42 protein-coding genes, 2 tRNA genes and 1 pseudogene are annotated in these 52617 nt (G+C 37.8%); 27 read left to right on the top strand and 18 right to left on the bottom strand.

Going from position 1 to position 52617, the window contains the following annotated elements; all coding sequences use genetic code 11:
- The 4 genes from GWI68_RS09335 to GWI68_RS09320 form a co-directional block, all read right to left on the bottom strand.
- Positions 1–1665 (bottom strand): hypothetical protein (locus GWI68_RS09335; RefSeq protein WP_208105151.1); only part of this gene is annotated, 1665 nt, incomplete at its 3' end.
- A 110-nt stretch (positions 1666–1775) separates the two neighbouring features.
- On the bottom strand, positions 1776–2642 hold the full coding sequence (locus GWI68_RS09330) for a YjjW family glycine radical enzyme activase (protein ID WP_166540087.1): 867 nt from the start codon (positions 2640–2642) through the stop codon (positions 1776–1778).
- Positions 2614–4155 (bottom strand): YjjI family glycine radical enzyme, encoded by a 1542-nt coding sequence (locus GWI68_RS09325; RefSeq protein ID WP_166540086.1) that lies wholly within the window; start codon positions 4153–4155, stop codon positions 2614–2616. The genes GWI68_RS09330 and GWI68_RS09325 overlap by 29 nt, the downstream gene beginning before the upstream one ends.
- 231 nt (positions 4156–4386) lie before the next feature.
- Positions 4387–5121 (bottom strand): YtjB family periplasmic protein, encoded by a 735-nt coding sequence (locus GWI68_RS09320; protein ID WP_109410060.1) that lies wholly within the window; start codon positions 5119–5121, stop codon positions 4387–4389.
- Positions 5122–5230: 109 nt separating this feature from the next.
- On the opposite strand from GWI68_RS09320, the gene serB reads away from it, so the two are divergent.
- The 9 genes and pseudogenes from serB (at position 5231) to GWI68_RS09275 (ending at position 16873) form a co-directional block, all read left to right on the top strand.
- A complete protein-coding gene (serB, locus tag GWI68_RS09315) occupies positions 5231–6208 on the top strand; it encodes a phosphoserine phosphatase (RefSeq protein WP_166540085.1) in 978 nt (325 codons plus the stop codon).
- A 37-nt stretch (positions 6209–6245) separates the two neighbouring features.
- Positions 6246–7637 (top strand): DNA repair protein RadA, encoded by a 1392-nt coding sequence (gene radA / locus GWI68_RS09310; RefSeq protein ID WP_166540084.1) that lies wholly within the window; start codon positions 6246–6248, stop codon positions 7635–7637.
- Between the two features lie 11 nt (positions 7638–7648).
- Positions 7649–8893 carry a multifunctional transcriptional regulator/nicotinamide-nucleotide adenylyltransferase/ribosylnicotinamide kinase NadR gene (nadR, locus tag GWI68_RS09305; protein ID WP_109410057.1) on the top strand — a complete coding sequence of 415 codons (1245 nt, stop codon included), beginning with the start codon at positions 7649–7651 and terminating at the stop codon, positions 8891–8893.
- Between the two features lie 392 nt (positions 8894–9285).
- Positions 9286–10425 (top strand): ElyC/SanA/YdcF family protein, encoded by a 1140-nt coding sequence (locus GWI68_RS09300; protein ID WP_166540083.1) that lies wholly within the window; start codon positions 9286–9288, stop codon positions 10423–10425.
- 219 nt (positions 10426–10644) lie between these two features.
- The gene (locus GWI68_RS09295) at positions 10645–12174 is read left to right on the top strand and encodes an alpha/beta hydrolase-fold protein (protein WP_243733329.1); all 1530 of its coding nucleotides are present in this window, start codon (positions 10645–10647) and stop codon (positions 12172–12174) included.
- 202 nt (positions 12175–12376) lie between these two features.
- A pseudogene (phoA, locus tag GWI68_RS09290) lies at positions 12377–13817 on the top strand (alkaline phosphatase).
- A gap of 418 nt (positions 13818–14235) precedes the next feature.
- Positions 14236–15867 (top strand): Na/Pi cotransporter family protein, encoded by a 1632-nt coding sequence (locus GWI68_RS09285; protein ID WP_166540082.1) that lies wholly within the window; start codon positions 14236–14238, stop codon positions 15865–15867.
- Positions 15868–15869: 2 nt separating this feature from the next.
- Complete coding sequence (locus tag GWI68_RS09280) at positions 15870–16418, top strand: GNAT family N-acetyltransferase (protein ID WP_166540081.1); 549 nt, start codon at positions 15870–15872, stop codon at positions 16416–16418.
- A gap of 191 nt (positions 16419–16609) precedes the next feature.
- Positions 16610–16873 (top strand): DUF1435 family protein, encoded by a 264-nt coding sequence (locus GWI68_RS09275; RefSeq protein ID WP_109410052.1) that lies wholly within the window; start codon positions 16610–16612, stop codon positions 16871–16873.
- Between the two features lie 64 nt (positions 16874–16937).
- Here the strand turns inward: GWI68_RS09275 and GWI68_RS09270 are convergent.
- From GWI68_RS09270 to rsmC, 3 genes are all read right to left on the bottom strand, one after another.
- Positions 16938–17024: transfer RNA gene (locus tag GWI68_RS09270), tRNA-Leu, on the bottom strand.
- A 38-nt stretch (positions 17025–17062) separates the two neighbouring features.
- A tRNA-Leu gene (locus tag GWI68_RS09265) sits at positions 17063–17149 on the bottom strand.
- 169 nt (positions 17150–17318) lie between these two features.
- The gene (rsmC, locus tag GWI68_RS09260; protein ID WP_072069010.1) at positions 17319–18335 is read right to left on the bottom strand and encodes a 16S rRNA (guanine(1207)-N(2))-methyltransferase RsmC; all 1017 of its coding nucleotides are present in this window, start codon (positions 18333–18335) and stop codon (positions 17319–17321) included.
- Between the two features lie 129 nt (positions 18336–18464).
- Between rsmC and GWI68_RS09255 the strand changes: the two genes are divergently transcribed.
- From GWI68_RS09255 to GWI68_RS09195, 13 genes are all read left to right on the top strand, one after another.
- A complete protein-coding gene (locus GWI68_RS09255) occupies positions 18465–18875 on the top strand; it encodes a DNA polymerase III subunit psi (RefSeq protein WP_072069009.1) in 411 nt (136 codons plus the stop codon).
- Positions 18844–19290 (top strand): ribosomal protein S18-alanine N-acetyltransferase, encoded by a 447-nt coding sequence (rimI, locus tag GWI68_RS09250; protein WP_151436106.1) that lies wholly within the window; start codon positions 18844–18846, stop codon positions 19288–19290. Before GWI68_RS09255 ends, rimI begins: the two co-directional genes overlap by 32 nt.
- A 667-nt stretch (positions 19291–19957) precedes the next feature.
- A complete protein-coding gene (prfC, locus tag GWI68_RS09245; RefSeq protein ID WP_072069007.1) occupies positions 19958–21547 on the top strand; it encodes a peptide chain release factor 3 in 1590 nt (529 codons plus the stop codon).
- 690 nt (positions 21548–22237) lie between these two features.
- The gene (locus tag GWI68_RS09240) at positions 22238–22582 is read left to right on the top strand and encodes a BON domain-containing protein (RefSeq protein ID WP_166540080.1); all 345 of its coding nucleotides are present in this window, start codon (positions 22238–22240) and stop codon (positions 22580–22582) included.
- 98 nt (positions 22583–22680) lie between these two features.
- The gene (locus GWI68_RS09235) at positions 22681–23736 is read left to right on the top strand and encodes a DUF6363 domain-containing protein (RefSeq protein ID WP_109410048.1); all 1056 of its coding nucleotides are present in this window, start codon (positions 22681–22683) and stop codon (positions 23734–23736) included.
- A gap of 2 nt (positions 23737–23738) precedes the next feature.
- Positions 23739–24521 carry a TatD family hydrolase gene (locus tag GWI68_RS09230; RefSeq protein ID WP_166540079.1) on the top strand — a complete coding sequence of 261 codons (783 nt, stop codon included), beginning with the start codon at positions 23739–23741 and terminating at the stop codon, positions 24519–24521.
- Between the two features lie 347 nt (positions 24522–24868).
- Positions 24869–26170, top strand: a complete 1302-nt coding sequence (locus GWI68_RS09225; RefSeq protein WP_109410046.1) for a NupC/NupG family nucleoside CNT transporter — start codon at positions 24869–24871, stop codon at positions 26168–26170.
- A gap of 520 nt (positions 26171–26690) precedes the next feature.
- Positions 26691–27470, top strand: coding sequence for a deoxyribose-phosphate aldolase (gene deoC, locus GWI68_RS09220; protein ID WP_072069002.1), 780 nt, complete (start codon positions 26691–26693; stop codon positions 27468–27470).
- A gap of 67 nt (positions 27471–27537) precedes the next feature.
- A complete protein-coding gene (gene deoA / locus GWI68_RS09215; RefSeq protein ID WP_006536108.1) occupies positions 27538–28860 on the top strand; it encodes a thymidine phosphorylase in 1323 nt (440 codons plus the stop codon).
- 66 nt (positions 28861–28926) lie between these two features.
- Positions 28927–30153 carry a phosphopentomutase gene (gene deoB, locus GWI68_RS09210; RefSeq protein ID WP_166540078.1) on the top strand — a complete coding sequence of 409 codons (1227 nt, stop codon included), beginning with the start codon at positions 28927–28929 and terminating at the stop codon, positions 30151–30153.
- Between the two features lie 77 nt (positions 30154–30230).
- The gene (deoD, locus tag GWI68_RS09205; RefSeq protein WP_036934279.1) at positions 30231–30947 is read left to right on the top strand and encodes a purine-nucleoside phosphorylase; all 717 of its coding nucleotides are present in this window, start codon (positions 30231–30233) and stop codon (positions 30945–30947) included.
- 252 nt (positions 30948–31199) lie between these two features.
- The gene (locus GWI68_RS09200; protein WP_109410045.1) at positions 31200–31409 is read left to right on the top strand and encodes a hypothetical protein; all 210 of its coding nucleotides are present in this window, start codon (positions 31200–31202) and stop codon (positions 31407–31409) included.
- Positions 31406–31780 (top strand): hypothetical protein, encoded by a 375-nt coding sequence (locus GWI68_RS09195; protein WP_166540077.1) that lies wholly within the window; start codon positions 31406–31408, stop codon positions 31778–31780. The genes GWI68_RS09200 and GWI68_RS09195 overlap by 4 nt, the downstream gene beginning before the upstream one ends.
- Before the next feature lie 161 nt (positions 31781–31941).
- Here the strand turns inward: GWI68_RS09195 and GWI68_RS09190 are convergent, their stop codons facing one another.
- Entirely contained in the window at positions 31942–32391 is a 450-nt protein-coding gene (locus GWI68_RS09190; protein WP_109410044.1) for a hypothetical protein, read from the bottom strand.
- A gap of 695 nt (positions 32392–33086) precedes the next feature.
- Here GWI68_RS09190 and GWI68_RS09185 point away from each other — a divergent pair.
- Complete coding sequence (locus tag GWI68_RS09185; protein WP_166540076.1) at positions 33087–34823, top strand: pyridoxal-dependent decarboxylase; 1737 nt, start codon at positions 33087–33089, stop codon at positions 34821–34823.
- A 96-nt stretch (positions 34824–34919) separates the two neighbouring features.
- On the opposite strand, the gene GWI68_RS09180 is transcribed toward GWI68_RS09185, so the two are convergent.
- The 4 genes from GWI68_RS09180 to GWI68_RS09165 form a co-directional block, all read right to left on the bottom strand.
- On the bottom strand, positions 34920–35186 hold the full coding sequence (locus GWI68_RS09180; protein ID WP_166540075.1) for a DksA/TraR family C4-type zinc finger protein: 267 nt from the start codon (positions 35184–35186) through the stop codon (positions 34920–34922).
- A gap of 157 nt (positions 35187–35343) precedes the next feature.
- Positions 35344–36504 carry an MFS transporter gene (locus tag GWI68_RS09175; protein WP_072068996.1) on the bottom strand — a complete coding sequence of 387 codons (1161 nt, stop codon included), beginning with the start codon at positions 36502–36504 and terminating at the stop codon, positions 35344–35346.
- A gap of 27 nt (positions 36505–36531) precedes the next feature.
- A complete protein-coding gene (locus tag GWI68_RS09170; RefSeq protein WP_166540074.1) occupies positions 36532–37830 on the bottom strand; it encodes a hypothetical protein in 1299 nt (432 codons plus the stop codon).
- A gap of 39 nt (positions 37831–37869) precedes the next feature.
- Entirely contained in the window at positions 37870–39057 is a 1188-nt protein-coding gene (locus tag GWI68_RS09165; RefSeq protein WP_227336065.1) for an ROK family transcriptional regulator, read from the bottom strand.
- 284 nt (positions 39058–39341) lie between these two features.
- Here GWI68_RS09165 and GWI68_RS09160 point away from each other — a divergent pair, with 284 nt between their 5' ends.
- Positions 39342–39743, top strand: coding sequence for a hypothetical protein (locus GWI68_RS09160; RefSeq protein WP_166540073.1), 402 nt, complete (start codon positions 39342–39344; stop codon positions 39741–39743).
- A 107-nt stretch (positions 39744–39850) separates the two neighbouring features.
- Here the strand turns inward: GWI68_RS09160 and pyk are convergent, their stop codons facing one another.
- Together pyk and GWI68_RS09150 are read right to left on the bottom strand one after the other, a co-directional pair.
- Positions 39851–41302 (bottom strand): pyruvate kinase, encoded by a 1452-nt coding sequence (gene pyk, locus GWI68_RS09155; protein WP_166540072.1) that lies wholly within the window; start codon positions 41300–41302, stop codon positions 39851–39853.
- A 66-nt stretch (positions 41303–41368) separates the two neighbouring features.
- A complete protein-coding gene (locus GWI68_RS09150; RefSeq protein WP_166540071.1) occupies positions 41369–42703 on the bottom strand; it encodes an MFS transporter in 1335 nt (444 codons plus the stop codon).
- Positions 42704–43015: 312 nt separating this feature from the next.
- Here GWI68_RS09150 and GWI68_RS09145 point away from each other — a divergent pair, with 312 nt between their 5' ends.
- From GWI68_RS09145 to GWI68_RS09135, 3 genes are read left to right on the top strand one after another with little or no spacing between them, the layout of a single operon-like run.
- Positions 43016–44305: an ABC transporter substrate-binding protein gene (locus GWI68_RS09145; protein WP_166540070.1), complete on the top strand. Its 1290-nt coding sequence runs from the start codon at positions 43016–43018 to the stop codon at positions 44303–44305.
- A gap of 57 nt (positions 44306–44362) precedes the next feature.
- Positions 44363–46738 carry an ATP-binding protein gene (locus tag GWI68_RS09140; protein WP_166540069.1) on the top strand — a complete coding sequence of 792 codons (2376 nt, stop codon included), beginning with the start codon at positions 44363–44365 and terminating at the stop codon, positions 46736–46738.
- Positions 46716–47993: a sigma-54 dependent transcriptional regulator gene (locus GWI68_RS09135; protein ID WP_109410035.1), complete on the top strand. Its 1278-nt coding sequence runs from the start codon at positions 46716–46718 to the stop codon at positions 47991–47993. The genes GWI68_RS09140 and GWI68_RS09135 overlap by 23 nt, the downstream gene beginning before the upstream one ends.
- Positions 47994–48071: 78 nt before the next feature.
- Here the strand turns inward: GWI68_RS09135 and GWI68_RS09130 are convergent, their stop codons facing one another.
- The 4 genes from GWI68_RS09130 to GWI68_RS09115 form a co-directional block, all read right to left on the bottom strand.
- The gene (locus GWI68_RS09130) at positions 48072–48656 is read right to left on the bottom strand and encodes a common pilus major fimbrillin subunit EcpA (protein ID WP_109410034.1); all 585 of its coding nucleotides are present in this window, start codon (positions 48654–48656) and stop codon (positions 48072–48074) included.
- A gap of 466 nt (positions 48657–49122) precedes the next feature.
- Positions 49123–49809, bottom strand: a complete 687-nt coding sequence (locus GWI68_RS09125; protein WP_208105149.1) for a fimbrial protein — start codon at positions 49807–49809, stop codon at positions 49123–49125.
- A gap of 139 nt (positions 49810–49948) precedes the next feature.
- Complete coding sequence (locus tag GWI68_RS09120; protein WP_166540068.1) at positions 49949–51565, bottom strand: fimbrial protein; 1617 nt, start codon at positions 51563–51565, stop codon at positions 49949–49951.
- Between the two features lie 11 nt (positions 51566–51576).
- Positions 51577–52617: CS1-pili formation C-terminal domain-containing protein (locus GWI68_RS09115; RefSeq protein ID WP_208105148.1), on the bottom strand; the 1041-nt coding region annotated here is incomplete at its 5' end.

Below are 52617 nucleotides of genomic sequence, written 5' to 3'. Positions count from 1 at the left end.
TCGTTCAGCATTGGCTTTGTCCGCTTGCTCTTTAGCTAGGCGCTCTTGTTCAGCTTTGGCTTTATCAATAAGGTTATTTTTTTTATCTGCAATTTGTTGTTTTTCAGCATTGAAAGATTTATCACTGAGTTGAGCATTTATCCAGATAACTTGGCGCCAATTATTATATTCATCAGTAGATAGCCCATAAATAATTCTTCCATCATCTGTAATGGCATGTGCTTCCGAATCTTTACCGTTACTAAGTGTTCCTAAATCATGCATTGTATTATTAAAATAAACAAAGCCATGACGGTGGAACATGATAAAGGCTGGCACTGGTTTTAACTTAGCATTATCGGGAATTGTATCATTGTTGTAATTGTCGGTTTCAGACCACCCTACGATATATTTACCATCAGCCGAAATATCATTTGCTTTTGCATTCCTAAATCGATTTTCATTTGGTTTCTGTGAAAGATTACCAATATTAATAAGACTATCTTGTGATAAATCATAGAGTATCGCTTGGCTAAAAAGTGAGGAAGAGACCTTAACATGAGTTGGTAGCTTAATGTCATAATCATCATGCCAAACTTCTTCCCAACCAACACTATAGTTTCCATCTGTGGAAATATCAGTTAGTTTTGACGAGCCAAACTCGGATCGATTAATTTCTCTGATAGGGCCATCATTTGTAGTAACAAAAGCAGTTCTAGGATACTTACCATCATTGAGTTGTTTTTTAGAAATATCTCGGTTGAGCTGACCAATAAACACTCGACCATTATCACTGATTTTTTGAATATCAATATTTCGTCTTTTTATACCAGAAAAGAATGGATATTCAGTTATTGATAAAAGTAGAATATTCTTTTCAGGGTGGTCTGGTAAATAATTATTAATATTATCAACAGATAAAAGGAGACTCTCTTTTTTATTTATATCATATATAAATTTTTCATTTTCATTATTAATAGGATTGTATAAAATAAATTTACCATCTTTTGTTAAATGTTTAATTTTTATATTTTTTTCTAAAATAGTAAATGTGTTATTTATTGTGTTGTATGAAAAAGCATAACACTCAGATTGTCCTCGACAGTTATTATTCACTACCGAAAAATTTTCTTCTTTAATTATTTTATCTAATATGGACTTGGATTTTGTTGCATAACCGACAACGATTATACCATCTTCAGAGATCCGCTCTAGATAAATGGTATCTAATTGTTTATCACTCTCTTTATTTATTTTATTTTGAGTTTTACCGCCATCTGTACTAATAAATAGCTCACTTGGTAAAAAAGATTCATCAAACACATTTATTTTTCTGATGTCATAACTAGGTATTTCCACTCTTATTATGCTGTTATAATCATCTGCTACAATGTTATATTTATCAATTGTATGTTGATTTATAGCTGTATACACAGATACACTACCAAATGGAGTAAATAAGTATTGATTATAATTATTATTGTCTACGATTTTACCTTGATTATGTTTGAAATGATTATGTTTTTTATCTCGAAGGTGATCATAATACGTTGCATAACTCAACATACTAAATGGTTTATAGATTGAATGACCTATATCTTCTATATTATAATTTCCATAAGAATTAATAGGAAATATATATATTGAGCACAATATCAATAATATTGAATTATATTTTATCTTCATTGTTGGTATCCATAAGAGAGTTTTTACAGGAGGTTAACTTCTGTATTAATTAAAGTCAATTGGATAAAATAAAATGAATATAATATATAATGGTTTTAAATTTATTATTATCACAAGTAAGTGTTGGGTGTGTTAATTAAATTAACAGTTCTAAGTTCTAATTCATTTTTTAGAGTGATAATTTCTTCTTCGCATGCTGAACGCCAAATACTGGCTACACCATAAACACCATGTTGATGAAATGCATTAATACGAATCAATACAGATTCACTAAGTGAATTAATAAACTGAGAAAGTAATTCGATATTCTCTAAATAGTCGGTTTTTTCTGGAATATATAAAAGGCGTAATTCCGTAAGTAGATTATTATTAGCTAACCATATGATTGATTCTTTAATACGCTGATTACCTCGGCCAGTTAAATAAATATGAGTCTCTTCATCCCAACTTTTTAAATCGATCATCGCACCATCCATAAAGGGGGCGATTTTTTGCCAGCCATTAAGAGAAAGAGTGCCATTACTGTCGATTAAACAACTAAGGTGTTTAAGATCAGGTGCTTCTTTGATTGCTTTAAAATAATCAATTAAAAAAGGCAGTTGTAACGTGGATTCTCCACCGCTTACTGTTATGCCATTAATAAAGGCTGCATATTTGCGTGTAATAGCCATTAGTTCATCAACAGTATAGGTTAATGTCATCGGGCTTGATTGTCGTGGGCACTGCTGAATACAGGTGTCACATTGTTCACAACTGGTACTGTTCCAACTTATGGCACCATTTTGTAATGAAAGTGCTTGCTGTGGGCAAGCCGGAATGCAGTCACCACAATTATCACAGATCCCTATGGTGTAGGGATTGTGACAATTTTTACAGCGCAGATTACACCCTTGTAGGAAGATGGCCAGACGATTGCCTGGGCCATCTACACAAGAAAAGGGCAATATCTTATTTATCGAAACGCATCTGCTGTTCATGACTAATAACTCGTGGTTTACGTTCAGCGATATGACAGTTTGCTGTGGCTTCATCACCTAACCAAGTGGTATTAAGGCGGGAGCCTTCTTCTTTGTATTTGTTTAAATCCGATAAACGCACCATATAGCCTGTAACACGAACGAGGTCATTACCACCTACATTGGCAGTAAATTCTCTTAATCCTGAAGAAAATGCCCCTAAGCAGAGTTGCATTAGGGCATCAGGATTTTGTTTGATGGTTTCATCAACCGTTAAAATATCGCTAATTCCTGAGGTATAAAATTGATGGTGAGGAGCAACCGTCATTAAATGGGTAACAGGGTCTGGCTCTTTACCATAAGGAATGCGAGTCGCAGGGGTTGTGCCAATATCAGAGCTAATGCCCGATTGAGCATGTAACATTGAGCGATGCTTCCAACCATATTTAACCGGTGTATCAGCGACAAATTGTGCTAATTTTTCGCTGATCATATAGCTAAGTTTGTTGGCAGATCCATTATCACCATAAGCAGCTTGCTTGCCTTCTTTTTCGAGTAGAAGTGCTACGGCTTCTGCCATGGCGTAAATACCAAACATTGGCGCAAAACGATCAGGTGAGATTAATCCTTCTTCAACTAAGAAACTCTGTTTAAAGAAATTAGATTTTTCATAGAGAAACTCACAACGGGCATCGATGATCTCAATCTGTTTTTGCATATAAAAAGGCAATACATTATCAAGAAAATCGCGACTATCTTGGCTACGCTGTGCAACCTCTTTAAGATTTATACGCACTAAGGTGCTACCACCACCACTTTGAGGCAGAGAGTTATAACAACTCACAATGCCATATTCATCTTTACCAAATACCGCATCTTGCAAGGTACCATTAGCAATATGAGGTTTGCTACTGTGGCAAATATTAGTAATGGCTTGGTGAAGTAAATCTGTTGGTGTTGAATTCGCATCATAAATAAATGTGAGATTAGGTGCGACTTGTTGAAGCTCAACATCCACTTTAAGAATTAAACGTGTAAGAACAGAGTCTTCTGGACCAATATTGGCGTGCATAAAAGCATCTGGTAGCGTTCTATCAAGATAACGCCAGAAGCGTTTTAATTTAGGGTAAAGCTGTTCTTCGGTTAACTCGCCGACATAAGGCAGTAAAATTTTATCAATACGTCCTAAATAAACAGGCATAGAGGTTACAGAAGGAACATGATGATAAAGGATAGTCAGCATGTTTAAGGCATCGTCAAAATCTTGCGCAGGTTCGAGTTCTAAATAACGAGAACCCTGTGCTAAAAACTTCGCGTAATCAGGTAAAACATAACGAGGTTTATAAGGGGCGTGACCTTCATACATATCACAGATAACCCGTTCATTAAGCGCTTTAGCTGCATCATCAGGAAGTGACGGATAAGGCAACATATTTTCAGCTTCTAACGCCAGAAAATGACGTTTTTGTTCCGGGGAAAGGGTTGGATTTTCTACGATTTGTTGACAACGTTGGATAACAGATTGTTCAGTCATAACCACCTCAGTACTCAAAGAGCCAGAAAAAGATTTAAAACTTATCTTTTTAGGTTAATGACTTGGTCAGAATTTACCGTGACTTTAAACAAAACCCCTTTAAAGATTAAGGAAATAGCACGAAAACACGCATAAATTAGATATATCTAATTTATAGTTAATTAGATATAAAAAATGAGTTTAGTTAATGATCCACTAAACTCACTAAGTAATTCGTTAAAGAATAAGAATTTATGTTTTATCTATTTTATTATCAGTGTCGTTATTTTCCTCTTTGACACTCTCTTTTGATTCATTTTCTTCATTATTTTCATCTTCACTGTCTTCATCTTCCTCTTTTTCAGTACGAGGCGGTAAATTAGCCGTTAATAAATAGGGCGATTGTTGCCAATGAACGGGGGTTAACTGAAGCAGGTTATGAGAAAGTAAAAAGCCAATGGCGAGCGCAACTAATAGCATCACACGTAATAAATTTGTTGTGTTATCGACTTGGCTTGATTCAGTGACCAACTGGTGAGTATCTAATGTTAGCCTTAAAAATCCCTTCGGTTTATCTTTGCCCGGTACGGGAACAACAAGTTGGTGATTAAAAGAACCACCACTCTTTTGTCCTTCTAGCGCTAATCGCTCTTTAACAGTGACATTTTCACCACTATGCGCTATTTGTGTACCATCTTCTAAATAAAGGCTGGCATCAAGCACCCGACTATTGTGAGTTAGATGATTTAAATTAGCCATAATGAGGGGATTTACGTTATCTTTGCTACTGTCATCCAGATAAGTGGATAAAGAGAACGCAACTTGTTCTGCCAGCGTTTTTGCAAGCTCTTCAAACTGGGTAATTCGGGCATGCTGATTAGCACGGCTAAAATAAGACGCGCCCTGCATAAGAAATGCCAATAGTGCGATACAAATCAGTATAATCGCCGTTTTTTGTAGTTTGAATTTTAGTTTGTCTTTAAGCATGTTCATCCTTTTGCGTAAGCAAGTATGTGCATGTTGCCAGATGAGTCAGAGATAGAATAGGCTGAATAACGATTATTTTGTTCAGACAGGGGAAAACAGGAGAATAAGTATGTCAAATAGTCTGACCTATTGCTATTTACCGGATGAAATCCGTAAATGGCCAGGTCTGCCGTTATCACTCAGTGGTGAAGAGGTAATGCCACTAGATTACCGCGCTGGTGATAGTGGGTGGTTACTTTATGGACGTGAACTTGATAAGAAAAGAATAAGTGAGTTCCAACATAAATTAGGTGTGGCAATCGTAGTGGTTTCTTCATGGCGTATTGATGATTACCAAGTTGTGCGTATTGCAGGTAGCCTAACCCGTAGAATTCGCCGTTTATCTGATGAATGTGGCCTAGATGTCGTTCCACTAGGTGAAATTCCTCGCTTGCGTTCTCCTGGGCTTTTAGTGATGGATATGGACTCAACGGCTATTCAAATTGAGTGTATTGATGAAATCGCCAAACTTGCGGGAGTGGGTGATAAAGTTGCGGCAATAACAGAACGCGCTATGCAAGGTGAAATGGATTTTAGCGAAAGCTTAAAACTCCGTGTTGCTGAACTTAAAGGAGCCGACGCTTCTATTTTGCAAAAAGTGATGGATGATTTGCCTCTTATGCCGGGGTTAACGAGCTTAGTGCGCAAACTTCAGGCGATGGATTGGCATATTGCTATTGCATCAGGCGGCTTTACTTATTTTGCAGACAACCTAAAACAAAAATTACGGTTAGTGTCTGCTGTTGCTAATCATCTTGAAATTAAAGATGGCAAGCTAACAGGTAAAGTCAAAGGCACTATTGTTGATGCAAAATATAAAGCACAAGTGCTTGCGCGTTTAGCTAAAGATTTAGAGATCCCAATGGAGCAAACTATTGCCATTGGTGATGGCGCAAACGATCTTAAAATGTTGAGAAAGGCAGGACTGGGCATTGCCTATCATGCAAAACCAAAAGTGTATGCTCAGGCAAAAGTGGCTATTCGTCATGCCGATTTAATGGGTGTGATGTGTATTTTAAGTGGTGGTTTAAAACACGAAGAGCGTTAAACACGTTTTTTAGAATTGTTATCGTAGGGAGAGAAGTGTGGCAAAAGCAGCAAAAAGAGCCTTTGTATGTAATGAATGTGGTGCAGATTATCCTCGCTGGCAAGGGCAATGCTCGGCTTGCCATGCGTGGAATACAATTACAGAAATTCGTCTTGCTGCCACCTCTTCCTCCCGTAATGAACGCTTTAGTGGCTTTGCGGGGGATGCTAAAGGTGTTAGTCGTGTTCAAAAGTTATCGGAAATTAGCCTTGAAGCATTACCCCGATTCTCCACAGGATTTAAAGAGTTTGACCGAGTATTAGGTGGTGGCGTTGTTCCCGGAAGTGCCATTTTAATCGGGGGAAGTCCCGGCGCAGGTAAGAGTACTTTATTACTACAGACTATGTGCCGTTTAGCTACTGAAATGAAAACGCTGTATGTCACGGGTGAAGAGTCGCTACAACAAGTCGCTATGCGCGCTCATCGATTAGGTTTACCGACAGCAGAACTGAATATGTTGTCAGAAACCAGCATTGAGCAAATCTGTTTAATTGCTTCACAAGAAAAGCCTAAATTGATGGTGATTGACTCTATTCAAGTGATGCATATGGCGGATATTCAATCTTCACCGGGCAGTGTTGCTCAAGTACGTGAAACGGCCGCTTATCTGACTCGTTTTGCTAAAACCAATGATGTTGCCATTATTATGGTAGGTCATGTAACAAAAGATGGCACCTTAGCTGGGCCGAAAGTGCTAGAACACTGTATTGACTGCTCTGTTATGCTTGATGGCGAAACAGACTCTCGTTTTCGTACCTTACGTAGCCATAAAAATCGTTTTGGTGCCGTTAATGAATTAGGTGTCTTTGCAATGACAGAGCAAGGATTGCGAGAAGTGAGTAATCCTTCTGCTATCTTTTTAAGTCGAGGAGATGAGATCACATCAGGCAGTTCTGTGATGGTGGTATGGGAAGGAACAAGGCCTTTATTGGTTGAGATCCAAGCATTAGTTGATCACTCGATGCTATCAAATCCACGCCGTGTGGCTGTGGGGTTAGAGCAAAATCGCCTTGCTATTCTACTTGCAGTTTTACACCGCCATGGCGGATTACAAATGTCTGATCAGGACGTTTTTGTCAATGTGGTAGGAGGGGTTAAAGTCACAGAAACCAGTGCTGATTTAGCCTTGTTATTATCATTAGTATCGAGTTTTCGTAATCGTCCTTTACCACGTGATTTAGTGATATTTGGTGAAGTCGGCCTTGCGGGAGAAATTCGACCTGTACCGAGTGGGCAAGAGCGTATTGCAGAAGCAGCAAAACATGGTTTTAAACGAGCCATTGTACCGAGTGCAAATATGCCAAAGAAAAATCCACCGGATATGAAAGTGTATGGTGTGAAAAAACTGTCAGATGCATTATCTGTTCTTGATGATTTAGAAGACTTCTAAAGGAGCTAATTATGGGACCTTTTGATTATATCAAACAGGCTATCAGAAAAAATGGATACACCTTACAACACGTTGCTGATGAAAGTGATATGACAAAAGGCTATCTTAGCCAATTGATTAATAATAAAATCAAGAGCCCCAGTGCGCAAAAAATGTCGGCATTACACCAATTCTTGGGGTTAGAATATCCAGTCAAAAAGAAAACAATTGGTGTTATTTTTGGTAAATTTTATCCTCTTCACACAGGGCATATCTATTTAATTCAACGTGCTTGTAGCCAAGTTGATGAACTACATGTGATCCTCTGTCATGACGAACCTCGCGATAAGAACCTATTTATCAATAGTGCGATGTCACAGCAACCAACTGTCAGTGATAGATTACGCTGGTTATTGCAAACTTTTAAATATCAAAAAAATATTCGTATTCATGAATTTGATGAGCATGGTATTGAGCCACAACCTCATGGTTGGGAAATGTGGAGTGAAGGGATCAAAACCTTTTTGCGTGAAAAACAAATTGCACCTGATTTTATCTATACCAGTGAACGTGATGATGCGGATCAATATAATGCTTTCTTGGGTATTGAAACGATATTGATTGATCCAGAACGCTCATTTATGAATATCAGTGGTAGTCAAATTCGCCAAGCACCTTTTAAATATTGGGAATATATTCCAACAGAAGTTAAACCCTTCTTTGTGCGCACCGTGGCTATTTTAGGCGGTGAATCTAGCGGTAAATCAACATTGGTCAATAAGCTTGCCAATATCTTCAATACAACCAGTGCATGGGAGTATGGTCGCGATTATGTTTTCTCTCATTTAGGTGGAGACGAGATGGCATTACAATATTCGGACTACGATAAAATTGCATTGGGACATGCTCAATATATTGATTTTGCTGTTAAATATGCCAATAAAGTGGCTTTTATTGATACGGATTTTGTCACTACTCAGGCATTTTGTTTACGTTATGAAGGTAAAGAACACCCTTTCGTACAAGCACTTATTGATGAGTACCGTTTTGATTTAGTGATTGTTTTAGAAAATAACACGCCATGGGTAGCGGATGGTTTACGCAGTTTAGGCAGTGATAAAGATCGTCGACTCTTCCAAACTTTACTGATGGAAATGCTAGATAAAAACAATATTGAGTATATCAAAGTTAACTCACCTGATTATGATGAGCGCTTCTTAAGTTGCGTTGAATTAGTCAGAGAATTATTGATGATGCAATCAAAGCATATTGAGTAAATACATAAATATAAAACGCCTTAAGGGGCGTTTTATATTTAAGGATAAAAATAATCACAGATCTCAAAACTCAAAACTCAACACTTTCCTCTCAGAGTAATTCCCTTTTATTTATTATTCTTTGCCACTGATGCACTATCAGAACAAAATCACTTACCAAAAGATAAAAATATATAAAAAAATCTGTCAAATAAGCTATCTACGTAATAATGCTATTTTTTTCAATAAGGTGAAAAAGGTTACTGAAAATTAATGTAGGGATCTCTATTATAGATAACAGGTATAGATTTATCGGTGTGTATTTCTTTTGCCATTAGGTGTGAGGAGTCACACTCTCTATCTTCATTCGTTCAAGTGAAGAAGCAGACTATTTTTCGTAAAAGGACAAGATAATGGCGCAACCTTCCCGTGTTTCACTTCATATCAAGAAAACAGTCATTTCGTTAGCGATTGCCGCTTTAGGTTTTACCGTCTCATCAACTGCATTGGCTTATCAAAAAGTTCATCAACCAGATAATAGCTATCAGCAGTATGTCTCACAGCGCCAAACGGTTGATAGTTTGATCCAAGATGCGTTAGATGCCTTTAAATCTCCGGCACGAGTGTCAGATGCAGGATTTACGGGAAAATTGCCATCAAATATGGAAATAGTGGCACAAAAACTGCAACAAGCTTATAAATTAGAACCTTACCGTCTCGATTTATTATTTAGCACCGCGAGTGCTTATATCTATAACAATGATGTTCCTCGCGCGATTACTATTTATAAACAGATTTTAGAAGCAGCACCTGATGATATTGACGCGCTAATTTATGTCACTTCATGGACTCGTTTTGAAGGAAAAGATAAAGAGAGCGAAGCATATTTCAATAAATTGAAATCATTAAATCCAGCTAAAGCTGAAGAGATTAGTTGCTTTTTTGCAGAGATTGATCGCGTAAGTAAAATGCCTTTAAGTGATAAATTGACACCGGCAGATTTGGCAAAACTAAATAAAACCAAAGATAACAACGCGATTGTGACATTGGGTTATGCTTTAAATCCCGATGGCACAATGAATAAGATTTTAATTGAACGTTTAAATAAAACTTTAGAAGTGGCTAAACAATTACCTGAAGCTATGATTGTCGTTACGGGGGGCGTGCCAAAAGCACATCAAACGGAAGGTAAATTAATGGCGGATTGGTTGGTGAAAAACGGTATTGCACCAGAGCGTATTTTCCAAGAAAACTATGCGCGTACAACCGTCGAAAATGCATTATTTAGCCGTTATGCTTTAACCAAACATCGTATTAAAACAGCCGTTATTATTAGCTCTGGTAGTCATGTTCGTCGTGCCGATGCGATTTTCACGCTTGCAAGCTGGCAAAGTGGCCCAAGTGACATTACTTATCTAACGGTTGTTGCACCAGATAAGCCATTAGCTGAATTACAAAAGGCAAGTAAATCAGATATACAAGGCATTTATCGTGATGGCTTAAAAGCGCTAGGATTATGGAGCTTCCGTAGCTATCCACTAGAAGAGCGTTAATGGGAGCGTTTTAACGTTAATTAGTTTAGAAAGGAAATCTCCTCAATAACCAAAATGATTGGGGAGGTTTTTATTATTTTTTACTGTGGCACTAAATTTATTATAAATTTGTACACGCTTAATTTTTATTGAATTGATAACAGTTATCATTACTATTGATTCTCACAATAGTTAATAATGAGAAATAAAGTGAGAATTCCTCTGATGATATGTGCATTGATGGCCTCTTTTCCCAGCTTTGCAAGTTGCTTAGCAGTAACTGAAAATAAAGAAATGACAGGTCAGTTTGATAACAACAATACGTTGTGTTTTACCGCTCATTTAGAAAGCCAACGTTATGTTGAATTAAACGTAAAAGGGATACAAAACTTACGGTTAGAGACACAAAACGGCACTCATATTCGTAGTTTGTTAAAGGATATTCCCGCTGATGGACAACAGAAAGTACGCTTTCTATTACCTGAAACGGCTAATTATCAATTAGTTGCACAAGGTGAAGCTAAAAAGCAGTGGCAATTCATGCTAACAACACAACCTTATCAACCGTTAGATAAAAATGCCGGTATTGCACCAACTAGCCCTCGTTTACAAACGCTCGCTAAACAACTTGATCAAAAAAATATTCAGGCATTTTGGCAACAAATACGTCGAGAAGGGGCTCCTCTGATTGAGCCTTATGATCATGATAAAAAGCGAGTCACCTTTCTATGGCAAGGTGCCAAAAAGAATGTTTATTTATTGGGATCACCTGATGGCAATCATGATCCGTTAACGAATTTAGCGAATAGTGATATTTGGTATCGCAGTTATATCGTGCCTAACGACACATTAATGCAATATAAATTAGCGCCTGATGTACCTGTTATTGAAAATTCAGAGCCTTTTGAACAACGTCGCGCGATTTTAACCACGGCACAAGCCGATCCATTTAATTCCCAAAATTCACCAAGTCAATCTGAGGATATCTATAATCACTTTTCTTTATTGTCGTTAGACAGTAAGCGTGAATGCCAATTGCCCGATATTCTTGATAGAACAATGAAAGGCAAGACGGAGATTGTTCGTTTTCACAGTGAGATCTTAAATAATGATCGTGAAATCGCACTTTATCAGCCAGCCCAAAAAATGGAAATACCGCGGATCTTGGTCTTATTTGATGGTCAAACTTATCGTCGCCAATATGGTATTGATAAGTTTTTTGATACACAGATCGAGGAAGGAAAATTGGCACCGATGATGATCCTATTTGTTGATAGTATTGATAGTGATCGCCGTAGTGTTGAATTACCACCAAATCCTGATTTTTATCGTTTCTTGGCTGATGAATTATTTGTTTGGCTAGAAAAAGAGAAAGGTATTCACATATCAGGAGAAGAAACGATTGTATCAGGCTCAAGTTATGGTGGATTAGCGTCTTCATGGGTCGCATTTAATCGCCCTGATCGCTTTGGTAAAGTGCTGAGTATGTCTGGCTCTTATTGGTGGGCGCCTGAAAATGAAGAGCCTGAATGGCTTATTCGACAATTTGAGCAAGCAGATAAAAAACCATTACAGTTTTTCTTAGAAGCAGGGCTATTTGAAAGTCGTGGTGATAAAGGAGGAATTTTAAATAATAATCGCCACTTGAAACAGGTTTTAGAACAAAAAGGCTATCCTGTTCAATCACTCGAAATGGCCAGTGGGCATGATTATATTTCTTGGTGTGAAACACTGTATTTGGGTGCAAAAGCATTAACACAAGAAAATTAATATTTTTAAATCCGATCTCAATACAAAAGAAGCTTATACATGAGAATACATTGTATAAGCTTCATTTTTGTCACCAACTTGTCATAAAGCTGTCATCAAAATCGCTTTTACTCTTCATTTCTTTGTCATTTAACTGCCGTAAGCTTTTTCTGACTTAAAACATTAACCCTGTTTTTTTACTTTAGAGTGCAAGGAAAAAGCTATGTCTCATCGTTACCAACGTTCTATTTTATCCGTTATTGTAACAACGCTATTGGCTGGTGCGAGTTTCTCTTCTTTTGCAGCTCCCGTTGCTGCTGATGCAATTTTGGCTCAAGATCGCGCAGCAAAAGGTAATATCACGGAATTTGGTGGTGCTCGCCGTATGACTCAAGATCAAACTGAGGCATTAAAAGCAGCTTTAAATAATAACCAAGCGAAAAATGTGATCCTCTTTATTGGTGATGGCATGGGGGATTCTGAAATCACTGTTGCACGTAACTACGCTGAAGGTGCGGGCGGGTTTTTTAAAGGCATTGATGCGTTACCGATGACGGGTCAATACACACACTATTCATTAGATAGAAAAACACAAAAACCTAACTATGTAACAGATTCGGCAGCCTCAGCAACAGCATGGGCTTCTGGTGTGAAAACTTATAATGGTGCATTAGGGATTGATGTATTTGGTAAGGATCACCAAACCATTTTGGAATTAGCAAAAGCCAATGGAAAGGCAACAGGGAACGTGACTACATCTGAAATTCAAGATGCGACACCTGCCGCACTATTTTCTCATGTCACTGGACGTAAATGTTATGGTCCCGTTGAAACCTTAGAAAAATGCTCAACTAATGCATTAGAAAATGGCGGCAAAGGTTCTATCTCTGAGCAATTATTAGTGACTCGTGCAGACGTTACATTGGGGGGGCGGTGCAAAAAGTTTCGCTCAAACCGCCGCTGTGGGGGAATACAAAGGTAAAACGTTAGAGCAACAAGCTATTGAGCGTGGTTATCAAATCGTCAAAGATGCAAAATCGTTAGACGCAATTACTTTGGCAAATCAGGATAAACCGGTATTAGGTTTATTCCATGAAGGTAATATGGCTGTTGCGTGGGAAGGTCCTAAAGCGGTTTATCATGGCAATATCAATAATCCACCATTAGAGTGCAAACCTAACTCTAAACTCGATCCTAATGCGCCAACATTGGCACAAATGACTAAAAAAGCGATCGATTTACTGAAAACTAATGAAAACGGTTTCTTCTTACAAGTTGAAAGTGCCTCTATTGATAAGCAAGATCATAATGCTAACCCTTGTGGACAAATAGGTGAAACTGTTGCGTTAGATGAAGCTGTACAGATCGGTTTAGATTTTGCTAAACAAAACGGTGATACGTTGATTATTGTCACCGCTGACCATGCGCATTCAAGCCAGATTATTGAAGCGGATGTGAAATCAAGTGGCTTAACACAAGCGCTTATCACTAAAGATGGCGCAGTTATGGTGGTGAATTACGGTAACTCGGAAGAAGAATCTCAAGAGCATACTGGTGCGCAATTGCGTGTGGCTGCTTATGGTCCGCATGCGGCTAATGTGGTTGGATTAACTAACCAAACAGACTTATTCTTCACAATGCGTGATGCAATGGGTCTGAAATAAATTTAAATTAATACTGTAGTCTGTCTGAACTTGTAGTCGAATTGCCTTACTAAATTGTTGTATTTTTGCGCGACTCAGAGAGATACCCTCTAGTCGCGTTTTTTTATTAAAAATAAATATAAGAAAATAAAATGATAATAAATCAATAAGTTATTTATAGTCTGATTTTGAAAATTACACATTCTCTGTTATAATCGACAGAATTTACAAATAAATCTATGTAATATTCTCAACTTCTCCATTGATTATTGCACTTAAGTTGCAATATCTTTTTATCTAATAACACTCTACGTTATTTAGGTATTACCAATAAAAATCTTTTCTCAGATGTATTATCTGCTCATGGTCTTTCTCTTTTTATGAGATTGAAGGAGAACAGAGTCAAACAAACAACGATAAAAATAAGGTTATTATTTCTATGCTGACACTGCTTCATTTACTCTCATCAGTCGCGCTTCTTGTCTGGGGAACACATATTGTTCGTACAGGGATCATGCGTGTCTTTGGCTCTGATTTGCGCCGCATTTTAGGTAAAAGTATTAATAAAAAATCCAACGCTTTCCTTGCGGGGGTTGGGGTAACGGCATTAGTCCAGAGCAGTAATGCAACGGCACTTTTGGTTATCTCTTTTGTGACGCAAGGACTTATTTCGATTACACCTGCACTTGTTATTATGTTAGGTGCGGATGTAGGTACGGCACTTATGGCACGAGTGCTGACGTTTGATCTCTCTTGGTTATCTCCACTTCTTATTCTTATTGGGGTCATTACTTTTTTAAGTCGTAAAAAAGAGCGAGTTGGGCAACTTGGGCGTGTAGGGATTGGTCTTGGTTTAATTATTCTCGCTTTGCAACTTATCGTGACATCCGCAGAGCCAATTACTCATGCGAGTGCGGTACAAGCTATCTTTACATCATTAAGTGGGGACACTGTTTTAGCTCTCTTAGTGGGCGCTTTGTTTGCCATGGTGAGTTATTCAAGCCTTGCTGCAGTGTTATTAACTGCGACATTAAGTGCAACAGGGTTAATGCCTTTGTATATCAGCTTATGCATTGTGATTGGTTCTAATATTGGTAGTGGTTTACTGGCATTAATGAGTAGCCGAGGACAAAATGTTGTTTCTCGCCAAGTTGTATTAGGAAGTCTATTTTTTAAATTGATTGGTGCATTTCTGGTTTTACCTTGGATAACCTTAATTGCGAATAAAATTCAGCAATACGGTTTTTCTCCAGCAGAAGTCGTTATCTATTTTCATGTTATCTATAATCTTGCACGCTGTGTATTGATGATCCCTTTTGTCGGCATAATGGCAAAATTATGTCAGAGACTTATTCCGGAATTACCAGTCGCAGGATCTGAAGTTGCGCCTCGTTATTTGGATCAATCTGCTATTGATACACCATCTTTAGCTATCGCTAATGCGGTTAGAGAATCACTACGATTAGGTGATGTTGTAGAACAAATGTTGCAACGTTTTATTGCATTAATGGAAGGTGATCGTCAGCAGAAAAGGGAAATTAGTCAGTTAGAAGAAGAGGTTGAATTGCTTCATAGCAGTATTAAATTGTACATGGCGCAAATTCAACAGCATGATCTGGGCACTGAAGATTCTCGACGTTGGGCCGAAATTATTGATACAGCGATGAATTTACAACAATCATCCGCTATTATTGCGCGCATGTCAGTTGAAGTGGTGAGTAAAGGTTTAAATCATCACTTATTTTTATCGGAGGAAGGGCGTCGTGAATTACAGACACTCCTTGAGCGTCTGCAAAGTAATCTGAATCTGGCGATGTCGGTATTTGTTTCCGGCAACATGGAACATGCTCGTAAGTTACGTCGAGCAAAACATCGTTTCCGTTTACTCAACCAACGTTACTCGTTTGCACATGTAGAACGTCTTCATTTGCATAATATGCAAAGCATTGAAACTAGTTCTCTGCATACCAGTTTGCTTGGTGATATGAAACGGTTGAATTCCTTATTCTGTGCGGTGGCTTACCACGCACTAGAACGAAGTGAATCATCATCAGAACAGGTTAATCTTTAATAATGAAAAATGTTATTCGTCAATTAACACGAAATGAAATTCCACAAGTTTGGGAAATCGATAGAACTGAGCTTATTGAAAAACTATATGTATTAAAAGAAGGAAAGTTGCTTTTATCAGAGCAACGCTTTGATATGAAAGGTTGGCCAGAAGGTGAAACGGAACATTACACCCCTGTTTTACTTGAAAGCTTTGATCGAGGAGCGCCTTTTTGGGGCGTTTTTGAGCGTGATCGATTGGTCGCAGCGGCAAGTGTTGATCCGAAAAAGCGCGGTAAAAATGGTAGTCTACTTCAACTCTCTTTTTTACATGTTAGCCACCAGCAACGTGGGCAAGGTTTAGCACGAATACTCTTTGACTATTGCGTGAAATATGCGAAGGAAAACGGTGCGGATGGATTATATATCTCATCAACACCATCTGAAAATAGTGTGAATTTTTATCAGCATCTAGGGTGCCGCTTAATTGATATTCCTGATCCTGAACTTTATGAAAGAGAGCCAGAAGATATTCATTTGGTCTTTTATTTTATAAAGTCAAATAACGCATAATTTCGTTTATTAATAACATGATAAAATCAAACGCCTTTTCGTGAGAATGAGAAGGCGTTTTTTATATTGTAGAAAACGCTTTAACCCTTTAAAAATTAAGGATATAGAGAGTTTTTTTTCTTTATATAAGTTGATTTAGTACCGGTGTTATATATAATAATGAAAATCATTATCATTAATGGTGAGTTATTATGGCTAAATCAACACGTTTATCTCCAGTCACTTCTTGGACATCTCGTATCAGTTTATGGGAAATGTTAGCTGTTTCTTCTTTACTTACCGTCATTATGCACTCTATTGCTGGAACATCTGCATTTACGTTAGTTTTAGTTGTTTCAATGCTGCTATCAACATTGATGTTATTCCATAAGAAATTGCAGATGTGGGTGATGATCCCTGCTGGAGTTGTGTTGACTTATAGTTTAATGACACTGTTAGCCACATATTATGGATAATGAATAGAAAGCAATAAAGGATTATTAACTGGGGGTTAACAAAGGAAAAGAAAGGTTAATTGAGTGGTGCGAAGAGGGGGACTTGAACCCCCACGTCCGTAAGAACACTAACACCTGAAGCTAGCGCGTCTACCAATTCCGCCATCCTCGCAGTCTTACTCAATTATTTAGCTCTACAAAAAGTGTGTTTGGTGCGAAAAGGGGGACTTGAACCCCCACGTCCGTAAGGACACTAACACCTGAAGCTAGCGCGTCTACCAATTCCGCCACCCTCGCAATCTAAACATTATCTTTGTAGATAGGAGGCGAATTTTAGGCCTTTTATTTTTGGCGTCAATTATTTTTTATCATTAAATTATCTTAGTGATGAAAAATAAAACACCTTGAATTATCACTTAAAATCAGCCCAAAAATAAAGCCCTGTTTTAGATAACAGGGCCTGTGATTAATCTTTCTTGGTGGCTTGGTAAACTTTAAATTTACCTGTTGATGCAAGCACTTCATGAGAGCCAAATACATGATCCAGAATGTCTGGATAAGGGATAAATGAATTCGCTACAATGCGTAATTTCCCCCCTTTTTTTAGGTAATTAGGTGCAAGGCGAATAATATCTTCAGCAGCAGTATAGCTTGTACCTAAACCATCATGGAAAGGCGGATTTGAGATTATCCAATCATAAGTTTCCTCAACGGCAGAATAGACATTACTCGCAATCACTCGGCCTTCTAATTCATTCACATTTAATGTCGCAATACTGGAAGAAATTGCAGCTGCATTTACATCACACAAAGTGAGTTTCAGCATTGGGTTTTTCTTGCCTAATACTGTAGCAAGAACACCACAACCACATGCCATATCTAGTAAATCACCAACCATTGCATCATCAAAAGTTGAAAGTAATAAACGGCTACCTTCATCTAATGCATTTTGGCTAAAGACACCCGGTAATGCCATTACGGTTAAATCGTTATGGCGATAAGTTTGCCACCAGTTATTACGGTCAAACAGTGTTTGATATGTTTGTGTACCAAAAAATAAGCTACAACGGCGTGCTGAATCTATTTTTTTAAGTTTAGCGATACCGTTCATTAATTCGGTTGCACTTTTAACACCGCTACGGTTTTCACCGACGATAAAGATTTCAGTACCCACTTGTAAGTTAGAGCAAAGGCTACGCAGTTGGAAAGTGGCTTCGTTTTTATTTTTAGGCCAAAAATAGATCAAGGTATTGCAATATTTTACAAAGGATTGATCTGCAACTAAACCGAAGAGTGCATTATCACCCATTGATTTTAGTAATGGTAACCATTGGTGATATTGGTTTGTATATGCTCTGACACTTTTCGCCTGGATCTGTGCTGCAAAAGTATCTTGAAGATCACCTGCAATAAGTACATGCCTGTCTGCGAAATGATCTAGGTGACGAAGAATAACTTCGCTAGCAGGGGACAGTGAGGACATTATGATTATTACTCCTTAAAAAACATAAGACGCATGATATCAGATATAAAGAAACCGACGCTATTTATTGGCGTAGTTTATGCCCTCTGATACTATGTACCGTTGTTCTACACTTGATAGGTAAGCATAATGAGCCGTAAAGACAGAATGTTATCCCAACTAGGAATTCGTCAGTGGGTACTTCGTAAGCCCGCAGTGTTAAAAGGCGAGCATTCTGTTCAATTTCCGGATACAACACGTTTACTTATCATTACTGATGATACCGTTGATCTAAATAACGGGCTTTTCTCTGATATTTTTAGCGCCATGGGGATAGATAAAAACGAAATCTATTGTATTACAACAGACGATGTGAGCATGCTCACAGAATCATTTGATCTTCCCTGCTGGTTATTAGGCACTGATCTCATTCTTCCCTCTGAATATACTTCTTTGAGAAGCCCTTCATTGCATCAATTATATTTTGATGCCGATGCAAAACGCGATCTTTGGAAACAAATCTATCAATATGAAGACCATTTCACCCTTAAACCCTGCTGATTTACCTTTAGCATGGCAAATAGAAAAATTAAGTCATTCATTCCCTTGGAGTGAAGAAACATTTTATAGTAACCAAGGAAGTCATTATTTTAATCTGAAAATTTGCATTGATAATATTATTGTAGGTTTTGCAATTACGCAATTAATATTAGATGAGGCAACACTTTTTAATATTGCAATCCATCCTGATTATCAGGGGAAAGGTTACGGTAAGGCACTTTTATTGGAACTGATTGAAACACTTGAGAAAAAAAATATCACTACCTTGTGGTTAGAGGTACGAGAATCTAATGAAAAAGCGTTCAATCTCTATGAATCTATAGGATTTAATTTTGTTTCAAAACGCAAAAACTATTACCCAACAAAAACGGGAAATGAAGATGCGATTATCATGGCTTATCCTATTTCTTTCTAATTAAATCTTTATTTAAGTTAAATTTAAAGCGCCTTTTTTTTGGCGTTTTTTTATTTTATACGGAGTGATTGAATTTTATTTTTTATTGATTTCATTTAAAATTTATCTTTATTTTTACTTAATGGAAATTTATCAAGTTAATTTCACTTTTGTCATGCTTTCATTGTGAGGTTAATGTGATTATAACGGTGTTAAAATAGTGAACGATATATAAAATAAGTAAATCGAGTATTTGGTTTTGTTTTAAATAAAGTGATTAGTCTCTAAATATACAGAATTAAAATTAAAATAAATGTACATTTATTTTAAATATTATATTCAATCCCGCTTTTAACCTAAAATAAATAGGCTAATTCTTGGCTTTATTAGTAGCTCATAAAGCCAGTTTATAGAATTCTTAGTAAAATAGTTGTCTTGGGAGTATCAATGAAACAACGTTGCTCTATAAAGCAATAGATATGATTAATTTTTTCAAACACTAGGCATCACTCCCTCAAGCAGATAAAATAGTAACCATTGATTGTTTATACAGACAAGATAGGCGAAAATAAGCGCCAATTAAGATTAACTTGCGGGTTGAATGTCTTTATAGTCACTTTAATTATTAGTTATATAAATATATCAGTGCCTTACATTCACTCGCCTATCAACCAGAAGATCACCATTGATGTCTAATCCTATTTTTCAGCAAGAAGTTGCTCGTCGTAGAACTTTTGCCATTATTTCCCACCCCGATGCGGGTAAAACAACTATCACTGAAAAAGTGTTGTTATTCGGACAAGCGATTCAACGTGCAGGAACCGTAAAAGGACGTGGTTCAAATCAGCATGCAAAATCTGACTGGATGGAAATGGAAAAACAACGTGGTATTTCTATTACAACCTCAGTTATGCAATTCCCTTATGCTGATTGTCTAGTTAACTTACTCGATACCCCAGGGCATGAAGACTTCTCTGAAGATACCTATCGTACTTTAACGGCTGTTGACTGCTGTTTAATGGTGATTGACTCTTCTAAAGGGGTTGAAGATCGTACACGTAAGTTAATGGAAGTAACACGTTTACGTGACACTCCAATTCTGACTTTTATGAATAAACTCGACCGTGATATTCGTGACCCAATGGAAGTCATGGACGAAGTTGAAACTGAGCTAAAAATTGCTTGCAGTCCTGTTACTTGGCCTATCGGTTGTGGAAAACTTTTTAAAGGGGTTTATCACATTCTGAAAGATGAAACTTATCTTTATCAAACAGGCCAAGGCCACACTATCCAAGATTCTCGTGTCATCAAAGGATTAGATAACCCAGAGCTTGATGAAGCGATAGGTGATGATTTAGCAAGCCAATTACGTGACGAGTTAGAGTTAGTATTAGGCGCATCTCATGAATTTGATCATGAAGCCTTTTTAGCAGGTGAATTAACACCTGTGTTCTTTGGTACAGCATTAGGTAACTTTGGTGTTAACCACATGCTTGATGGCCTTGTAAAATGGGCGCCAGCACCAATGCCTCGCCAAACAGATATGCGCCAAGTTACAGCTAATGAAGAAACGTTCACTGGCTTTGTTTTTAAAATCCAAGCAAATATGGACCCTAAGCACCGCGACCGTGTCGCATTTTTACGTGTTGTATCCGGTATGTATGATAAAGGTATGAAATTACATCAAGTCCGAATCAAAAAAGATGTGGTGATTTCAGATGCATTAACCTTTATGGCAGGCGATCGTTCTCACGTTGAACATGCTTACCCTGGCGATATTATTGGTCTTCATAACCACGGTACCATTCAGATTGGTGATACTTTTACGCAAGGTGAAATTCTGAAATTCACGGGTATTCCTAACTTTGCGCCAGAGTTATTCCGCCGTATTCGTTTACGTGATCCGTTAAAACAGAAACAGTTACTTAAAGGATTGGTACAGTTATCAGAAGAAGGTGCGGTACAAGTCTTTAGACCATTGGCTAATAACGATTTAATCGTTGGTGCGGTCGGTGTACTTCAGTTTGATGTGGTTGTTGCAAGACTTAAGAGTGAATATAACGTTGAAGCGATTTATGAATCCGTTAACGTTTCAACGGCACGCTGGGTTGAGTGTGATAACGAGAAGAAACTCGAAGAATTTAAACGTAAAAATGAACAAAACTTGGCACTAGATGGTGGTGATAACTTAACGTATATCGCACCAACGATGGTGAACTTGAATTTAACGCGTGAACGTTATCCTGATGTTGAGTTTCATCAGACTCGTGAACACTAATACTCGTCTTACTCGTCATACTTCAAGGTGTAGCGTTGTTGACTACGTTCATTCGCATTAGTCACATACTTGTGTATGTTCCTAGCGACTCATTTACTCGTCATACTTCAAGCTGCAACGTTGTTGACTACGTTCATTCGCACTAGTCACATACTTGTGTATGTTCCTAGCGACTCATTTACTTGTCGCCTAGTTGCAACTTGAATTATTTAGAGTAATGGTATTGGCATACTTACAGTTGTAACTTGAATTATTTAGAGTAATGGTATTGGCATACTTACAGTTGTAACTTGAATTATTTAGATTATATACTCTAATGAAAAGGCTATATTTTTTAATATAGCCTTTTTTGTTTCTTCGTTTTTCTTTGTTAAATCTACTCTGCATATCCCTAATATCCTACCAAAAAGCCCTTCTATATTTGGAATTACTCTTTTTTATTTCTGTTAACATGATATCTGTTTTTACACTTATTTATAAATTTATGTAAAATTTTTTATAGTTTTATTGGTTATTATTAGAATAAAATTATTAGGATTAGTCTTTATTTGCTATTTTTTGCTTTATTTAATACTAATAGCTTATTAGTGTAATAACTTAATTTGTTAATTTTTTGTAGTACTTCATAAAAATAAAGATATTAAAACACACACATTTCCTAACTCAGTTATTGTGATTAAGGGGAGAGCAATGAAACAATATAAAATGTTTAAATTAGCATTATTTATGTCCATGGGGCTTGCTTTTGTCAGTATGGGAGCATCAGCTGAAACATCATGGTATAGCGAAATTAATAGTGGAACGAATAACACAGGTTACGCTATCAGCGATACCGCGATTTCTACAAAAATTAAAGACACATTATTGCCGATCGAAAGCATTGATAGTGAATCGCTTTCTATTCGTACAGAATTTGGTCATGTATTTGTGACAGGCTTTGTTAAGAATAAAGAGCAAGAAGCGCAAATTATGCAAATTATTGAAAAAGTAGAAGGTGTAAAAAGTGTTGATTCTTCAGTAAATATTCGATCTTAAATTAAGATACGTTGTTTTTTATTTGTATGAATACGTAAAAATAATGACGCCGAAAAAATGTGCGGGTATCCTTTGTTAAGTTGTATAAAGGAGACATTATGGGGAAGTATATACCTGTCACATTAAATAATATTACAGCACTCGAATTTCAATCATCTCTACCACAAGGTAAAGTCGCTTTAGTCTGTGAAGGTGGAGGTCAACGTGGGATCTTTACCGCAGGTGTTCTTGATGAATTTATGCGTTCACAATTTGATCCCTTCGATATTTTGCTTGGGGTGTCTGCGGGCGCACAAAATTTATCCGCTTTTGCCTGTGGTCAGCGTGGCTATGCGCGTAAAATTATTAATCGTTATACAACTAATAACCAATTTTTTAATCCTATCCGATTTGTCCGTGGCGGTAATTTATTAGATTTAGATTGGTATATAGAAACGACAGCAAAAGAAATGCCTCTTGATATGCCAACAGCATTACGGCGTTTTGATACTGGCCGTGAATTTTATATGGTAGCCAGTCGTTCTGATAATTTCCAAGCAAATTATTTTCAACCAGATGAGCCAACTTGGCTTGATATCATCAAAGCATCTAGTGCAATTCCTGCTTTTTATCGTAATGGTGTTTTATTCCATGATGTTGTCTATCATGATGGCGGAATAAGTGATGCTATTCCTGTCAGGGAAGCTTATCGGCGGGGTTGTCGTACTATTGTTGTTGTGCGTACGGTGCCTTCTGAATATCAATATACCACTGAGTGGGTCGATCGTATGGGTAAATGGTTCGAAAATAGCCGTTTACAACGTTTTATGGCGATGGCTCAAGTTCATATTGAAACCTATACCGAAACACTTAAATTTATTCAATCGCCTCCAGAAGATGTTGTGGTTATCGAAATCTATCCACCAACGACGTTACAATCAAGTGCATTAGGTAGTCGTTTAAATGCATTAAATCATGATTATCATGTAGGTAGGCGTTGTGGACGCTATTTTTTAGCGACAATAGGTCAGCATTTTTCTAAGAAAAAATTCAAACAGCATGATAAAAAAATCTTTAGCCTATTTGAGCAAGAAGCAAAGGCGGATAAAGCGGAGGATGCTTCTATTATTCAACAAGGAACAAGAAGCGTGCATCCTGATGTAAGGCAGGTTTAAGAATGAATAAATTTATTGATACTCACTGTCATTTTGATTTTCCTGTTTTTTATAATGATATTGAGAATAGCTTATCTTTAGCGCATCAAGCGCAAGTTAAAAAAATTATTATTCCTGCAGTTGCTCGTTGGAATTTTGATGTGGTGACTGAGTTATCAAATGAATATCCTCAATTATATAGCGCATTAGGATTACATCCTTTATATATTGAAGAGCATACAGAGCAGCATCTCATTGAATTAGAACAGAAACTAAAAATAGATCCTCGTTGTGTTGCTATCGGAGAAATAGGGCTTGATGACTATATGGATAACCCGCAACCAGAAAAGCAGGAACGCTTTTTAATTGCACAACTTAAATTAGCAGCTAAGTTTGATTTACCCGTGATTTTACACTCACGTAAAACTCACGATAAGTTAAGTGCGCTGTTACGTCGTTATGATGTTCCGCGTAAAGGGGTTGTACACGGTTTTGCAGGAAGCCAGCAACAAGCTGAAAAATTTATTCAGCAAGGTTATTTTATTGGTGTTGGTGGTACGATTACTTATGAACGAGCACAAAAGACACGTCGAGCAATTGCTTCATTGCCACTCGAATCGCTATTACTAGAAACAGATGCTCCTGATATGCCAGTGAGTGGTTTCCAAGGTGAGCCTAATCGGCCCGAGCGTATTCAATATGTTTTTTCTCAACTCTGTGAGCTACGTCAAGAACCCTCTGAGGTAATTGCACAGCAACTCTATCTTAATAGCCTACAATTATTTCGGTTAACAGATAATGCCTAGTTGTTGAATTGATTCATTCTACGATTAAAAATTCATTTTAATTTAATCTTATTTATATGAATAAGGTGTTTATTTAACTTTATTGTCTAAGATTGAATACAAGGATTGTTAATCATATGATGTTTTCCCTTTATTCAACCTATTCAATAAATGCGTTTTCCTCTCTTTTTATGTGATCTACTTCTCATTTGTGACCTTTTTGTTACTTTTTTCAGATCCTATTTGTGATGGATGTTGAGGGTTCTTTTCTTAGACTAGGTATAATTATCCGGCAAAAAGAGTCAATAAGCTCTGACTAGAGCGTTATTGATAATCCATTAAATTTTTATATGAACAGGGATCCTTCAATGCAACTCATTATGAGCTTGGTCGGAATGGCAACATTAATTTTGATAGCCATTCTGTTTTCCAGCAATCGACGTGCAATTAGACTACGTACAGTTGGTGGCGCATTCCTTATTCAGATTGGCTTAGGTGCATTTGTTCTTTATTCCGACGGTGGTCGCGAGGTACTTCTTGCGGTTTCTGATGGCGTCAAGAATGTAATTGATTACGGCAATAACGGGATGAGCTTCCTATTTGCAGGCCTAGTATCAGATAAAATGTTCGAGTTGTTTGGTGGTGGCGGTTTCGTATTCGCCCTACGCGTACTGCCTGTTATCGTGTTCTTCTCTTCACTCATTGCAGTGCTGTATTACCTTGGCATTATGCAAATTGTCATTAAAATTCTCGGTGGTGGCTTACAAAAAGTACTTGGCACATCACGAACAGAATCTATGTCTGCCACTGCAAATATTTTCGTTGGACAAACAGAAGCCCCACTTGTTGTTCGCCCTTATATTGCAAGAATGACAACCTCTGAACTCTTTGCTGTTATGTGTGGTGGTTTAGCTTCTGTTGCGGGTTCAGTGCTTGCTGGGTATGCCAGCATGGGTGTGCCATTAGAGTATTTGATCACCGCATCCTTTATGGCGGCGCCAGGTGGTTTACTCTTTGCTAAATTGTTGATCCCTGAAACAGAAACGCCAGACGATCAAAAAGACGCGCTTGATAAAATGGCAGATGACGAAAAACCAGCCAATATTATCGATGCCGCAGCTGCGGGCGCATCTTCTGGTCTACAGCTTGCCCTAAACGTAGGTGCCATGTTGCTTGCTTTCGTCGCCTTGATTGCATTAGTCAATGGTATTCTTGGTGGCATTGGTGGCTGGTTTGGCTATGAGAATTTCTCATTAGAACTGGTGCTAGGTTGGGTATTTGCACCAATTGCCTTCTTGATTGGTGTACCTTGGAGTGAGGCAACCATTGCCGGCTCATTTATTGGACAAAAAATTGTTATCAATGAGTTCTATGCTTACTCTGAATTTAGTAAATACCTAAAAGAGGATGCATTAGTTGCAGGTTCTGGATTAGTAGTATTATCTGCTCAAACGAAGGTTATTATCTCCTTTGCATTGTGTGGTTTTGCTAACCTATCTTCTGTTGCTGTACTGCTAGGTGGTTTAGGTGGAATGGCGCCAAACCGTCGTAAAGATGTGGCTCGTTTAGGAATGAAAGCTGTGCTAGCTGGTACACTCTCTAACTTAATGAGTGCAACAATTGCAGGATTCTTCTTTGCATTAACGGCAATGGCAGTTGTTGCCGCTTAATTGATTTAATTGTAAAGAGCAGATGGGTATTTTACCTATCTGCTCTTTTATGTTTGTTTTCTGTTGTAATGTTAACTACTTTTATTGTGTGAGATATTTCGCAGATTGTATTGAATATGGTCACAAAGGTTGTCATTTAATGTGTATTACACTTTTCTTGCGTTATAAAGACGACTTAAAAACGGTATTCAAGTAACATTAAACCAGAAAATGACCTGATTGTGATATCAATCACATTTTTATGTCATTGCTTGCAAGTTACATTTGATTAGTGTGACGTAAAGCACATCTAATTGTTCCTTAGCGTGTTCAAATAAGATGTGCTGAAACTTCATGGAATGGCGAAGGCTCAATGACGGGTCGCCGAAGTGAGCATAGCGCGGTGAGAGGGAGCTCAGCTGTCGTTGTAGCACTAGTTACAACAACATCTTCAAGGAACCAAGTCCGCTCGCCAACAAATTTAATCGCTAACCTTAAGCGTATGCCCAAAAGGGCTTAAGAAACATCGTTGGAGAGTTTTATGACAGATTTAACCGCTGCAGCGCGCCTTGCGCTGTCTTTGATGGATTTAACTACATTAAATGATGATGACACTGATGCAAAAGTGACTGCGTTATGTCATCAGGCTAAAAGCCCAGAAGGCAATACAGCCGCTATTTGTATCTACCCACGCTTTATTCCGTTAGCACGTAAAGTGTTACGCGAACAGGGTACACCAGAAGTCCGTATCGCAACCGTAACTAACTTCCCTCATGGTAATGATGATTTAGATATCGCATTAGCTGAAACCAATGCGGCATTAGCTTATGGCGCAGATGAGGTTGACGTAGTTTTCCCTTACCGTGCATTAATGGCAGGTAACGAGCAAATCGGTTTTGATATCGTTAAAGCATGTAAAGAAGCTTGCGCAGAAGCAGGTTCTTTATTGAAAGTCATCATTGAAACGGGTGAGCTGAAAGATCCTGCTCTTATCCGTAAAGCCTCTGAAATTTCAATCAAAGCGGGTGCTGACTTTATTAAAACTTCCACAGGTAAAGTACCTGTAAATGCAACACTGGAAAGCGCTGAGTTAATGATCCAAGTGATCCACGATATGGGTGTTGGCAAAGAAGTTGGTTTTAAACCTGCAGGTGGTGTTCGTACCGCTGAAGAAGCTGCTCAATATCTAGCATTAGCTAACCGCATTATGGGTGACAACTGGGTTGATGCCCGTCACTTCCGTTTTGGCGCATCAAGCTTGTTAGGTAATTTACTAGCCACTTTAGGTCATGGCGAGCAAAAATCGTCTAGTGGTTACTAATCCATTCGTGTAATACGCCCACGTTTTATTGTGGGCGTTATCAATGCTATAAAGCCAGGAGGTTGCAGTGTTTCTTGCCCAAGAGATTATTCGTAAAAAACGTGATGGTCATCCTTTAACAGAGGAAGAAATTCGTTTTTTCATTAACGGTGTCAGAGATAATACTGTTTCTGAAGGTCAAATTGCTGCATTAGCAATGACTATTTATTTCCACGATATGACGATGCCTGAGCGTGTTGCTCTGACATTAGCTATGCGTGATTCCGGTACAGTACTGAACTGGAAAAGCCTAAATTTAAACGGTCCAATTGTTGATAAACACTCAACAGGTGGTGTGGGTGATGTCACTTCACTGATGTTAGGGCCAATGGTTGCCGCGTGTGGCGGTTATGTTCCTATGATTTCAGGTCGTGGATTAGGTCATACAGGTGGAACATTAGATAAACTCGAAGCTATTCCAGGTTTCGATATCTTCCCTGATGATGAGAAATTCCGCGATATTATTCGTAACGTGGGTGTTGCTATTATCGGACAGACTAATTCATTAGCACCTGCTGATAAACGCTTTTATGCTACCCGTGATATTACTGCTACAGTTGATTCAATCCCTCTTATCACAGCCTCTATTCTAGGTAAAAAATTAGCCGAAGGCTTAGATGCATTAGTGATGGACGTTAAAGTGGGATCGGGTGCCTTTATGCCGACTTATCAGAAATCTGAAGAGCTGGCTGAGTCTATTGTTCAAGTAGCAAATGGCGCAGGCTGTCAAACTACAGCACTGTTAACGGATATGAATGAAGTTCTAGCTTCTAGCGCAGGTAATGCTGTCGAAGTTCGTGAAGCCGTTCAATTCTTAACTGGTGAATACCGTAATCCACGTCTATTTGAAGTTACTATGGCGCTGTGTGTTGAAATGTTAGTATCAGGCCGTTTAGCGGATGATCGTCAACAGGCTCGTCAAAAACTGCAAGATGTGTTGGATAACGGTAAAGCGGCAGAAGTCTTTGGTCGTATGGTTGCAGCACAGAAAGGCCCATCTGATTTTGTTGAAAACTACAATAAATACCTGCCAACTGCGGTATTAAGTAAACCTGTATTTGCTGAGAAAGCTGGGTTTATCACAGAAATGGATACGCGTGCATTAGGTATGTCTGTTGTGACATTAGGTGGTGGTCGTCGTAAAGCCACTGATGCAATTGATTATAGTGTGGGATTAAGCGACATCGTAGCGCTTGGTGCTGAAATCAATACAGACACTCCGTTAGCGATGATCCATGCTAACAGTGAAAAATCATGGCAAGAAGCTGCGGCTGAAGTCCGTAAAGCGATGGTAATTGGTGATAGCAAACGTGAAGCCTCACCAATGGTGTACCGTCAAATCAGCGAATAAGAACTCAATTACGATTTATAAGTGACATATCCGTGGTCTACGGAGAATGACACAGGAGAGAGAATTATGAAACGTGTACATATCATGGTATTAGATTCCTTCGGTATCGGTGCTGCTGGTGATGCAGAGAAATTCGGTGACCAAGGTTCAGATACTTTAGGGCATATCGCACAAGCGTTTGCTGACGGTAAAGCAGATAAAGAAGGTCGTAAAGGCCCACTTCATTTGCCAAATCTTTGCCGTTTAGGTTTAGGTAAAGCCGCTGAAGAATCAACAGGTAAATTCCCTATTGGTTTAGATAAAAACGCAGATATCATCGGTGCTTATGGCTACGCGAGTGAAATCTCTTCTGGCAAAGATACTCCGTCAGGCCACTGGGAAATTGCAGGTGTTCCTGTTCTGTTTGATTGGGGATACTTTAAAGAGTTGAAAAACTCATTCCCACAAGAACTGCTAGAAAATATCGTTAAACGTGCAAAATTACCTGGGTACTTAGGCAACTGTCACGCATCTGGTACAGTTATTTTGGATGAGCTTGGCGAAGAACACATGAAAACCGGCAAACCGATTTTCTATACTTCTGCTGACTCTGTATTCCAAATTGCATGTCATGAAGAAACTTACGGTTTAGACGAATTATATGAGCTGTGTGAAATTGCTCGTGATGAACTAAACAAAGGTGATTACAACATTGGTCGTGTTATTGCGCGTCCATTTATTGGTGATAAACCAGGTAACTTCGCCCGTACAGGTAATCGTCATGATTTAGCCGTAGAGCCACCAGCACCAACTATGTTGAAAAAACTGGTTGATGAAAAACAAGGTCATGTTGTTTCTATCGGTAAAATTGCTGATATCTACGCAAACGTAGGTATCACTAAAAAAGTGAAAGCAACAGGTATTGATGCACTGTTTGATGCAACACTTGAAGAAATGAAACTCGCGGGCGATAACACAATCGTTTTCACCAACTTTGTTGACTTCGACTCCTCTTACGGCCACCGTCGTGATGTTGTCGGTTATGGTGAAGCACTGGAATTATTCGACCGTCGCTTACCAGAACTAATGGAACTGGTAAAAGAAGATGACATTCTTATCTTAACAGCAGACCACGGTTGTGACCCAACTTGGCCAGGTTCTGATCATACTCGTGAGCACATTCCTGTTCTTGTTTATGGTCCAAAAGTTAAACCAGGTTCATTAGGTCATCGTGAAACCTTCGCTGATATCGGCCAAACTGTTGTTAAATACTTCGGTGTGTCTCCAGTCGATTACGGTAAAGCAATGTTTTAATTTAACTTCAGTAGGTATAGCAATATGCCTACTGAATGATATTTGAATAGTAAAAAGATCAATTAAAAGGAAGAATTATGGCTACCCCTCATATTAACGCAGAAATGGGCGATTTTGCTGATGTCGTTTTAATGCCGGGCGACCCGCTTCGCGCTAAATACATCGCTGAAACTTTTTTACAAGATGTCCGTCAAGTAAACAATGTTCGTGGTATGTTAGGTTTTACAGGTACGTATAAAGGCCGTAAAGTTTCTGTAATGGGCCACGGTATGGGTATTCCTTCCTGCTCAATTTACGCAAAAGAATTAATTACTGATTTTGGCGTAAAAGTGATTATCCGTGTGGGTTCATGTGGTGCAGTATTACCAGATGTTGAATTACGTGATGTTGTTATCGGTATGGGTGCATGTACAGACTCTAAAGTTAACCGTCTGCGTTTCAAAGACCAAGATTTTGCAGCTATTGCAGATTACCAATTAGTTCAAAATGCTGTTGATGCAGCAAAAGCGAAAGACATTAAAGTTCGCGTAGGTAATATCTTCTCTGCTGATCTGTTCTATTCTCCAGATCCAGAAATGTTTGATGTGATGGAAAAATACGGCATCCTAGGTGTTGAAATGGAAGCTGCAGGTATCTACGGTGTTGCAGCGGAATACGGCGCAAAAGCACTGACTATCTGTACTGTATCTGACCACATCAAAAAAGGTACACAGACTACAGCAGAAGAGCGTCAAACTACCTTTAATGAAATGATTGAAATTGCATTAGAATCTGTTCTGTTACTAGAAGACTAATCAATACATTTCGTTGCTTAAAAATAATAAAAACCCAATTTTCGAATTGGGTTTTTTTATGTCTATTTACTCAAAAATATAAATAGAAGTTTTAAATAAAATACTTAATATCAATAGGTTAGTTGTTATTTTTTGGGCTTGCCACTATCTATTTTCTTGACTATCAATAGTGTATTTTGTAGCCTATATAACATAGGTAATGAGATTGAAGATCTCTATTCCTACATTTTTATAGCAAAGTAGGAGGGTAATATGAACTTTGATATGTGCATAGCCCAAAATTGTGCATCTTTTTTTAACCCGATAACAAAAGTATTTGTTGTGGTTGATTCATTTAATAATTATGAGTTTGATGTACGTACAGGAACTTTATCTCATACGGAATTTGTAGGTACGATTACCGCAACAAGTGATGAAGAATTGAATAAGAAACTCGCTGAGATCACGGCTGCCTATATATGATAACAGAGCAAGAAATAAATCAGTTAGTTGCAAATATTAATGAAATTCTTCAAGAAGATAGGGCTAAATTAAAAATATCATTCCATTTTGCAGTCGAACGACTTAATGATAATCGTAATAACCCACCAATTACTTTAAATGAACTTAGAACTATATTTATAAAATTTATTAAGCATCATTTACAGAAAATATTAGAAAAAGAAGAAGGTTTTTCTTTTACGATAAAATGTAAAAAATCAGGTATTGCAATACCTTGCGCTATTGAACATGAGTTTGATATTGGTTCAAAATGGGTAATACAGCAAGTCATTACTATTATGCGAAAATGGGATTTTAACGCTTATCACGGCGATGCCCTTTTTGAAATTTAGATAACTCAACGCCTTAAAATCATTATTTAATTTATTCTCTTTAATATAGCTATTAGTTATAGGGGAGCGCTTAATATATTAATTATTAGAGCGTCAATTTAAATAATAAAAACCCAATTTAAAAATTGGGTTTTTTTATGTCTAATTAATAAAGTTAAAAACTATGGAGCATAAATATACGTTTCTAAATAAGGATCCATTTTAATAGCGTAGTTTTTTAGATTATTCAGGCTAGGGGTTAACGGATCTTTGCACTCTTTTTTACTAATAATATTATTGTCTTTATAAACAATCACGCCGTTAAAGTTCCATCCTCTACCTTCACCGTCATAAACAACGTAGCTGTAATTTCCATTCTTAAATCGAATATAAGTCGATGCACCAGCAACAAACATCTGATGCCCATAAAAGACATTATTATTAGGTTGCTGAGGAACTGGTAGTGTGATCTCTGTTTTAGCAAGTGTGCCATAGCGATACACAGGGGGATTCCCATGTTCGGCAAATACACTGACATACTTACCATTTTCAAGTTGGCAGGTAAATTCTTCAGCATAGACACTTGCGGATAATAATACGAATACAGCAGCAACAGTGATATGTGCTTTCATATTGTCTTCTCCGTTAATTACCTACTTTATTACTTTAAGTATCGGCAAAAAAAGCAAAAGATGTAGAGTAAATATTCTGATTATTTAGCAGGGTGACTATCTTTTATTTTTAACCAATATTTTTGTTATTTACAGGGTTATTATCTGTGATTATTTTCTTTTTTATATTTTCATTAGTGACTACCCTCTATTTTAACCTTAACCCATATTTTGTACCTAATAATAGTTAAAATTAGAATTAATTTGCTAATTGTTGAAAATATAGCAGTGTTTTAGTTTTATTTTATTGGTGGTAACTGAACTTAATGTAATTTTAGCTGTACTAATTGCGGAAATAACAGATTAATACAATTAATTAAATTGAGAGTCTAATGATATCATATGGTTAGCTAGTTATTATTGTATTTTGATTATATTTCAAATAGTTAATAGTATTGTTAGTGATTGTTTCTATTTATAGTCCTATTTTCATTGTGATCTCAGTCACATAAGTATATTAATGAAAAATTTGCGTCTGTAAATTTAACTTTCCGTATCAACTTAATTTGTTGATATTAATAATAAATATTATTAAACCTGTTATGTTCTATGAGATAGATGCTATCGCATAGAACACTAACTAATTTAATTAGAAAATGTATAGTATTGCTATGCAACTAAATTAAATTATTGTCGGTTTCTATTTGGAGAATATAGTGAAAAATCAAGATTTATTAGGTCTATCTTCTGCTAACATTCTAAACGCGGAATTTGAGAAGAAATACCACGACGTTATTGCTCACTTTTTCAGCCGAGATCCGAAGTATTGGCCGATATTTCAGGATAAAACAATCCAATCGATTACACAGTTTAGAAAAACCACAACTAATGATAATGACCAATTACAGCGTTATTCTAATGGGCCACAAATATTTGAACGTTTAATGGCGGATACGCAAATCCAGCAACATATTAATTACCCAGAAAACGATCCTAATGAGCTACTCATGTTAGTTTCAACTCTGTGTAAAAACTGGGAAAATCCATTAGCTGTTGAAAACGTGATTGCAATGCCAAGTGATCCGGGTGTTTATGGTTCAATCTTAGGGTTAATGGGCAACCCTAACATGGTGTATTGCGAATATTCTGGTGTTGCTGATGCATTAGAAAAAGTGACGATAAAAAAAGTCGCTAAATTGGTTGGTTACGATCCTGAAGTTGCCTCAGGTGTGTTCACTCAAGGCGGCACCATGTGTAACTTATATGGTTATCTCTTTGGATTACGCAAATCTATGCCTAATTCTAAACATTTAGGTATGGCAGCAGATCAAGATTATCGCATCATTAACTCCCAAGGCGGTCACTATTCAAACATGACTAACCTTGCACTGTTGGGGGTTGATGTTGATAACAAAACTATCCGTATTAAAGTATCTGAAGATAACACCATTAATTTAGAACACTTAGAGCGTGAGTTAAGAGCGTGCTTTACTGTTAAATGCAAAGTACCCACTATCATGTTAACCACAGGAACAACAGACACCTTTGGTGTGGATGATGTGAAAGGGGTTTGTGAGTTACGTGATCGCTTATGTGAAGAGTTCGAGATCCCTGTTAAGCCTCATGTTCACGTTGATGCCGCTGTGGGCTGGCCTATTATCTTCTTCTTAGAATATGATTTCAGCAGTAATCCACTGGCAATTAATGATGTTACCTTAGAAGGCTTACGTCAGAACGTTGAGAAATTTAAACATCTGAAATATGCCGACTCCATTACTATCGACTTCCATAAATGGGGCTATGTACCTTATACCTCAAGTTTAGTATTGGTGAAAAATGGCAATGACTTCGTGGCACTGGAAAACGATCCAGAAAACTTCACCTATTTTGAGCATGAATTAGAAGGGCAGACTCACTTACAATCTACTATTGAATGTACACGTAGTGGTGTGGGTATCTTTGGTGCTTATTCTGCAATGCACTATATGGGGATTGAAGGTTACCAAACCATTATTGCCCACTGTTTGCAAAACGCGAACTACATGCGCCATCAGTTGTTAGAGATGGGTAATGCGAAAGTGATCGTACCGCAAAACCAAGGCCCAAGTGTTGGTTTTAAACTGTATGATCCAAACCTAGTGAAAGATCCTAATGTTGCTTTTGATTTAGAGTTAACGTGCTCTACAGATAAAGAAGCATATGACTTTATGGTTCATAACACACAGTGGCATAGAAAACTTTTCTTACAACGTGGTAGAGACGGATTATTTACTAACTGGGTAGATTCTATTGCTTGCTCAAAATATGCGAAAAATAACCGTTACGTTTATCTTCCAGGTGAAAAAGCGGTATTTATGAACCCAAATACTGAACGTGCACATATTGACAATTTTATGAAGATTTTAACCGAAATGAGTCAAAATATGAGCTCAAAAAAGGCTGCGAAAATCTAATTAAATCATTGTTTGATTAAATAAAACAAACTGTACTTTAATCGAGAAAACTCGTATTAAGGTACAGTTTTTATTTTATATGATAACAATTGCAGATTATCTGAGTTGGCTATCTTTACTACCACGGCGATTATACCCACTAAAGGCATTATTCTTTTTATCAATAGCGTCTTGGCAGTTTAAACAATAACGTACACCAGGAACGGCTTTTTGCCGAGCTGGAGAGATTGGCTCGCCACATTCATCACAAAACTCTGCACTTTCACCATGTGCCATTTGGTTGCGAGCTCTTGCAATTGCATCATCAATGGTGGCATCTATTTGCTCTTGAACAGCACTATCATTAGCCCATCCACTTGCCATCATATTCTCCTATTTTAACAGTGAATATAAATACTATTATTAGGGCGATGGTGAAAAAATCAACAAAACAAAAAGGAAAATGTACCTTAATTTATCACGATAGAAATAAAAAACCCCTCATATAGAGGGGTAAATTTCAGAGGCATAACGGTTGTTGTTATTGTTTTTGTTCTCTAATAAACAGAGAAATAATAAAGAAGAGAGCGACGAATACAATAATTAGGTTAAAGCCAACAGAAACATTATAGCTTTCTGAAACCTGACCGATTAATGAACCGGCTAATGCACCGCCCAATCCTGAAGCCACATAAATAAGTCCCATCACCGAGCCACTTTTACTGGTTAATTTTGTGGCAACCGCTGCGGCTGTTGGAAATAGAACAGATAATGCAAAACCAAATACCATAAACAGATAAACAATATCTTGCACAAAGATACGGCTAACAATAATGGCAATAAGCGAGAACAGTGAAAATAAAATCAATGTTTTGCGATCACCCAGTGCAAGGTTAATAAAGCCACCAATAAAGCGACCGATAGTAAATAAGAAAGCAAAACTAGAAATCACGTAAGCGGCGGTTTCTGCTTTTTGTGCGCTACTCATATTTCCAATATCCATAGAGGTATAGAAGATAGGGAAGAAGTTTAAGAAAGCGGCTTCAGCAGCAACATACAGCGTAATAAATAAGATAACTAATAATAGCGATTTTTGTGTCAGTAACTCTAAAAAGTCACTGAATTTCATATCAACTTGTGCGCTGTTTTCTATTTTTAATGTACTTAATACGAGAATAATGACCGCAACAATAACGGCAACACCTACATAAAAAGTACGCCATGAAATAGAGTGTGAAAATAGATATTGTAAAATTAGTGGAGTGACAATCATCCCTACGCCAAACATTGCATTGGAGACGTTAAACATCATGCCAGCTTTCTCTTTATAGAAAGTCGGAATAACGGTCACGATAGAGACAAGCATCGAGCCAATACCTAATCCAATAACCAGATAAAAGCCAAAAAATAGCATCACATTAAAAGCAAGGCTGGTTCCTGTTAAGCCAACAGCCATCATCAGTGAGCCAATAAACATCATGACTTTTAACCCTTTCTTATCGGTAAAATAGCCTGTTAATAAACTGGCAATTAAAAAACCGATTTGGAAAAAGGTAATTAATGAGCCAACTTGGCTCATATTTAATGAAATATCATGTTGAACTTGTTCGAGAATAAGCCCTTTTGTATTTTGAATGCCACCGAGTAAAAACATCGTGACAAACAGAAGGAAAAAGACTTTCCATTTTTGTTGTTTAGCCATAATTTTATCCTGATTTTCCGCGGTGTATTATTCTTTAATCGTGTTGTTATAGGCGTTATTGTTAGGTGTATTGTGTTCGCCAATGGCATCAAATAATTCTTGAGTTGCCCATCCATAGCAATAATAAAGTAAGTCATCACAAGCACTTTCTTCTGCTGCAATAACCGCTTCAATTAATTGAGAGGCAGGTAAATTCCACATTTGAATACCGCTATAAATAAAGGTATTTGGCTGTGAAAGCTGGCGAACTTTATTATTTTGTTCTGCAACAAAGTGAATAGGAAAACCTTGCTGTTTAAAGGTTTCGTATGAAATATCATAAGGTAATTCAAATAAGCGTTTGAACGCAGTAAATGCACGCTCTTGGCTTTCGTTATCATGGGCAAAATGATTAATTAACCCTTGAACATCTGCACCTCCCCCTAATTTATGATAAGGGAAATGTTTGAGTGTTGAAGAATAACGGGTTAATTCATGATAATTTTGACCTAAGATCCAACTATAAGCTGGTGGCCATAAGTCAAGCCATAACGTAATACCACCCGCAGTTTGTTTGGCATCAGACAGTAATTTTTCAACTAATTGAGTCACACTTTGTTGGCGAAATACTTGCCACGCTTTTAACAAAGGTTCTTCTTTTAATGCGCTAACAGGTGTTTCGAAATCCCCTTGTTTCAATGAATCAGCTAAAGCCGCCAGACGCTGTTTGATCTCATTAACAGGTAAACCTTGCTGTACCATTTTTTTTTCACAGTGAGGGCAAAAACAGGTAAATAATCCTGCTGGATTCACTTCTTTACCTGCCCAATCAGGGAAACGAATTCTGTCAATTAAAAAGGTGTCATAACCGTAGTTTTGTTTTAATGCTGTGAATGTCTTTTGCCACAATTGAGCGACATCAGGGGCGTTAGGACAGAGCCAATGTGCTTGCGGACGACCTTTAAAATCCACAACCTGATTGTTTTCTACATCCCCGGTGAAATCGCCATTAAGAATATTAGCCCATGGAATGACTTTATATTTTCCGCCATCAGTAGCTTTTTTTATCGTCATTAGCGGATCGGCACCCGCTAAAATGGTTGGATCAACACGTTGGCTCAGACGAGGGAAATCAGTATGAGTGTTGATGTGTAGTGTACCTGTTCCCATAACCACATTATGAATAGGGTTATGAGGTAAATCACCAACAGGGTAAGGGTTACGTTCAAAAATGGTATTAATTTCGACAAATAAATGCTCGACATGCTTCATGCCATCAAGGCGTTGAAGTATAGCGGACATACCTTCGTCTAAAATATCATGTGGGTGAAGATGTATTCCTGCCATGAGTTGCTCCCATCTCGTTTAGGTGCTTTTTTATTAGGGTTATCTCAGTTGGATCTCGGGCATAAATTGAATTGATGGATAAACCGTAGCCAAGGCAAGAATGGCAATGCCATAAAGCGGGCCTTTTTCCCATAATTCAGACAGCTCGATATTCACTTTGGTGTTAGCAAATAAATGTCTATCTAGATTTGCCTGAACACGCGGTAAAAAGGTGTCAGCAGAGCGAGTGATCCCGCCTGTTAATACCACTTTTTCCAGATTTGCAATGGCAACTAAGTTCATAATGCCAATAGCAAGATAATCTGCCATTTCCTCAACTAAGGATTGAGCCAGAGGATCGCCTTGTTGTGAGGCTTGAATAATCTCAATTGCACTAAGATTTTCTCCTCGTAAGTTTGCCATGCGCTCACTTAAACCTGAGCCAGAGCAGAAACTTTCAAAGCATCCTTTGTTACGCCAATTGCGAAAGAGATGGTCACGCGCAAACATCATGTAGCCGATTTCACCAGCTGCATTGTTTGCACCGCGGATAACTTTTCCATCCATCAGCAAGGCGGAGCCTAATCCTGTGCCGATACCAATCAGCGCACAACTATGTGTATGACGACAACGGCCTTTCCACATTTCACCCACAAGTGCTGCACGAATATCATTTTCGAGTACAACGGGTACATTGAGTTTTTCTGTAAGCTGTTGTGCTAAAGGCAAATTATCCCATTGAGGTAAATTAGGAGAGCCCTCTAGTACAACACCATTTTTGATATCGATGATCCCTGGTGTGGCGACACCGATAACATTGATCTTTTGACGGTCTACGCCGCTTTTTTCGATCACATTTTCAATACTTTGTGCAAATTGCGTAATAAAGTGCTTACGATCGTCAGTATCAAAGGTAGGCTCTTGATATTCATACAACAATTCGGCATCTAAGTTAAAAACCGCATAGGCGATTTTGGTTCCGCCTAAATCAATGCTGACACCTAAACTGTGTTGAGGATCGAAGTTAACTAAAATACCTTTTCTGCCTTGTCCTGCTGGCGAACTGACACCACTTTCATAAACGATTTTTTCTTCAAGGAGATCGTTAATAATTTCAGACACCGTCGCTTTTGTAATCCCGCTAATTTTGGCTATCTGAGCCCGTGACAAAGGACCTTGATGACGAATGACATTTAATACAAGCGAGGCATTCATTTGCCGTAATGTATTGGGTACGTTCGGTGTCACGTTACTACTCCATTTGTTTAGAAACAAAACTAAAAGATGTTTTTTTTATATAAAATCGTCTGTGTTTGATAGTTATGCACCGTTTTATTTACTTTGTAAAGTATAAAACGACTAATTAGTTTAGAAACCATCCTAAATGAGTTTGCGATCACAAATTGATGAGTCTAATTTGTACAATGAGATCTTCTAAAAGATCTTCAATGTATATATTCGTTGCACATATTCTTAATGCAATAAACCGACTACAATGAAATAAATTTATATTGGCTAAAGAGAAAGTTGGCATGAAAAAAGGAATGTTATTAAAAGGGTTAATAGGAATGTTATTGCTATTCCCTCTGTATTCGCAGGCAGTAACATTAAGCGGTTATCTTGAGGTAAAACGATTATTAGCCTTAGATCATCCTTCTAATAAACAACTAGAATCGGTGACACAAGCGTACCTGAACGGTATTGCGAATGGATTTAATTTTTATGCAGTGTCAGTAAGATTGCATAATGAAGGTAATGATTTTAAGCCACTTTATTGTCCACCCAAAAAAGTCATACAAAATGGCGATTTTATGGTAAAGCATATTGATGCTTATCTTGATAAATATCCTATTGCTAAGCAAAAATATAAAGATACATCAATAGAGCTAGTTTATATTGCCGCATTACAAGATGCCTATCCTTGCGATGAATAAAAAAGAAAAATAGCCACAATCCTTGTGGCTAAAATGATTTTGGTGTGCTCTTTTTCTTGTTATTTACTTCAGGTTGCCTCTCTCATAAGCCCTTTGATGGAAGACACTCAAGCTGTTGCTGCTTCAACTTGTTTTACAGGAACAAGATGACAGCAATCGCTTTCACCGGTTTTTTCAAAGGTTGATAAACGGGTGATTAAGAGTGAATTCATGTCTGTTAATAATCCTTCTGCTTGCAGTTTTTGCATGATGCTTTCATCACAATCACTATTGTTATGACGTTGATAAGCAACTGGTGTTACACCGCGTAATACGGTGAGCTGACCCGCAAGTGCTGGATTATCTGTTAATGCATATACGTTGTTGTTTGGCATAAAGCGTGACAATAAGGTCACTGATTTGCCGTTTTCTGTTAATGCGGCAACGCTTAAATGTTTGTCATCATGGAAGGCGGTTGTCGCAGCAGCCAGAGCAATCCAACGACCAGTTTGTGAATAGTAAGACGGTGATTGCCATGGGTTTTCAGCATTAGCTGCAAAAGAGCGTTCGGCTCCTTCAGCAACACGCGCCATTGCACTAACCGCCTCGACTGGGTATTTTCCTGCCGCAGTTTCAGCGGAAAGCATTACAGCATCAGTGCCATCACCAACAGCATTCGCGATATCCATTACTTCGGCACGGGTTGGCATTGGGCTTTCAATCATCGATTCCATCATTTGAGTTGCAGTAATGACAGGGCAACCTAATGCGCGACAACGTGCAATTAGTTGTTTTTGTGCGCCTGGTAAGCTGGCATCACCGATTTCAACGGCGAGATCACCTCGTGCTACCATAATGACATCGGATGCTTTAATAATGTCATCCATATTTTCTTCACAAGAAACCACTTCTGCGCGCTCAACTTTAGCAACGATTTTGGCGTGACTTCCTGCTGCTATTACTAAATCACGGGCATATTCAATATCCGCACCATTACGAGGGAATGAAACGGCAATGTAATCTGCTTGAATAGCGGCTGCTGTGTGTATGTCTTGTTTGTCTTTCTCTGTTAATGCAGGTGCAGATAAACCACCACCGAGTAAGTTAATTCCTTTACGGTTAGATAATTTTCCACCAACAGTAACGACAGTCTCTATTTTATTATTATTTACGGCACTGACTTGTAATTGAATATTACCATCATCAAGTAACAGAATATTCCCTGGTGTGACTTCCTGAACAAGTTGTGGGTAATCCAATCCAACTTGTTGCTCGTCGCCTAATGTGCTGTCTAAATCAGCATTTAGAATAAAGCTATCACCTTGTTTTAATTGAACTGAATCATGTTTAAAATTGGCAATACGAATTTTTGGGCCTTGCAGGTCAGCTAAGATCCCGATGAATACACGATGTTTTTCTGCGACCTGACGGATAGTTGCGGCTGTTGTTTGATGCTGTTCGCTAGTGCCATGTGAAAAGTTTAAACGAAATACGTTAGCGCCTGCCAAAATCAGCTTTTCAATCATCTGTTCTGAGCAGCTAGCTGGGCCAAGAGTCGCAACAATTTTTGTCTTACGCATAATGACATTCTCTTTTTAAGGAGGGATGCTTTATGGCATCCCTCAGTGACAACTTAATTTATTAATTTAAATAGTAACTTTTTTCGCATTCCAGACTAGCGTTGCTAAAATCATGGAAACGATGGCAGAACCAATCCAGAAATACTGCACTGTGGTGAAGTCGTAGTTAGTGATATCGCCAACTTGAGTCACTTTAATCAGTGATGCCGAAATCAGTTCTTGAGCGGATGCTGCAATATAAGCAAACAGTCCGATAAAGCCTTTTACTGCACCTACTGCGTTTTTCGGCATCAGGTCACAAGCGGTTAAACCTGCTAGGAACACAACCAGACCGCCCATTGCAAAACCAACCATACTTAGTGCAACAGCATCCATAACACGGCTTTGTGGACCCCAGAACATCAGCGCAAAACCTGCGATGTTGGCGATACCGTAAATTAGTGTTGGAATATGACGGTTAGCATTAAACAGTTTGTCAGAAGCCATACCCGCTAAGATTGCGCCGAAGAAACCCGCGATTGGGTAAGTAGACATGGCGAAACCTGCATCAATCAGTGAGTAACCTTTTGAACCTTGTAGGTAAAGGACTGCCCATGAACTGATTGCGTAGCGAGAGATATACATAGCCGCACAAGCCGCTGCGATGATCCACACTGTTGGTTGTTTTAATACGAATAACTGAGCGCGACGAGTTTCTTTAGGATCACTTGATTTAATCGCTTCTGATTCTTCGCCATACGCAGTTGCTGGATCAGGTAAGCCATAAGTACGAGGACGGTCTTTTAAAATCATCAGTAAGATGATACCCGCAGCAATACCTGCGATACCTGCACCGATAAAACCTGCACGCCAGCCGAAGAAGCTCACTATGGTTGCAGTCAAGATCCAGGTAATTGCTTCACCAATATTACGCGAGCCACCCCAGATGGAATAAACCGTACCGCGTTGCTTTGGTGAGAACCACTGGAAGATAGAGACACAAGAAGGCGCTGAACCAACAGATTGGAACCAACCGTTAATACCCCATAACAGGATAAAGAACAGGCTCGCGGTTGACATCCCCATAAAAATACAAATGAAGGATGAGGCAATTAACGAGATGGACATAAAGCGTCCAATATTGGCATAATCCGACAAGAAGCCGTTAGAGAACTTACCAAATGCGTAGGTAAAGAAGAACGCAGAACCCATTAAACCGAGTTCAGCGGTGGTTACGATACCTGCATCCAGCATAGGTTTTTTCACCACACTGAGTGCCATACGAACCACATAGAACATGGCATAACCAAGAACAAGACCAAAGAAGACCTGCCATTGGTGCTTTTTATATATTGCGCGGATCTTTTCACTTGACGCTTCTATTAGCGGCAGATCCTTTCTGGTTTTAAAGAAACTTAGCATAGAGATGACTCCGAATATTATTCATGTCTGAAGCTGATTTTGGTTTTCAGAGCTGATGCTATTCATTTAGGTCATCTTGGTGCAAAACACGGAATTTGAGTCATCGATGACACATTCGGCTGAATCGGTGAGTCAAATTTGTAACATCGCTATTAGGCGTTGGTTTAAAAATGAGTGAAGATATCGTCGTATCATTGTTGTAAATGGGTCATTAAGGACTCATTAGCCCAAAATAATAAATATTGCTAAATATCAGAAGTTTGAAGTTCGACACATTTTTATGTTTATTCAAAACAAAACCAGGGGTACGTCATGAGAATAAAAATAACACTAAGCCTCGTCTGTTTATTGTTTAGTTGGCTGTTTATCACACCAGTGCGTAGTGATGAGCAGCCACTTGTTATATTGACGACGCTTTCAGATACACCAATGCGACCACTCACAGAAGCTTTTAGTGCACGTTATCCTGATACCAAAGTGCAAGTGGTTTATCGTCGTGTCGCAATAGCAACACGTATGATGAAACAATATCCCACACAGCCTGTTGATATTGTGATGTCGTCCTCGGCTAACTTTTTTCATCATCTAGATAGAGAAGGGCTACTGGCGCGATTACCTGTTAAGTATGAAACGCCAAAATGGTTGATGCGTCACAGTGATATCTTAAACGATAAAATAACCACAGTTGGTTATTCCGGCATTGGTATTATGAGCAATACACAATACTTGCAAAAGTTGGGACTTCCTGCACCGAAAAGCTGGATTGATTTAAGTGATCCGATTTATCAAGGGCACTTAACCATGACCACACCAGCGAACTCTGGCACGATGCAATTGATGGTGGAAAATGTGCTACAAGAGTATGGCTGGGAGCGAGGATGGCAGATCTTACTAGAAACCAGTGGTAATCTTTCTTCCATTTCCGCACGTAGTTCACGTGTTAGTGATGCTATTGCCAGAGGTATTGTCGGTGCTGGGCCAATTATTGATAACTACGCTTTTAACCATCAAAAACGCTTTGATTTTGTTGAGTTTAGCTATTTTGATAAATCGATTATTTTGCCGGCTTATGTCGCCATTGTGGCAGAAAGCAGTAAAAGAGACACCGCGGCCAAATTTATTGCCTTTCTTTTATCGGATGAAGGACAAGAGATCATCTATAAGAGTGATATGGCAAAGATCCCATTAAGCAAAGAGATCTTAGGTAATAACGATGAACTTGCTAATAACACAGAATTTATTTTAAACAGTAATGAGGCTTATCGTCGTAGTGAAGTGGTGAATGCGTTATTTGATCAAATGATCACGCATAATTTTCCTTTAATGCGCCAAGTTTGGAATGATATCCATGAAGCAGAAAGACAGGAAAATAAAACCCCAGAACGCATTTCTGCGATCAGTAAAGCACGAAAAATAGCAAGTTCAGTGCTTATTAGTGAAAAAGAGGCTAATTCACCGACATTACAAGCGTTATTTATGAAGGAAGCCGATCAGCGTGAATACTCTGATCAAGCGTTAGCTGTGCTATATCAATGGCGTACATTAGAAGCTGAAAGGCTTGAACAAGCACTGGTTTTATTGAAAGAAACAAAATCACCCTAACCGCCTTGTGGTTCAGATATACAGCAGGAAGCGCTGTTTTTATGAAAGGTATTACGGATGAAATTATTAGTGCCTAAACAATTTGGCAAACTAGGTAGACGCCTGTATATGGCGTTTATCTTTAGTTCTTTACTCACCTTATTGATTGGTGTGGTTATCTTTTTTATGTGGGGAAAGCTGGCGACACAAATTAATGCGTCAGTGGGAGAGTCTCTACCGATGTTAACCACCAGCTATAATATGGAGCGTTATAGCACCAATTTACAAATGCTATTAAAAGAGCGAGAGCAGACACAGAGAAAATCAGTTTCAGAGCAACAACAGCAGGAAATTCATCAGTTATTAGATAATTTACGTGAATTCCCTATTGAACAAACACCGCAACGTGATTTTTATACTCAACTTGTCGATGAATTATCAGAGCTCATTTATCAACAAGATGTATTACTCGATAAACGACGTGAATTAGAGAATCGCCTTGCTCAATTATTGGGACAATTGGCTTGGATGCATGATGCTGTTGGTGAAGATATTAAACCGCTACTTAATGAAATTGAGTGGCATGTCAGCCAAATGCTCAATGAAAAAAATGTGCAGGAAAATAGCTTACAACTGTTATTAGAATCAACGTTATTACAAGAATTATTTACCACTGAGAATGAATTAATTGGTTTAGTTGAAGAAATTGCTCATCAACGTTATAGCCGTGATATTGATGTCGCTTTTCACTATATCAGTGTCAAAATTGATGAAATTATTTCGTTAAATCAGAAACTAAAAAGCTATCCATCAACCATTGCTCACCGACAGGTATTACAAGAGATTATTTCTATCACTCGTTATGATGGTGATATTTATCAAACACTGATTGATGATGTAGAAAACGAAAAAAAGCTTAAAGCATTAACCCCTGAATTAAATGAAAAGTTATCTCAGTTTGATAATGCCGTAAGTGGTAATGTGTTGGCGACCAGTGAAGTGTTAAATAAACTCAATGGCAATACCCGTAAACTGATGGCAACAGGGAAAATTGTTATTGTAGCGATCATTGTCGCTTCTTTATTACTCAGTATTATTGTGATGAAAATCTTAATTGATAGAAGACTTATCGCAAGATTGAATAAACTAAGTGATGACTTAGCGCATGTTGCCAAAGGTAATTTAACCGAGCCTGTATTGATTGAAGGACAAGACGAAATTGGTCTATTAAGTCGGCGACTTCGTAGATTTTGGCGTCAAATGAAAGAAGTTGAAGCTAGTAATGCGTTAAATCTTATTAATAACACTGATGCGAGTTTAATTACCTGTCACCACGATGGCAGGATGGAAACAGTTAATCCAAGTGCGGCAACGTTATTAGGAACAGGAAAAGAGCAAAGTAATAAGCCGCTTTGGTTACTATTTAGCGGTGAGGCGAGCACAATGCTTAAAGCGCAATTTAGCTCAACCAGTCAGCTTTACCGTTTAGGGCAGAGTGAATGTACTATTCGCATGGTAAAAGCAGGTGAGCCACATTTTTTACAATTTAATATTCGAGAGTATCCGCATAAAGATGAACATAAATATATTGTTACTATCACGGATATTACGCGCCAAGAGTTAAGTCGATTAGAGCTTCAAAGGCTGGTGGCATTAAAAACTCAAGATCTGCAGGATAAGAATCAGCAATTAAATGAAGAGATTGTGCGTCGTGAACAAGCACAAAAACACTTAATTCAAACGCAAGAAGAGTTGGTGCAAGCCGCTAAAATGGCGGTTGTAGGCCAAGCAATGACAAGTCTTGCGCATGAACTTAATCAGCCTCTTTCTGCAATTAATACCTATTTGTATAGCGCAAAACTGACCATGCAGATGGAAAAATACGATCAATTGCCTGATTCTATAGAGCGTATTGAAAAGCTTTGCGCGCGAATGAATCGAATCATTACAGCATTGCGTAATTTCTCTCGTAAATCATCATCTGAAATTAGTTTTGTATCAGCACCATTAAAAGAGCTGGTGGAAAGTGCGATGGTGCTGGTAGAGTCTCGTTCCAAGCGAGAGCAGTGCATCATTACGAATAATATTCCTGATGAATTAACCATTTGTGCTGACCCGACTCAAATCGAGCAAGTTTTGGTTAATCTATTTGTTAATGCGATGGACGCCATTGCGGGTATTGGTGAAAGTCAGATCACTATCGATCTCTTATCTGCTGATCCTAAAAGGAAATTAGTGGGGATCGCGGATAGTGGAAAAGGGTTCAATTCTGCTGTTTTACCAAAACTATTTACCCCGTTTACCACAACAAAAGATGTGGGGCTTGGGTTAGGGTTATCCATTTGCCGTTCTATTATGCAACGGTTTGGTTATGAAATTTATTTGGCCTCAGCGTTAAACGGTGGCGCTATGGTTGTTTTGGAGTTTACTGATGACACAATCACTCATGCCTGATATTGATGTTCTATTAATTGATGATGATGAAGATATACTTGAATCTTATCGTCATTTGCTTAACCTCGCGGGTATGGTTGCCAGAGTAACTGATTCGCCTGAAAAAGCACTTAGCCTTTTAACACCAGAGTGGCAGGGTGCTGTTGTGCTCGATATCTATATGCCAGCAATGAATGGTATGGAAGTGCTTGAACGTATTAAACACATTGATCCTCGTATCCCAGTTATTATGATCACTGGGCATGGCGATATACCGCTGGCTGTTGAGGCAGTAAAAAAAGGCGCTTATGACTTTATTGAAAAGCCAATTAATCCGCCATTATTCTTAGAGTTGGTGGCAAAAGCACATAAAGAACGACAGTCTATTCTTGCCCTTAGAAATGCGGTAATCAGCACAACTCAAGAGCGATTAGTGGGTGATAGCGCACAAATCACTGCGATTAGGGAGCAAGTACAACAAATTGCCGATATCGATAAAGACTTAATGATAGAAGGCGAGATGGGAACAGGGCGTCACCTTCTTGCTCAACTCTTACATGAGTTAAGCCCGCACAGCGATAAAGCGATCCAAACTGTGGATTGCCAGAATTTATCTGATATTAAACAGGTTATTGCTCAAATTGAAGCGGATGAAGTAGGAACGCTGATTTTGCGTTCTCCTTATGATTTATCCTCAGAAGCACAACGCTGGTTAAGTTCTTATTTGTTAGATATGGAACGCCAAGGAAAGCGCCATTTTAGAACGATTGCAATTTTAGAAAATAATACACAGCAATTGGTAACAGAAGGGCGATTAATCCCTGAATTTTATTACTATTTTTCACAAATCACTTTTTCATTGCCTCCGCTAAGTGCGAGACGCCCTGATATTATTCCGCTATTTAGAGCGTTTTTGAGACAAAGTGCGCAGCGACTTGGTATTGCGGTACCGAAGATTGATCGTAATTATCTTGATATTTTAAAACGTTATGATTGGCCGGGTAATATTCGAGAGTTACGAAATGTGGCTGAATTGTATGCGGTAGGTATTGTGAAGATGGTGGATAGTGAACAACATAGAGCTATTATTCCACCAGAAGGCCCTTTGGACAACTTAGTTGATGAATATGAGCGCCGATTAATTGAGGATGCATTATATTTATTTGCAGGTCGTGTTAGTGATGTGGCGGATTATTTAGGTATTCCTCGTAAGAAGCTGTATTTACGGATGAAAAAGCACGATCTTGATAAAGATAGCTATAAACCGAAGGTTTGATTTAGATCCTATGGAATAACAAAGAAGCGCCATACCGGCGCTCTTTCGCATTTTTTCTTTTAAGATACATCGATTGAATTATCTTGCAGCGAGAGTTACAAAATCGCCTGACCACTTACTGGTAAATTCAATACGCAAAGCGCCTTCCCATAAACCTTCTGGTAATGATGCAACAGTTTGAGAACCATTGATAACATTAAATAAAAAAGCACTTTGAAGACTTTTTAACTCGCTTTTCTCTGATTCTTTATTCTCAGCCACCAGCCCATGATGAATACCTTTTTGATTATCGAGAATAACGGTTTCTTGATTATTTGATAATGTTTTACCGTTCCAGTCTGCTTTCACTGTTAATACAGAATTATCAGTCGCATTTTTAAGTTCATTACTAATAATTTTCGAAGTTAATTTAAAGTCTGTTGCCCCTTCGGCATCTTTAACAGTGATATCAAAAGTCCCATTTTGTGTATTAAAGCGGTTATTTTCTGTTACTTCAAAATGTAGGGCATTTAAAGGGGTAACACCTAATTCACTTTGTGGTTTTTTTACTGCTGTAGCATGCCAATTTGCAACAGTTTGTATAGAAGCACTGTTGTTTGCGTAAGTTGCAGTTGTGGTAAATGCTGTCAGTAATAGGCTTAGTAAGACGTGGTATTTTTTCATGGTTTATTCCTAAAAAATTATCGACGTTAATAGCAATATCGGCTAAAAAGTTTTTTTCATGAATTTATAAATAAAATTATGAGCATCCAAAAAAGATGAATCATTAGATAAATTATCGAATAAATTTGAAAAATAGTTTATTAAAAACGTCATAAAAAAATAGGAATAAAATGTAATAAAAATAACTTTATCGTTAATAATGTAAAATAATTAATTATCAATAACTTATATTGTTATTGTTATCTTTTTATGATTATTGCTCAAAAGTTAAAAATGATAAATATGACAAAATATAAATTAATTTAATTAATTATGTATTTGCAAAAATTATATATTTAACAAAGTTACATTTTCTTTCAAATGAGAGGAAATAACAGGAAAGGTTATGAAATAGGTAGGATCACTTATTTTATAATAAAAAAGGTAGCTTATTAGGCTACCTTTATTTTTTTAATCAGCATTTATGTTAGTTTGTAGTGCAATTATTCTCTAATCCAATATAACGGTCAAAGGCAATAATAAACTGTTTATGCTCTTTCTTTAGCCAAGGATGTTGGTAACTTTCACCGGGTAACAGTTGTAATATTTTGGCATTTTCTTCGTCAGAATCGCATTTGTCATTTAACAGTAAACGGAAATAAGTATTGCCTGTGTTTCTGATGGTGCCAGCAACATTATTATGATCATAAGTGAATTTCATTTCACGAGGACGAATAACCATCACGGTGTTTAATCCAACAGTCGGAACGACTAAAGGCTGTTTACTGTTTTCTTGATAAGGTACTAAGTTAACAGGAGTTTCTTCAATAATAATTCGGTAATAACGCTCTTTATCGTCTTTGGCACCTTTATAAAATAATTTAAAAAACTCATGTTCATTAGGTAATAATACTTTTTGCAACGGTGTGTAAAGTATTTCACCATCATCGATAGGGAGTTGTTTTTCATCTTTTTCTTTGCCTCCCGGTTTTTCGATTTTATAGACATGAATTTTATAAAGATTCGTTCTGTCTGTATTATTAAGATAAGTGCGAGAGAAAAAGGTTTTATCAGATTCAAGAGTAAAAACTTCAGAACCTACATAAAGAGCATGGGTTGAAAATGTTAGTGCTGAGAGCACTAATATACTGATAAATTTTAATATTTTTTTCATTCTATCTCTTTAATTCGCTTTTTAATAATCAGTAATAAACCACACTATAATACTGTTAATCCAGATTACATTATGTAGGTTCAAAAGCAAAACGGGTATAAACACTAAATTTATACCCGTTGATTAACCAACTTGACTGTTAGTAAATATCTGTGCCAGACCATTCAGCAAATACATTGACATAACCGCTGGCTTCTACCACGCCAATCCAGTCTTCCCCTTCCATTGAGAAAAGAGATGTTCCTTCATTCATCGGAAAGGTTAATTGCAAATCGGTACGATAGAAATAACCCTCTAATTGATAAGGATAAGGCCATGTGGTTTGTGTCCATAAGGCTTCTTTTATGGAGATAGGTACATTATCGCAAGCTGTGCGGGTTTTAACTTTTGAACCACTTTCATCGGTATAAGTCAGATAAGCTGAAAAGGGTACATTAATTTTTTTATCTTTAGAGCTAAATAAGCAGTAAGGCTGACCTTTTAATGTAATTTGAGGGCCTTCAACTGCGGCTGTAATTTTATTTGCTTGGCGAAATGCACTGGTGGTAACGATATAGTCAAAGGTTAGCGGTGGCTCTTTATCGCCCACTTTTCCTTCACGATAAGGATTATTTATCATCTCTTTAGAAACAATGCTAACACCATAATCACGAGGTTTTATAATTAAGGTATTGGAAGGCGTAAATTCATAATAGCCAGATTGAGATAATTTTGTATTATCAACGAAGAAAGTAAATAGCTCTTGGCTTTTTGCTAAATCAATTTTTTTTGTGATAACTTCTTTTAAGAAAGCTTGTCCCATAAAAAGGTAAATATCACCGTCACCATTATAAACAATTTTATCTATATCTATTATTGAAGTTCCACCTGAATTCCATACGTTCTTACCATCACCAATATAGAGTGAACTTTTTGATTTAAGCCCATCTATTAAAGGATTAAGTTTTAGAGCAATATCCATATTATTTCCTGTAAGACTACCTTCGAAATTGTAAGCGACAAGAGCGCACATTATACCTTGCTCTTTTTTAACAACGGCACTCTCACAAAGCTTAGAACCTAATCCTAATACCGCATTACCATTACTATCAACAAAAATCTCTTGTAAAGCATTGGTGGATTTTAAGGTTAAATGACCCGTTTTAGTTAAAGAGATCATGTCATTTTTTATATGATAATTCCCACCAACAGATTCACAACTCTGAGTATTAACGTCATAATCAATTTTAGTTGAACATGCGTTATAATTTAATGTTGTTGTATTTCCAACAGGAAGCTTTCTAAAAAATTGATATGCCGACATAGAAAGTACGCCACGTGCATAAAGTGCCTGTCCATCATTTGTATATAAATAAGATTTATAACTGCCATCACTTTTAATTCGTTCGGCATGAAGAGTAAAGTCATTAGGACAACCACTACTTTGCATACAGCGACTACCAATAAAAGGGGAGTCAATAGGGGAATCTTTTAGCCAAATATCCATATATTCCCCCTTTTTAGCAAATGAACTATCAGGTTTTTCTGATGGTCCTAAATAACCTAAACTCTTTTGCCCAACAGGATATTTAGTTAATATATTAGCACCAGAAAAACGAGGCTTAGATCTTGTTGGTGGTGCTATAAAATATTCATTATCGATATTATTTTCGATAAAAATATAATCAGTTTCACCTGCATAACTTGGCATTGAAAATAAATTTATTGCGACTGTAGTTAAAAGGCCAAGTGTTAAAAAAGAAGGCTTTATCATCATTATTATTCCTTTTAATTTCGAATCGCCAATGTAGTCTGCGGATCACAAATCACATCACCTACCCATAACACACCACGTGCAGATGAAAGATCTAATTCAGCTTCACAAATTTGTTTATCATCTTGTTGTAATGAAATGACTGGGTAGCGTTTATCAACATCCATTGCAAATTGGCCTTGGTGGTCGGTTTGAGTGCGACCGATATGGTTACGAACTTGCGCACTGGCTAACAGTGTGCCATCAGGCGATTTCATTCGACCAAATACGGTAACCATTTGTTTTAATTCAGGTTGATGTACTGCAACGTTACCCGGATAAAGCACTACGTTTTTCACTCGACCTGAGGCGATATCAAAGCTATCTTCACTGTTTTTATCATTGAGTAATTCGACCTTATATTCCGCGTAAGGAGAAAGCGGAATAAAGTTATTGCTACCGGATAAAACAAAGCGTTGGCCATTGACGTTGGCGGCAATTTGCCCTTCACCATCAATGCCTGTTTTAACAATTACCCCTGATGTTTCTTGTTTACCACTGGCAGAGAAATTCATATCACTATATGCCAATGAACCTCTAGCGGTTAACGTAGTATTTAAACGATCATTATTAGGGCGACTCATGGTTAGCGTACCAGTACTGTATTTGGTATCAAAAGAGCCGTAACCACTGACAGAGAAATCACTGTCAGTACCGTCTTTATCGTGTAATAAGGTTGATACCGATAAACCTGCGTTACGAATAGCCGAATCTTCAAAGCTTTTCGATGCAGATAACTCGCCACGCACATTACCATTACTAGAAGAAACGCCGGCACTAAGCCATGTTGCGAGTGGTAGTGAGAAATCCAGTGTGATGTATTTTTCGTTAGTGCTACTTTGGTTATCGTAGTGATAACGTTGAACACCGGTACGCAAACTCATGCTACCGTAACGTCCGTTATAGAGTGTGGTGGAATATTCAAAGTTATTCGATTTGTTTTTATCGCGTAAATCTTTGGTATAGGAATAGGTAAATGATCCGGCATATTCCCAAAATTGAGTCAAATTGAGGGT

The organism is Proteus sp. G2669 (genome assembly GCF_009915245.1).
Classification (GTDB): Bacteria; Pseudomonadota; Gammaproteobacteria; order Enterobacterales; family Enterobacteriaceae; genus Proteus.
The sequence above is the reverse complement of the archived record's forward strand: the minus strand, read 5'-3'. Positions and strand labels throughout refer to the sequence as shown.

Coding starts and splice junctions, on each gene's coding strand:
- GWI68_RS09330 (WP_166540087.1), bottom strand. CDS start 2,642: ATGAACAGCAGATGCGTTTCGATAAATAAGATATTGCCCTTTTCTTGT.
- GWI68_RS09325 (WP_166540086.1), bottom strand. CDS start 4,155: ATGACTGAACAATCTGTTATCCAACGTTGTCAACAAATCGTAGAAAAT.
- GWI68_RS09320 (WP_109410060.1), bottom strand. CDS start 5,121: ATGCTTAAAGACAAACTAAAATTCAAACTACAAAAAACGGCGATTATA.
- serB (WP_166540085.1), top strand. CDS start 5,231: ATGTCAAATAGTCTGACCTATTGCTATTTACCGGATGAAATCCGTAAA.
- nadR (WP_109410057.1), top strand. CDS start 7,649: ATGGGACCTTTTGATTATATCAAACAGGCTATCAGAAAAAATGGATAC.
- GWI68_RS09300 (WP_166540083.1), top strand. CDS start 9,286: ATGGCGCAACCTTCCCGTGTTTCACTTCATATCAAGAAAACAGTCATT.
- GWI68_RS09295 (WP_243733329.1), top strand. CDS start 10,645: ATGGCCTCTTTTCCCAGCTTTGCAAGTTGCTTAGCAGTAACTGAAAAT.
- GWI68_RS09285 (WP_166540082.1), top strand. CDS start 14,236: ATGCTGACACTGCTTCATTTACTCTCATCAGTCGCGCTTCTTGTCTGG.
- GWI68_RS09280 (WP_166540081.1), top strand. CDS start 15,870: ATGAAAAATGTTATTCGTCAATTAACACGAAATGAAATTCCACAAGTT.
- GWI68_RS09275 (WP_109410052.1), top strand. CDS start 16,610: ATGGCTAAATCAACACGTTTATCTCCAGTCACTTCTTGGACATCTCGT.
- rsmC (WP_072069010.1), bottom strand. CDS start 18,335: ATGTCCTCACTGTCCCCTGCTAGCGAAGTTATTCTTCGTCACCTAGAT.
- GWI68_RS09255 (WP_072069009.1), top strand. CDS start 18,465: ATGAGCCGTAAAGACAGAATGTTATCCCAACTAGGAATTCGTCAGTGG.
- rimI (WP_151436106.1), top strand. CDS start 18,844: ATGAAGACCATTTCACCCTTAAACCCTGCTGATTTACCTTTAGCATGG.
- prfC (WP_072069007.1), top strand. CDS start 19,958: ATGTCTAATCCTATTTTTCAGCAAGAAGTTGCTCGTCGTAGAACTTTT.
- GWI68_RS09240 (WP_166540080.1), top strand. CDS start 22,238: ATGAAACAATATAAAATGTTTAAATTAGCATTATTTATGTCCATGGGG.
- GWI68_RS09235 (WP_109410048.1), top strand. CDS start 22,681: ATGGGGAAGTATATACCTGTCACATTAAATAATATTACAGCACTCGAA.
- GWI68_RS09230 (WP_166540079.1), top strand. CDS start 23,739: ATGAATAAATTTATTGATACTCACTGTCATTTTGATTTTCCTGTTTTT.
- GWI68_RS09225 (WP_109410046.1), top strand. CDS start 24,869: ATGCAACTCATTATGAGCTTGGTCGGAATGGCAACATTAATTTTGATA.
- deoC (WP_072069002.1), top strand. CDS start 26,691: ATGACAGATTTAACCGCTGCAGCGCGCCTTGCGCTGTCTTTGATGGAT.
- deoB (WP_166540078.1), top strand. CDS start 28,927: ATGAAACGTGTACATATCATGGTATTAGATTCCTTCGGTATCGGTGCT.
- deoD (WP_036934279.1), top strand. CDS start 30,231: ATGGCTACCCCTCATATTAACGCAGAAATGGGCGATTTTGCTGATGTC.
- GWI68_RS09200 (WP_109410045.1), top strand. CDS start 31,200: ATGAACTTTGATATGTGCATAGCCCAAAATTGTGCATCTTTTTTTAAC.
- GWI68_RS09195 (WP_166540077.1), top strand. CDS start 31,406: ATGATAACAGAGCAAGAAATAAATCAGTTAGTTGCAAATATTAATGAA.
- GWI68_RS09190 (WP_109410044.1), bottom strand. CDS start 32,391: ATGAAAGCACATATCACTGTTGCTGCTGTATTCGTATTATTATCCGCA.
- GWI68_RS09180 (WP_166540075.1), bottom strand. CDS start 35,186: ATGGCAAGTGGATGGGCTAATGATAGTGCTGTTCAAGAGCAAATAGAT.
- GWI68_RS09175 (WP_072068996.1), bottom strand. CDS start 36,504: ATGGCTAAACAACAAAAATGGAAAGTCTTTTTCCTTCTGTTTGTCACG.
- GWI68_RS09170 (WP_166540074.1), bottom strand. CDS start 37,830: ATGGCAGGAATACATCTTCACCCACATGATATTTTAGACGAAGGTATG.
- GWI68_RS09160 (WP_166540073.1), top strand. CDS start 39,342: ATGAAAAAAGGAATGTTATTAAAAGGGTTAATAGGAATGTTATTGCTA.
- pyk (WP_166540072.1), bottom strand. CDS start 41,302: ATGCGTAAGACAAAAATTGTTGCGACTCTTGGCCCAGCTAGCTGCTCA.
- GWI68_RS09150 (WP_166540071.1), bottom strand. CDS start 42,703: ATGCTAAGTTTCTTTAAAACCAGAAAGGATCTGCCGCTAATAGAAGCG.
- GWI68_RS09145 (WP_166540070.1), top strand. CDS start 43,016: ATGAGAATAAAAATAACACTAAGCCTCGTCTGTTTATTGTTTAGTTGG.
- GWI68_RS09140 (WP_166540069.1), top strand. CDS start 44,363: ATGAAATTATTAGTGCCTAAACAATTTGGCAAACTAGGTAGACGCCTG.
- GWI68_RS09135 (WP_109410035.1), top strand. CDS start 46,716: ATGACACAATCACTCATGCCTGATATTGATGTTCTATTAATTGATGAT.
- GWI68_RS09130 (WP_109410034.1), bottom strand. CDS start 48,656: ATGAAAAAATACCACGTCTTACTAAGCCTATTACTGACAGCATTTACC.
- GWI68_RS09125 (WP_208105149.1), bottom strand. CDS start 49,809: ATGAAAAAAATATTAAAATTTATCAGTATATTAGTGCTCTCAGCACTA.
- GWI68_RS09120 (WP_166540068.1), bottom strand. CDS start 51,565: ATGATGATAAAGCCTTCTTTTTTAACACTTGGCCTTTTAACTACAGTC.